Origin of the sequence: Bradyrhizobium dasycarpum (assembly GCF_042019905.1) — a bacterium.
GTDB classification, from domain to species: Bacteria; Pseudomonadota; Alphaproteobacteria; order Rhizobiales; family Xanthobacteraceae; genus Bradyrhizobium; species Bradyrhizobium japonicum_B.
The window spans coordinates 4635586-4691100 of sequence record NZ_CP169574.1 but is presented as its reverse complement, the minus strand read 5'-3'; the positions used below and the strand labels follow the sequence as shown (position 1 = coordinate 4691100).

56 protein-coding genes and 5 pseudogenes (2 of these 61 cut by a window edge) are annotated in these 55515 nt (G+C 62.4%); 26 read left to right on the top strand and 35 right to left on the bottom strand.

Annotated features, from left to right (window positions below):
* From ACETMP_RS22475 to ACETMP_RS22455, 5 genes and pseudogenes are all read left to right on the top strand, one after another.
* Positions 1–611, top strand: a pseudogene (locus ACETMP_RS22475) (recombinase family protein) (its annotated part extends 250 nt beyond the left edge of the window); the annotation flags it as partial.
* A pseudogene (locus ACETMP_RS22470) lies at positions 542–802 on the top strand (zinc ribbon domain-containing protein); the annotation flags it as partial. The pseudogenes ACETMP_RS22475 and ACETMP_RS22470, both read left to right, overlap by 70 nt.
* Positions 803–964: 162 nt before the next feature.
* The gene (locus ACETMP_RS22465) at positions 965–1951 is read left to right on the top strand and encodes a hypothetical protein (RefSeq protein ID WP_375162061.1); all 987 of its coding nucleotides are present in this window, start codon (positions 965–967) and stop codon (positions 1949–1951) included.
* A gap of 337 nt (positions 1952–2288) precedes the next feature.
* Positions 2289–3095: a hypothetical protein gene (locus tag ACETMP_RS22460; protein WP_375157912.1), complete on the top strand. Its 807-nt coding sequence runs from the start codon at positions 2289–2291 to the stop codon at positions 3093–3095.
* On the top strand, positions 3092–3673 hold the full coding sequence (locus tag ACETMP_RS22455; RefSeq protein ID WP_375157911.1) for a hypothetical protein: 582 nt from the start codon (positions 3092–3094) through the stop codon (positions 3671–3673). Before ACETMP_RS22460 ends, ACETMP_RS22455 begins: the two co-directional genes overlap by 4 nt.
* A gap of 101 nt (positions 3674–3774) precedes the next feature.
* Here the strand turns inward: ACETMP_RS22455 and ACETMP_RS22450 are convergent, their stop codons facing one another.
* The gene (locus ACETMP_RS22450; protein ID WP_375157910.1) at positions 3775–4050 is read right to left on the bottom strand and encodes a helix-turn-helix domain-containing protein; all 276 of its coding nucleotides are present in this window, start codon (positions 4048–4050) and stop codon (positions 3775–3777) included.
* Between the two features lie 992 nt (positions 4051–5042).
* Here ACETMP_RS22450 and ACETMP_RS22445 point away from each other — a divergent pair.
* Positions 5043–5733 (top strand): annotated as a pseudogene (locus tag ACETMP_RS22445) (lyase family protein); the annotation flags it as partial.
* Here the strand turns inward: ACETMP_RS22445 and ACETMP_RS22440 are convergent.
* From ACETMP_RS22440 to ACETMP_RS22425, 4 genes and pseudogenes are all read right to left on the bottom strand, one after another.
* Complete coding sequence (locus tag ACETMP_RS22440) at positions 5723–6316, bottom strand: tetratricopeptide repeat protein (protein ID WP_375157909.1); 594 nt, start codon at positions 6314–6316, stop codon at positions 5723–5725. The pseudogene ACETMP_RS22445 and the gene ACETMP_RS22440 overlap by 11 nt on opposite strands.
* Before the next feature lie 164 nt (positions 6317–6480).
* A pseudogene (gene istB / locus ACETMP_RS22435) lies at positions 6481–7202 on the bottom strand (IS21-like element helper ATPase IstB); the annotation flags it as partial.
* Positions 7202–8701, bottom strand: coding sequence for an IS21 family transposase (gene istA, locus ACETMP_RS22430; protein WP_375157908.1), 1500 nt, complete (start codon positions 8699–8701; stop codon positions 7202–7204). The pseudogene istB and the gene istA, both read right to left, overlap by 1 nt.
* A gap of 378 nt (positions 8702–9079) precedes the next feature.
* Positions 9080–10306 (bottom strand): ABC transporter substrate-binding protein, encoded by a 1227-nt coding sequence (locus ACETMP_RS22425; RefSeq protein WP_106948291.1) that lies wholly within the window; start codon positions 10304–10306, stop codon positions 9080–9082.
* A 788-nt stretch (positions 10307–11094) separates the two neighbouring features.
* Between ACETMP_RS22425 and ACETMP_RS22420 the strand changes: the two genes are divergently transcribed.
* Positions 11095–13560 (top strand): EAL domain-containing protein, encoded by a 2466-nt coding sequence (locus ACETMP_RS22420; protein ID WP_375157907.1) that lies wholly within the window; start codon positions 11095–11097, stop codon positions 13558–13560.
* Positions 13561–13769: 209 nt separating this feature from the next.
* Here the strand turns inward: ACETMP_RS22420 and ACETMP_RS22415 are convergent, their stop codons facing one another.
* Genes ACETMP_RS22415 through ACETMP_RS22390 form a run of 6 tightly spaced genes read right to left on the bottom strand, consistent with a single transcriptional unit; the run spans position 13770 to position 18810 of the window.
* Positions 13770–14585, bottom strand: a complete 816-nt coding sequence (locus tag ACETMP_RS22415; protein ID WP_375157906.1) for a c-type cytochrome — start codon at positions 14583–14585, stop codon at positions 13770–13772.
* A complete protein-coding gene (locus tag ACETMP_RS22410) occupies positions 14585–16207 on the bottom strand; it encodes a b(o/a)3-type cytochrome-c oxidase subunit 1 (RefSeq protein WP_375157905.1) in 1623 nt (540 codons plus the stop codon). Before ACETMP_RS22410 ends, ACETMP_RS22415 begins: the two co-directional genes overlap by 1 nt.
* Positions 16194–16757, bottom strand: a complete 564-nt coding sequence (locus ACETMP_RS22405) for a cytochrome C oxidase subunit II (protein WP_375157904.1) — start codon at positions 16755–16757, stop codon at positions 16194–16196. Before ACETMP_RS22405 ends, ACETMP_RS22410 begins: the two co-directional genes overlap by 14 nt.
* The gene (locus tag ACETMP_RS22400) at positions 16754–16933 is read right to left on the bottom strand and encodes a hypothetical protein (RefSeq protein ID WP_028133722.1); all 180 of its coding nucleotides are present in this window, start codon (positions 16931–16933) and stop codon (positions 16754–16756) included. Before ACETMP_RS22400 ends, ACETMP_RS22405 begins: the two co-directional genes overlap by 4 nt.
* A gap of 7 nt (positions 16934–16940) precedes the next feature.
* Entirely contained in the window at positions 16941–18188 is a 1248-nt protein-coding gene (locus tag ACETMP_RS22395) for a cytochrome c (protein WP_375157903.1), read from the bottom strand.
* 10 nt (positions 18189–18198) lie between these two features.
* Positions 18199–18810: a c-type cytochrome gene (locus ACETMP_RS22390; RefSeq protein ID WP_375157902.1), complete on the bottom strand. Its 612-nt coding sequence runs from the start codon at positions 18808–18810 to the stop codon at positions 18199–18201.
* Between the two features lie 439 nt (positions 18811–19249).
* Here ACETMP_RS22390 and ACETMP_RS22385 point away from each other — a divergent pair, with 439 nt between their 5' ends.
* On the top strand, positions 19250–19822 hold the full coding sequence (locus tag ACETMP_RS22385; RefSeq protein ID WP_375157901.1) for a DUF6544 family protein: 573 nt from the start codon (positions 19250–19252) through the stop codon (positions 19820–19822).
* A gap of 378 nt (positions 19823–20200) precedes the next feature.
* Here the strand turns inward: ACETMP_RS22385 and ACETMP_RS22380 are convergent, their stop codons facing one another.
* From ACETMP_RS22380 to ACETMP_RS22365, 4 genes are all read right to left on the bottom strand, one after another.
* Entirely contained in the window at positions 20201–20512 is a 312-nt protein-coding gene (locus ACETMP_RS22380) for a c-type cytochrome (RefSeq protein ID WP_375157900.1), read from the bottom strand.
* A gap of 41 nt (positions 20513–20553) precedes the next feature.
* Positions 20554–20805: a hypothetical protein gene (locus ACETMP_RS22375; protein ID WP_375157899.1), complete on the bottom strand. Its 252-nt coding sequence runs from the start codon at positions 20803–20805 to the stop codon at positions 20554–20556.
* 58 nt (positions 20806–20863) lie between these two features.
* Positions 20864–21469: a hypothetical protein gene (locus ACETMP_RS22370; RefSeq protein WP_375157898.1), complete on the bottom strand. Its 606-nt coding sequence runs from the start codon at positions 21467–21469 to the stop codon at positions 20864–20866.
* Positions 21470–21573: 104 nt separating this feature from the next.
* Positions 21574–21963: a PAS domain-containing protein gene (locus tag ACETMP_RS22365; protein WP_375157897.1), complete on the bottom strand. Its 390-nt coding sequence runs from the start codon at positions 21961–21963 to the stop codon at positions 21574–21576.
* Between the two features lie 438 nt (positions 21964–22401).
* Here ACETMP_RS22365 and ACETMP_RS22360 point away from each other — a divergent pair, with 438 nt between their 5' ends.
* From ACETMP_RS22360 to ccoG, 5 genes are all read left to right on the top strand, one after another.
* A complete protein-coding gene (locus tag ACETMP_RS22360) occupies positions 22402–22599 on the top strand; it encodes a hypothetical protein (protein WP_375157896.1) in 198 nt (65 codons plus the stop codon).
* Between the two features lie 523 nt (positions 22600–23122).
* Entirely contained in the window at positions 23123–24460 is a 1338-nt protein-coding gene (locus ACETMP_RS22355) for a hypothetical protein (protein ID WP_375157895.1), read from the top strand.
* A 10-nt stretch (positions 24461–24470) separates the two neighbouring features.
* Complete coding sequence (locus ACETMP_RS22350) at positions 24471–24980, top strand: DUF2249 domain-containing protein (protein WP_375157894.1); 510 nt, start codon at positions 24471–24473, stop codon at positions 24978–24980.
* Positions 24977–25291, top strand: coding sequence for a metal-sulfur cluster assembly factor (locus ACETMP_RS22345; RefSeq protein WP_143845306.1), 315 nt, complete (start codon positions 24977–24979; stop codon positions 25289–25291). The genes ACETMP_RS22350 and ACETMP_RS22345 overlap by 4 nt, the downstream gene beginning before the upstream one ends.
* A 9-nt stretch (positions 25292–25300) precedes the next feature.
* Positions 25301–26725, top strand: coding sequence for a cytochrome c oxidase accessory protein CcoG (ccoG, locus tag ACETMP_RS22340; RefSeq protein ID WP_375157893.1), 1425 nt, complete (start codon positions 25301–25303; stop codon positions 26723–26725).
* Positions 26726–27069: 344 nt separating this feature from the next.
* Here the strand turns inward: ccoG and ACETMP_RS22335 are convergent, their stop codons facing one another.
* Complete coding sequence (locus ACETMP_RS22335; RefSeq protein WP_375157892.1) at positions 27070–28944, bottom strand: ATP-binding protein; 1875 nt, start codon at positions 28942–28944, stop codon at positions 27070–27072.
* A gap of 91 nt (positions 28945–29035) precedes the next feature.
* Positions 29036–29425, bottom strand: a complete 390-nt coding sequence (locus ACETMP_RS22330; RefSeq protein WP_375157891.1) for a response regulator transcription factor — start codon at positions 29423–29425, stop codon at positions 29036–29038.
* A gap of 450 nt (positions 29426–29875) precedes the next feature.
* On the opposite strand from ACETMP_RS22330, the gene ACETMP_RS22325 reads away from it, so the two are divergent.
* The gene (locus tag ACETMP_RS22325; RefSeq protein WP_244623677.1) at positions 29876–30022 is read left to right on the top strand and encodes a hypothetical protein; all 147 of its coding nucleotides are present in this window, start codon (positions 29876–29878) and stop codon (positions 30020–30022) included.
* Between the two features lie 1398 nt (positions 30023–31420).
* Here the strand turns inward: ACETMP_RS22325 and ACETMP_RS22320 are convergent.
* The 10 genes from ACETMP_RS22320 to ACETMP_RS22275 form a co-directional block, all read right to left on the bottom strand.
* Complete coding sequence (locus tag ACETMP_RS22320) at positions 31421–31648, bottom strand: hypothetical protein (RefSeq protein ID WP_375157890.1); 228 nt, start codon at positions 31646–31648, stop codon at positions 31421–31423.
* 139 nt (positions 31649–31787) lie between these two features.
* Complete coding sequence (locus tag ACETMP_RS22315) at positions 31788–32015, bottom strand: hexameric tyrosine-coordinated heme protein (RefSeq protein WP_063994426.1); 228 nt, start codon at positions 32013–32015, stop codon at positions 31788–31790.
* A 32-nt stretch (positions 32016–32047) separates the two neighbouring features.
* A complete protein-coding gene (locus ACETMP_RS22310; protein WP_199580689.1) occupies positions 32048–32437 on the bottom strand; it encodes a cytochrome c family protein in 390 nt (129 codons plus the stop codon).
* Between the two features lie 36 nt (positions 32438–32473).
* Entirely contained in the window at positions 32474–33469 is a 996-nt protein-coding gene (locus ACETMP_RS22305) for an FAD:protein FMN transferase (protein ID WP_375157889.1), read from the bottom strand.
* Positions 33466–34038 carry a nitrous oxide reductase accessory protein NosL gene (locus ACETMP_RS22300; RefSeq protein ID WP_375157888.1) on the bottom strand — a complete coding sequence of 191 codons (573 nt, stop codon included), beginning with the start codon at positions 34036–34038 and terminating at the stop codon, positions 33466–33468. The genes ACETMP_RS22305 and ACETMP_RS22300 overlap by 4 nt, the downstream gene beginning before the upstream one ends.
* A complete protein-coding gene (locus ACETMP_RS22295) occupies positions 34035–34862 on the bottom strand; it encodes an ABC transporter permease (RefSeq protein WP_375157887.1) in 828 nt (275 codons plus the stop codon). Before ACETMP_RS22295 ends, ACETMP_RS22300 begins: the two co-directional genes overlap by 4 nt.
* Entirely contained in the window at positions 34859–35779 is a 921-nt protein-coding gene (locus ACETMP_RS22290; RefSeq protein ID WP_375157886.1) for an ABC transporter ATP-binding protein, read from the bottom strand. Before ACETMP_RS22290 ends, ACETMP_RS22295 begins: the two co-directional genes overlap by 4 nt.
* Entirely contained in the window at positions 35776–37119 is a 1344-nt protein-coding gene (locus tag ACETMP_RS22285; RefSeq protein WP_375161964.1) for a nitrous oxide reductase family maturation protein NosD, read from the bottom strand. The genes ACETMP_RS22290 and ACETMP_RS22285 overlap by 4 nt, the downstream gene beginning before the upstream one ends.
* A 32-nt stretch (positions 37120–37151) precedes the next feature.
* On the bottom strand, positions 37152–39098 hold the full coding sequence (gene nosZ, locus ACETMP_RS22280; protein WP_375157885.1) for a TAT-dependent nitrous-oxide reductase: 1947 nt from the start codon (positions 39096–39098) through the stop codon (positions 37152–37154).
* Between the two features lie 23 nt (positions 39099–39121).
* Positions 39122–41434 (bottom strand): 4Fe-4S binding protein, encoded by a 2313-nt coding sequence (locus tag ACETMP_RS22275; protein ID WP_375157884.1) that lies wholly within the window; start codon positions 41432–41434, stop codon positions 39122–39124.
* Positions 41435–41636: 202 nt separating this feature from the next.
* Between ACETMP_RS22275 and ACETMP_RS22270 the strand changes: the two genes are divergently transcribed.
* The gene (locus ACETMP_RS22270) at positions 41637–42512 is read left to right on the top strand and encodes a ferritin family protein (protein WP_375157883.1); all 876 of its coding nucleotides are present in this window, start codon (positions 41637–41639) and stop codon (positions 42510–42512) included.
* A gap of 21 nt (positions 42513–42533) precedes the next feature.
* On the opposite strand, the gene ACETMP_RS22265 is transcribed toward ACETMP_RS22270, so the two are convergent.
* Complete coding sequence (locus ACETMP_RS22265) at positions 42534–42935, bottom strand: hypothetical protein (RefSeq protein ID WP_375157882.1); 402 nt, start codon at positions 42933–42935, stop codon at positions 42534–42536.
* Positions 42936–43009: 74 nt separating this feature from the next.
* A complete protein-coding gene (locus ACETMP_RS22260; protein WP_375157881.1) occupies positions 43010–43276 on the bottom strand; it encodes a hypothetical protein in 267 nt (88 codons plus the stop codon).
* A 365-nt stretch (positions 43277–43641) separates the two neighbouring features.
* Here ACETMP_RS22260 and ACETMP_RS22255 point away from each other — a divergent pair, with 365 nt between their 5' ends.
* From ACETMP_RS22255 to ACETMP_RS22225, 7 genes are all read left to right on the top strand, one after another.
* Entirely contained in the window at positions 43642–43857 is a 216-nt protein-coding gene (locus ACETMP_RS22255; protein ID WP_375157880.1) for a hypothetical protein, read from the top strand.
* Between the two features lie 564 nt (positions 43858–44421).
* Positions 44422–44742 carry a hypothetical protein gene (locus ACETMP_RS22250; RefSeq protein ID WP_375157879.1) on the top strand — a complete coding sequence of 107 codons (321 nt, stop codon included), beginning with the start codon at positions 44422–44424 and terminating at the stop codon, positions 44740–44742.
* A gap of 27 nt (positions 44743–44769) precedes the next feature.
* Complete coding sequence (locus ACETMP_RS22245) at positions 44770–45375, top strand: sensor histidine kinase (protein WP_375157878.1); 606 nt, start codon at positions 44770–44772, stop codon at positions 45373–45375.
* A 304-nt stretch (positions 45376–45679) separates the two neighbouring features.
* A complete protein-coding gene (locus tag ACETMP_RS22240) occupies positions 45680–45868 on the top strand; it encodes a hypothetical protein (protein ID WP_375157877.1) in 189 nt (62 codons plus the stop codon).
* Between the two features lie 36 nt (positions 45869–45904).
* Complete coding sequence (locus ACETMP_RS22235; protein WP_375157876.1) at positions 45905–46291, top strand: response regulator; 387 nt, start codon at positions 45905–45907, stop codon at positions 46289–46291.
* Between the two features lie 376 nt (positions 46292–46667).
* Entirely contained in the window at positions 46668–46832 is a 165-nt protein-coding gene (locus tag ACETMP_RS22230) for a hypothetical protein (RefSeq protein WP_375157875.1), read from the top strand.
* A gap of 73 nt (positions 46833–46905) precedes the next feature.
* Positions 46906–47370 carry a hypothetical protein gene (locus ACETMP_RS22225; RefSeq protein WP_375157874.1) on the top strand — a complete coding sequence of 155 codons (465 nt, stop codon included), beginning with the start codon at positions 46906–46908 and terminating at the stop codon, positions 47368–47370.
* A 44-nt stretch (positions 47371–47414) separates the two neighbouring features.
* Here ACETMP_RS22225 and ACETMP_RS22220 read toward each other — a convergent pair whose 3' ends face one another.
* Positions 47415–47663 carry a hypothetical protein gene (locus ACETMP_RS22220; RefSeq protein ID WP_375157873.1) on the bottom strand — a complete coding sequence of 83 codons (249 nt, stop codon included), beginning with the start codon at positions 47661–47663 and terminating at the stop codon, positions 47415–47417.
* Position 47664: 1 nt separating this feature from the next.
* Positions 47665–47892: a hypothetical protein gene (locus tag ACETMP_RS22215; RefSeq protein ID WP_375157872.1), complete on the bottom strand. Its 228-nt coding sequence runs from the start codon at positions 47890–47892 to the stop codon at positions 47665–47667.
* A gap of 159 nt (positions 47893–48051) precedes the next feature.
* On the opposite strand from ACETMP_RS22215, the gene ACETMP_RS22210 reads away from it, so the two are divergent.
* Positions 48052–48987: a Ku protein gene (locus tag ACETMP_RS22210; RefSeq protein WP_375161963.1), complete on the top strand. Its 936-nt coding sequence runs from the start codon at positions 48052–48054 to the stop codon at positions 48985–48987.
* Positions 48988–49319: 332 nt separating this feature from the next.
* Here the strand turns inward: ACETMP_RS22210 and ACETMP_RS22205 are convergent, their stop codons facing one another.
* From ACETMP_RS22205 to ACETMP_RS22190, 4 genes and pseudogenes are all read right to left on the bottom strand, one after another.
* On the bottom strand, positions 49320–50447 hold the full coding sequence (locus ACETMP_RS22205) for a PAS domain-containing sensor histidine kinase (RefSeq protein WP_375157871.1): 1128 nt from the start codon (positions 50445–50447) through the stop codon (positions 49320–49322).
* On the bottom strand, positions 50447–51238 hold the full coding sequence (locus tag ACETMP_RS22200; RefSeq protein WP_375157870.1) for an alpha/beta fold hydrolase: 792 nt from the start codon (positions 51236–51238) through the stop codon (positions 50447–50449). The genes ACETMP_RS22205 and ACETMP_RS22200 overlap by 1 nt, the downstream gene beginning before the upstream one ends.
* 380 nt (positions 51239–51618) lie before the next feature.
* On the bottom strand, positions 51619–51885 hold the full coding sequence (locus tag ACETMP_RS22195; RefSeq protein WP_375157869.1) for a hypothetical protein: 267 nt from the start codon (positions 51883–51885) through the stop codon (positions 51619–51621).
* 126 nt (positions 51886–52011) lie between these two features.
* A pseudogene (locus ACETMP_RS22190) lies at positions 52012–52560 on the bottom strand (SOS response-associated peptidase family protein); the annotation flags it as partial.
* Here ACETMP_RS22190 and ACETMP_RS22185 point away from each other — a divergent pair.
* The 3 genes from ACETMP_RS22185 to ACETMP_RS22175 all read left to right on the top strand — a co-directional run.
* Positions 52526–53128: a hypothetical protein gene (locus tag ACETMP_RS22185; protein ID WP_375162060.1), complete on the top strand. Its 603-nt coding sequence runs from the start codon at positions 52526–52528 to the stop codon at positions 53126–53128. The pseudogene ACETMP_RS22190 and the gene ACETMP_RS22185 overlap by 35 nt on opposite strands.
* 264 nt (positions 53129–53392) lie before the next feature.
* Positions 53393–54247: a hypothetical protein gene (locus ACETMP_RS22180; protein ID WP_375157868.1), complete on the top strand. Its 855-nt coding sequence runs from the start codon at positions 53393–53395 to the stop codon at positions 54245–54247.
* Between the two features lie 350 nt (positions 54248–54597).
* Positions 54598–55515, top strand: partial view of a hypothetical protein gene (locus ACETMP_RS22175; RefSeq protein ID WP_375157867.1) — the 5' portion only. 723 nt of this gene lie beyond the right edge of the window; 918 of the gene's 1641 nt are visible here — the first part of the coding sequence; it begins with the start codon at positions 54598–54600; its stop codon lies off the right edge, out of view.

The window sequence follows — 55515 nt, the reverse complement described above, 5'->3', positions numbered from 1 at the left end:
TGCTGACCCGCGACATCAGCCGGCTTTCGAGGGACTTCAGCAACCTCGATCAGATGTGGCGGTTCTGCCAGCAGAACGGCGTCGTCATCTACGACACCCAGGTGGGCGAGGTGAGCGGCCTGTTCTGCTGGGCCCTCGGACTGGTCGCCAAGCTGATGCCGAGCATCGGGGCCGAGCAGGTCCGGACGTCTCTCTCCGTGAAGGCCCGCAAAGGCCTGCATCTGGGTCGCCCCCCGCTTGGGTACGAATGCGTGGAAGTCGACGGGGAACGCGGCCACCTCAAGGTGGTCGAGGACGACGCCAAGATCGTGCGGCAGATCTACGCTCGCGCCCTGTCCGGATGGTCGCTACGTGGCCAGGCCAGAGCCCTCAACTTCGAGGACCGCGTCAAGTCCCCGAGGGGCGGTCGGTGGACGTCGGAAGCCGTCCGCTACATCCTCTCCAATCCGGTCTACCGCTGCACCATGCTGTGGGGCCGGACCAAGACCTATTTCCACGCGATCAGCGAGGCGTTCCAGCGCGAGGACCGCCCCGAGAGCGAATGGATCCGCTCGCTCGGGTCGCACGAGCCGCTCGTCAGCGAGGCCGACTTCGACGCCGTCCAGGCCATCCTGGCGGGCAACAAGGTTGTCAATCCGACCAGGAAGCGCGGCCCGGCAGTCTTCCTCCTCGAGGCCTCATCAAGTGCCCGAAGTGCGGCCGGCCCGACGAGCACGGCAACGTCAACGGCAGCTCTATGTCGGTGGTGGGCGGCGACGGTCGGCGGCTCAGGATGCGCTGCGTCAATGCCAACGCTGGCAAGTGCGACAACACCCGGACGTTCTACCGGGACCACATCCTGCAGGCGGTCCTCCAGGGGCTGCTCGACCACCTCCGGTCGCCCGAAGCCTTGGCGATGTTCGTGGAGGAGCAGAACGTCGCCTCCAAACGGCGGCTCGACGGTGTCGGGACTTCGCTCAAGAAGATGGAGAAGCGCGTCAAGACCATCGACACCGAGATCAAGCGGCTGACGGACCAGATCGCTCGGGGCATCAGCGCGACCGCCTTGGGTGACGGCATTAAGGCCCGCGAAGCCGAGAAGAGCGACCTGCGGGCGCGCCTCGACGACATCGAGAACGCGTCGGTGACCTTCGAGTTGAAACGGCTTTCACTGGCCGACTACGCGGTCATGGCCGAGCGGATGTTGGCCAACGTCTCCGCCAACTCGAAGAGCCCGGGGAACATCGAGCTGAGCGAGCACCTCGAGGCGCTGGTCAAGCACGTCTACGTGCACCCCCTGAAGCCCAAAGGCTTCGAGGTCGAGGTGTTCGGCAAGCTGGCCACGCTGGTGACGGGCTCGCTTTCCTACCGTGCTCAGCACCGTAAGGGTAACGCCGATAAGGATATGCTTACTAGCGAAAGCCTTACGATCTCGCGCGCGGCCCAAAAGCTGGTGATCGCGCTGCCCCGCTCGCGTGGTCCAAGTCACAAGCCTCCGCGAAAGGCGGTGCCGCGGCAGTCCGAGCCGGACCTCGTGCGCGTGCTGGCCCGGTCCGACGTTCCTCTCACGGCCAGGGTCATTGCCCGCCAGTTGGGGGCGATGAACGTGGTGCGAACCGTCACCGCGGTCCACAACGCCTTGGCGCGCCGGCCCGGCCAGTTCATCCGCATCCGGAAGAACGGCTTCATGCTGCGTTCGAAGTGGGAGAAGCTAAAGTGCCGGTACTTAGTGACCACGGCGGAGATCGTCGAGGCCACCCGCGAGGTCCTGGAGGCCTCCGGGAAGCCCATGAGGCCGCAGGAAATCCTCGAGCAGCTCCGGGCACGACGCCGCAAAATCTTCGGTGACGAACTCGGCGTCCTCAAGACGGTCCTGAGCAAGCACCCCGACGTCTTCGAAGCCAAGGGGCGCCAGTATGCTCGGTGGATCCTGCGCTCGGCATCGGCGCCGGTCGAGGCCATCGCCGCCTAGGAGGGCAGCAGGGCAGCGGCAACCTGGATCGACGACAGGACGGACGGGTATCTGGATGGAAGGAATCCCGAGACTTCCGAACCGAGCGCGAAGTGCGACCCTACCCGACCTTCTGGCGCCCCGGCGGAGATGCTCCGCCTGCTGGCGGACAACGCCGTGGCGGACGAGGCGAGGACCAGGCGTCGGCCAGACTGCGTGGTGGGAATAGCAGGGGCACCTGCCCCTCGGAGTGTGTGCTCCCTCGGCCTGATGCTGAGAAGCCAACACGTGGCCGGCTCGTCTGCGGAGCGAGCGTTCGACCTACGGGGTCAAACAAAGACTGCCTGCAATTGGCGGCGTGATCATCACCGCGACCGACGACCGCATCAACCCGCTGGATCTCCGTGCCCTGGGCGTGGGCGAGGCCTACGTCACCTGGCACGACCAATACTTCAAGGTGAAGACCTTCCACGCCTTTCCGGAAGGCCAGTACAAGAACCTCCCGCAGCTCGAACTGCGCGCCAACCACTTCATCCCGGTGTCGCGGCCCTCGCCGATGGACGACAAGAAGGAGGAGACGCTGCCGCTGGTGGCCGAGAAGCTCGCCGACGCCAAGTTCGCCATGATCGTCGAATCCCGGGCCAAGGAGGAACGGGCCGCGATCGAGCAGGTGGCCGCCCCAGAAGCGCGACCCGGCCAGGATGAAGAGCGAGGACGCCTGCGCCGCCACCGCGATGCTGCGCGCCGACAAGAAGACCGGCCCCGGCGGCGACTACCTCACCGCCTCCTGCGCCGCGACCGCCGCGGTCACCCTGGCTCAGATCAACGACGCCAACGTGTTCACCCGCGAGGTCCGCGGGGTCGAAGGCCTGCCGGAATCGCCGCTGGCCGGGATGCCGGCGACCGCCCGCTCCGGCAAGGGCCGGACCCCGTCCGACGTGCCGGGCGCGGTGCCGCCGGCCGATCGGGCCGCGGCCGCCCGCGCCGACGCGCGGGGCAATGCCGGCGCGCCCGCGGGCCATGCCAGCTCCGGCGGCTTCGGCCGCGGCAACGAAGCCGTGGCTCCGGTGCGCACCGGGGCGTTCGGCCGCGACGTCGCGGGTGCGCCCCCGCCCGGACGGCCGCCGGGCCGGCCGGTGGACGCCTGCGCGCTGCCGCCGCTTGAGGACGATCTGCCGCCGCCCGGCGCCGGCGACGACATGGAGTTTCGAGGCCGACGCCGATTTCGACGATCCGACCGCGTTCACGGACAGCTTCGGCCGGCCCGACGTGCCGACCGATCCGGAGCGGATCGCCGCGCAACGCTCCGACGCGCCCTCGACCATGCGCAAGGTGGAGCACGGCGTCACCATCGACGGCCACAGCACGTTCAAGATGGCCGAACAGCTGCAGCACAACGACGCCACGCTGCGCTTCCTGGAGGCGCTCAACTTCGACGCCCCGAAGGGCGCCGAGCCCGGCGTCGAGGTGGTCGACACCGCGATCGAGAAGGCCGTGATCTTCGACGATGAGCCGGAGGCGGCGCCGCCGCCGCGGGCGCCGGCCCCCGATCCGGTCGAGATCGAACACGCCGACGTCGCCTCGGCCAAGGCGACGCAATGGACCGAGCGGGCGGCCAGGCCCGCGTCCGCAGCGCCCAAGTCGCGCGAGGCGGTCCCGGATCTCGATGCCTCCGTCAAGAGCGGCAACATCGAGGACGCCACCGCCTCGTTCCTGGCGGATCTGCTCGATGACGACGATTGAGATGCCGGCATATGGCATCGGGCCAGGATCGTCGGACGAATAGACACCACCACCTCAGCCGAGGGGGATGGACCGGCGGCTCTGCCGAAGGCGCTGTTCGCTTATCGTTTGGTCTTCCGAGCCCGGCTTGGCGTATCGAGCAGTTCCGTAACGGGTACTCCGAATGCGGCCGCTATGGCTTCAATCATTATCAGTGTGGGGTTGGAGCGGCCATTCTCGAGCAGGCTGACGGCATTTTGTTCAATATTGAGTTCGCTCGCCAGACGATCCTGGCTCCAGCCCCTCAGCTTTCGGAGCCGACGAGCGTTAGTTGCGAGGGCCTTCACCGCCTCTGAATTCCGGGCAGGAAACCTTTTTTCGAATCCTTGCTTCGCCATAAGATCGGGTCGGCCTCGTGCTTGAGCGCTCGCGGGGAGCTGCCCTTCTTATACGGGCCTCGACGGAGACTTCCGCTGAGTAACGAGATCGATACCGGAGTTGTCGGAGTTATCCACCGTCCGAAAGGCCGTCTCCGTGACGGTGGCGAAGCTTCGTCCCATGAAGCCGCCCGTCCGGTGCCTCCCTCCCTGCGATCCCGAGCGGCGTGGGCCGGCACCGGCCGGGAAACTTGCGGCGCAATGAGGCCCGCCAGGGACGTGGCGCGCACTCCTGAGGTGTCCAGTCCGCCTCCGACGATTACTGCATCGCGTCAAACTTGGCGTCTTACCGTCCACGACCTTGAACATATCGTAGTGCGGCCGCATCTGCCCGTTCGGCAGGAACTGGACGTACACGTCGCCTTCACTGGCTTGTTGCGGATCTCCTTCAGGGTGTCCAACATCGCTCGACGAACGCCTCCAGATGAACAACAGTGACAAGCAGCCAGGCATCGCGCGCTGAATGCAGGCTCATGTGGCTTTGTTTGCCAGGCGCCACGATGCGACAAAACCGGGCTAGATGAGGGGGCACCTCATGTTCCACACGGAAACAACGGCGCTTGTCGATGAAGTCTGCGAAAGCCTTTCGCACCGCGAGATCGGAGCGCGGACTCACGTCGATCTGGCGTTGATTGATTGCACATGACGTATGATCGTGAAGGTAACGCCCGCTGAACAGGGCGAAAATAGACAGGCCGCCTCGTCCTTGGGACCGATGAACCGAAGCGCCGAACAGACAAACTTGCCGACATTCGGCCGCGCCCTTCTACACAGTCATCTAGATAGGAGAGGCATAATAGCACATCCAACTCTTGGAAGACGCGCGTCATATCAACGTATAGGAGATTTCAAGTGTGGCGGGCGGCTACGATGATGCGGATCGACCGCCCGGGGAAGAGAATATCGCACGTCGTATCGAGCGGACCGATGCGATTCTTGAACGGAGCAGACAAATGGAACGTCGCGACCTTCTTAAGGGCGGTCTTGCAACGACACTGGGATTCGTTGGCAACCCAATTCCGCTTCTGGCGGCGCCACCGGTTATAGGCGAGACTTCAGTGGCCCCGACCCAGGACATAGCCGTGTCTGCGACCGAAGCACGCCTCGAGACCGACAGCCTGGGCGAAGTGCGAGTTCCGGCCGAAAAGCTTTGGGGTGGTCAAGCTCAGCGCTCGCTTGAGCATTTCCGGATTGAACCCGATCTGATGCCGCGGGAAATGATTACCGCTTATGCCATTGTGAAAAAGGCCGCCGCTAACGCGAACTATGCCGAGAAGCGGCTTCTGCCGCTGCAGCATCAGCTCATCGTTCAGGTCTGCGACGAGATTCTGGACGGTCAGCACCACGACATGTCTCCGCTGCATGTGTGGATGACCGGAAGCGGAACGCAGTTCAACATGAATGTGAACGAGGTGATCGCCAACCGCTGCAGCCAGATTGCGGGTACCGCCATTGGAAGCAAGAAGCCCGTACACCCAAACGACGACGTCAACATGTCACAGTCGTCGAACGATTCGTTCCCGTCGGCCATGTACGTGGCGACTGCGATCAACGTGAAGCAACGTCTGATACCGGCCGAAGGCGTTGCAGGATCCAATCGCCAAAAAGTCTGTTGAGTGGATAGATATCAACCTCATTGCTCGCGAACCCCGGCTTGTCGGAGTCCTTCGACGATGTCGTCGTACTCACGACGAAACTGCGGATTGCTAGAACGTGCGTAGCCGATTTGCTGGAACCACTGGATCGTGAAGTCCGGTCGGATGGCATTCAATTCGACCAGTACTTGTTGGGCCATTTCCAATTGGCCGGTGGCTCCATAGGCTGAAATCAGATCTACATACGGAAACCACTCCAGTTTATTCAAGCTGATGGAGCGCTTACATTCATCGATGCCTTCCGCGTATTGGCGCAGATGGACATGAGCATGACAGAGGAAGTAGTGCCAAGTGCCAGCGGCTGGATCTTTGGGGCTTAGGCGCAAGGCGATCTGAATCGGGGAAAACGCTTCGCGCGCGCGTCCCGCCGTAACAAGTACGATCCCCTTGGATGCATACGCAACGGGCGAATTAGGATCGATTTCTAACGCTGCGTCGTATTCAGGTAAGGCTTGCTCAGGATTTCCGTAGTTCAAAATGGTTCCCTTGGCTACGTGCGCGTTTGCAGTCGCCGGGCGCTTTGCGAGAACTTGATCAATTAGCTTCAGCGCCGTCCTTTTGTCCTCGATCACGGATGTTGACCATCCGTAGATTGTCAATCGGCGTCCGACTGGGACCCCCTATCGGCATCCAAAAGGGACCCCTTTGATCGGCGTGCTCTGCTGGTAGCGCTCGGGTCGTCGGAGCTGGTCGGGGTTGCGGAGACGGCGCGAGCGCGGGTTGTTTGAACATCGTCGCGGCTTTTGAATCGCCAGCTGTCGTTGCCGGTCTCGACGATGTCGCAGTGATGGGTCAATCGGTCGAGTAGCGCGGTGGTCATTTTGGCATCACCGAACACGCTGGGCCATTCGCCGAACGCAAGATTGGTGGTGACAATGATGGAGGTGCGCTCGTAGAGCCGGCTGATGAGATGGAACAGGAGCTGACCGCCGGATTGCGCGAACGGCAGATAGCCCAGCTCGTCGAGAACGATGAAGTCCATGCGGGTCAGATGCTCGGCGAGCCGTCCCTGCCTACCGTTGCGGGTCTCGGTCTCGAGCCGGTTGACGAGGTCGACGACGTTGTAGAAGCGTCCTCTGGCGCCATCGCGGATGCAACTTCTGGCGATGGCAATGGCCAAATGTGTTTTGCCTGTACCAGTGCCGCCAACTAGCACGACGTTGCGTTGTTGGGCGATGAAGCCGCCGCCAGCGAGATCATTGACGAGGTCTGATTGATGGGCGTGCCGTCGAACTGGAAGTCGGCGATGTCCTTGGCGAGCGGCAGCTTGGCAATGGTGAGCTGGTATTTGATCGACCTGGCTTGCTTCTCGTTGATCTCGGCGTTGAGCAGGTCGCCGACAATGCGTTGAGGCTCGTGCTGGCGCTTGACGGCAGTTGCCATGATCTCGTCGAAGGCAGCCTTCATGCCGTAGAGCTTAAGTTCGCCCATGAGGTCGAAGATTTGGGTTCGTTCCATCAGATGGTCCTCCGGAGGTTGTCGTAGCGGGCACAATCGGCGATCGGTGCATGACGGAGCGTCAGTGCGGCCGGCGTCATGATGTTGGCCGGTGGGGCGGGTTCACGTTGACGGGCCAGGATATTGAGAACGACATCGGCGGAATGGACGCTGTGACTGAGCGCTTCGGCACAAGCCGCTTCCACCGCGGACAGACCGTCAGTCAGCACCGCGTTGAGGATGTCGACCATCTGCCGATTGCCATCGTCGGTGCTGGCAAGCTTGCGCCGGATCCGCTCGATCGCGGCCGGCAGCACCCAGTCTTTGAAGGGAGCACCGTTGCGCAAGGCGCCGGGTTTGCGGGCGAGCACCGGCACATAATGCCAGGGGTCGTAGACAGTATCGCCGCGGCCAAAGGATCGCGGGTGCTCGGCAACGATGCGTCCATTCTGACGGATCACGATGCGATCGGCATAGGCTTGAACCTCGACCGGTCGTCCGACTGCACTGGCTGCGACCGAGTACTTGTTGTTGTCGAAGCGCACCAGGCAGGTCTTCGAGACCGATGCCGTCACCGCATGGAAGCCGTCGAAGCGGCCGGCATAGGGAACGAGTTTGGGGCGTTCGGCTTCGAACACGTCCCAGATCGTCTGATCGGCCAGCTCCGGATGGCGATGAGCCTTGGCGTAGGCGATGCACTTGTCGAGCAGCCAGGCGTTTAACTCGTCGAGGTTTTTGAACCGCAGCCGCGGCGTGAAGAAGCGCTCCCGGACCAGCCCGACCTGGTTCTCGACCTGCCCCTTCTCCCAGCCCGACGCTGGCGTACAGGCGACCGGATCGACCAGATAGTGGCTGCACATCTGCAGGAAGCGACGATTGTAGAGACGGCCTATACCGACGAAGATCGTCTCTACGGCGGTCTTCATGTTGTCGTAGATGCCGCGGGTGCAGGTGCCTTTGAACAGGGCGAACGCCCGGTCGTGGGCGTCGAACACCATCTCCTGCGTCTCCCGCGGATAGGCCCGCACGAACAGCATACGGCTGTGACAGAGCCGGACATGGGCAGCCTTCACCATCACCGTGGTGCCGCTCAGCAGGACGACCTCGTGGCTCCAGTCGAACTGGTAGGCTTCGCCTGGTGCAAAGCTCAGCGGCACATACGCCGACGCTGTCGAGGTGCCGCGTTCCTTGCTCCACCGTCGTGCGTATCGACGAACCGCATCATAGCCGCCGGCATAACCGAGGCCGCGAAGCTCTTCGAATAGCCGGATCAGCGTCAGCCGTTCCCGTGCTGCCTTGCTCTCATTCCCTGCCAGCAACCGGTCAAGCTCGGCACTCCAGGCACCGATCTTCGGGAGCGGCTGCGTCTCGCGCTCATACCGGAACTCCGTCGCTTGAGAACGAATGACCTTGCGAACCACCTTCCGCGATACGCCAAGTTCTCGGCAGATCGCCTTGATCGGACGACCATCAACAAAGTAGGCGCGACGGATCTTACCAATCGTCTCCACCACCAGCATCCCAACCTCGGCTTCCATGACTCGATGGAAGCCACTGTGGACCCTTATCCCGGGGTCCCGATTGGATGCCGATCACCCCGAAAACGGGGTCCTTATTCCATGCCGAAACACACTACAGAGCCGGCGAGGCGCGAAAAGAGGAGGTCGAGATCCGAACATAGGCGCAGACCACAAATTTGACCGCCGCCTCGATTTCATCGGCACTGCTGATGTCGCAGACGACGCCAAGGGCGGTGCCGCTCCCGCTGCCAGGGCAATTTTCGGGAGCGCGCGGCCCGTTCGTAAGACCATTTTTACAGCATGAAGCTGCCAAGCAGTTCCTTCCTTTAGCAGACGCTCCGGCCCGCGCAGACGATTGCGGGCCGGAGAGAAATAGCTTCACGCCCCCTTCTCGCCGCTCATGACAGGCCCGAAGCGCTCCCAGCTCTCACCCTTGAACCGCATCATCTGCAGCTGCTCGATCGGTGCAAAGTCGGTCGGGCTGGTTTTGATGCGCGTGCCCGGTAGATAGATGCCAATTTCGAAATCGAGACTGGCAGCCTGCTTCATCACGTTCTCGCGCGTCAGGTCGTCCTTGCATTGACGCAAGACCTGCTCAAGTCCCTTGGCGACGCCGTATCCAAAGACTGTGGCGGCATCGTCGAGATCGCCCTCTGGATACCACTTGGTCATGAAAGCACGCCACTCGTTCATTGCTGGATCGTTCTTCCACTCGGCGTCCTTGGGATCCTTAAGATACGCCGTTGAGAGAATGCCTTGCGCGTTGTCGTAACCTGCGGGCTTGATCACGCCGCCGATCGATCCGGAGACATTAGTCAAAAACTGGACCGGATGCCATTTCAGCTCGGACACCTTCTTGATAGCCTGCGCGGCGAATTTGGGCGTCGCGATATTGAAGAAGATATCGGGATTGCCCCCCTTGATTTGCACGACCTGCGAGTCGACGGTTGGTGAGGAGGTTTCGTACGGCGCCTCCACGACGATCAGCTTGCCCGCCTGATCACCAAGCCCGTCCTTCAGCCCGATCAGATAGTCCTTGCCGAAGTCGTCGTTCTGATAGAGGACGCCGATAGTCTTGCCGGGATAATTTTGCAAAATGTACTTCGCATAGATCCGCGCCTCAACCTGATAGCTCGGCTGCCATCCCATGGTCCATGGATGGTCCTTCGGATCGTTCCACTTGGCGGCACCTGTCGAAACAAACAATTGCGGCACCTTCTTGGTATTCATGTATTTCTGGATCGCCGTGTTGCCCGGCGTTCCGAGTGGATTGAAAATCAGCAGCACCTCGTCGCTCTCCACCAGCTTGCGGGCCTGCTCCACCGTCTTCGGTGGGCTATAGGTGTCGTCATAGGAGATGAATTCGATCTGCCGGCCGTTGATGCCACCTTCGGAGTTGATCTTCTTGAAATAGGCGGCTTCGGTCTTGCCGATAGTGGCGTAGGCTGACGCTGGGCCCGAGTACGGCATGATGTTGCCGATCTTGATCGTGGCATCAGTTGCGCCGGTATCGTATTTTTTCTGGGCGTTTGCGCCGGTGATACTCGACGCGATCGCGAATGCGATCGTGGCGGTGTAGATCAGTCTGCGGCAAGTCAAATGCATTGCAGTCCTCCCATGACGCTGATCATTCCCAAGCTTCTGTCGAGCTCTGGGTGTGTCCAAGTATGCACGAAGACTCGGTCGTCGCCAGTGAGCGAACGTCACGCCAAATTCCGTGAAATGATATTTGCGGCGACGCGGCATGATGTCTGACTGAGCGAGCATCATATGCGAGGAATCACGTGACGCGGCTCAATACGCGGGCAAATCCTGGCTGTTTGCCGAAGCCTGCACCGTCGGAACGACACCCGCGGCTCTTCGCCTCGTCGCCAATACGGCCTCGCACCGGCTGGACGCGCCATCCCGTTGGTTTGCGGGGACATCACAATCTATGCGGTAACCCGACCTCTCTTCCACTTCCCCAACACTTGGTGTAGGTCGGCGTGGGTCCCCCGAGGCCGATCGGCGAGCTAAGTTATTGACCCAGCAGGTGGCGAAGGGGCCAACTTGGACGCCTATTCACGCATTGCGAAACGGCGACTTGTCGGGAGGCCGGGCTCCCCTGTCAGGAAGGGCGGCCTAATGCCCACACCGGACAGGCCGAGGCGCATGTACGTCCGGCCGAGCTCAAGATCTTGCATCGGCGGCTATTGTTGAACGCAGTTCTGGATGTCGCTCGTGAGAATGTCGGACTGATCCAGCTGAGCGTCATGCGAGAGGGAGACTTGCGCTTCGCGTGGGCGTCCAGGGAATCAGGTGATCCGATGAGCGGTCACCTGTTAACTTGTTCTAAAGCATCGATTCTAACTTGTTGTTTCCCCAAGCTCATTAGGATGTTTGTGGGGGAAACCATGAACCACGAACTCATGTTCGCGGCACTCAACGCCACGAACGAAGCCATTCTACGTTCGGCGAACAGCTCCGAACTTTACCAAAAAGTCTGTGATGCCGCGGTCCACGGCGGCCACATTCGGATCACGGCCGCCCTTATCCCAAATGATGCGGGATCGCTCAACGTTGTTGCTGCAACGAGCGAGACGGGGTTCATTCCGCAAATCAGCATTTCAGTTGATGAGACTTCGGTCCACGGCCACGGACTTGCGGGACGGGCATATCGCTCTGGGCTCGCCGCTCTCAGCAATGACGTGGTTCATGACGACACGTTGAAGCCGTGGCGAGAGCATTCGATAGCCTGCGGCGTCGGTTCAACGCTGGCCGTCCCGATTGTTCAGCGCGAGCAAAGCATGGGCGTCTTTCTGTTCTGCTTCGCAGCAGCCGGGTCTATCACTGGCGAAATAAGTGCGCTTCTCGAACGGGTCGTCGAGAATGTCGCATTCGCTCTCGAACGTTTTGAGGGGGCCGAACGGCAAAAGGAAGCCGAGCGCGCGCAGCGCGAGGCAGAGAACAAAGAAGCTGCGTTGCACCGCATGTACATCGCGCTTTGCAAGACAAACGAAGCCATGATGCGCGCCGGGTCGCGCGAAGAGCTCTACGAACTTGTTTGCGAGGCAGCGGTTCTGGGCGGGCATTTTACTTCGACGACAATTGCCTTGGCTCAGCCCGACGATCATTTCTTGAGGATTGTCTCCACTAAAGGACAGAATGCCGATCGGGTTCGCAGCACAGCGTTTTCGGTCTTGGCAGACCACCCTCAGGGTAAGGGACTAACCGGCACCTCGTTCCGTTCAAAAATGCCCTGCATCAAGAATGAATTCTTGCGTGATGCCGGGACAAGCCATTGGCACCAGCTTGCGGAAAGAGGAGGGACACGCGCTGGTGCAAGTTTTCCTCTGTTCAGCGACGGCGTAGCCATCGGAGTCCTGCTCTTCCTGGCCAGCAACGAAGGCATCTTCACCTCTGAGATCGTCGAGCTACTGGCCAGGCTGGCCGAAAACGTGTCCTTCGCGATCCAGAATTTTGACCGGACGGATGCAAAGAGAATGGCCGAGGAGCGCATCCGCTTCCTGGCAACCCACGATGCTTTGACGAGCATCCCGAATCGCTCGATGTTCACGACAATGCTCTCTGATGCGCATCAGCGCGCGAGCAGGGCACCGGGTCGCCGGCTTGCCGTTCTCTTCATAGACCTTGACCGCTTCAAAATGATCAACGACTCGCTCGGTCATACTGCCGGCGATCAATTGCTTATCGAAGCATCCAAGCGGATGCGCGCGAATATTCGGGCTGAGGACGCGCTCGCCCGGCTAGGCGGTGACGAGTTCGTGGTTTTGCTTGACCAGCTGACCGGCAAAGATCAGGCGACTGCGATCGCCCACCGGCTTCTGGAAGCGCTCGGGTCACCCTTCCTCCTGTGCGGACACGAGTGCCGCATCAGCTGTAGCATCGGGATCGCGATTTTCCCAGATGATGCCTCCGATCCCGAGGAACTCGTCAAGCAGGCGGACACCGCAATGTATGCGGCCAAGGCAGGTGGAAAGAATGCATACCGCTTCTTTTCGGCGGAATTGCAGTCACAATCGCTCAAGCACCTGGTTCTCGAAGCAGACTTGCGCCGAGCGATGGAAAACGACGAGTTGTTTCTTCACTACCAGCCTAAGGTGAATACGGCGGGCCGGATTGTCGGCGTGGAGGCCCTTTTACGCTGGAAGCATCCGCAACAAGGGATAATCGCCCCCGCAGCCTTCATCCCAATGGCCGAAGAGAGCGGTCTGATCATTCCGATAGGGAGGTGGGTGCTGGAAACAGCTTGTCGCCAGAGCACCATGTGGCAGACGCTGGGGTTGCCGGCGATCTCTATGGCGGTCAATCTCTCTCCGAAGCAGTTCACCGATCATGAATTGCTGGGATTTCTTGACGGGGTCCTCCGCGAAACGGGCTTAGCTCCCGAGCTCCTGCAGCTTGAGGTCACCGAGAGCATGGTGATGCAGAACGTCACGCATGCGACTGCGGTCATGCAGGCCATCAATCGTCGCGGTGTTCGTCTGGCAATTGACGACTTCGGCACGGGTTATTCGTCTCTCTCGTTGGTGAAAGACTTCCCTATTGACACCATAAAGATCGATCGTTGCTTCGTTGGAGGGATCAGTGAAAGCCCTAAAGACCGCGCTATTTCCGCAGCTATCATCACGCTCGGACAGGCACTTGGTCTGACTGTGGTTGCCGAGGGCGTGGAGACCGCCGAACAAGATGCCGTTCTAAAAGATTTCAACTGTCATGAATTTCAAGGATTCCTGTTCAGTCGGCCGGTTTCGGCCGACGAAATTTCGCGCTTGCTAGGTGCCAGCGACAGCCTCACGGAGCAGATAGCATCTCCATCCCTCGCCTCAGCGGACGAAGGAAGAATGCATTGTGTCTGACCTTCGGCGTTCGAAGATAAGTTTTAGTGGCGTGTCCACTAGAGGCCGATTCATTAGAGCGACTCGATTTTGACTCTCGATCTGCGTCTCGCAAGCTGTATGAAACCTCACGAGATGCGGGCGAATCTTTCGCGAGCCGGCCGGTGCTCGTAGGCCGCGTTGCGATTAAAATCACGTCTAGTATCTGCGGCGTCGTGTGCGGGGTCAAGTCAGTCCGTCGTCTTCACGATCTCGGCTGGCTGCGAGGCGTAGTAGGCCGCCGCCTCGTCGATCTCTTGGGGCGTCATCGCGCGGGCGATGTTGCGCATCTGCTGACTGATGTCATTAGTGCGTTGGCCGGACGCGAAGGCCTGAAGCTGCGCCTTCAGATAAGCCTCGGACTGCCCTTCCAGCCAGGGGCTGCCAGTCTTGTTGTCGAGGCTGCCGTGGCAGGAGCCGCAGGGCGCGATGCCGCGGACCGGGGCCCCGTAGATCACGATGCGCGGCCTGGGGAGTTGCGGCGTCGGGTGGTAGGCCGGCAGCCGCGGCAGATAGGCGTAGTAGGCGGCGAGATCGGCCATGTCCTGGTCCTTGAGGTCGACGGCGAACGGCGACATCACGGCGTTGCTGCGGGCGCCAGAGCGGAAGTCGAGCAGTTCCTTGTAGATCACGCTCGCGTACTGGCCCGCCAGGTTCGGCGAGTCCGCGCGGCTGATCCCGGTAGGGCCGTGGCAGATGGCGCAGCGCTGCGCGAGGGTCGCGCCGCGGCCGATCGATTCCTGGCCGGGCCTCGCCAGCATCGTCGGCGTCAGGACCGCCTCGGACAGGCGCGGTCCCACCTTGGCGGTCGGAACGGAGGCGGAGCGCTGCGGCAGGCCCGCCGCGCTGCAGATCGCGTCCCACAGCCCGGCGAATTTGAGCTCCTTTTGCGCGTAAGGCAGCACGATGAAGCCGCCGAGCGCGGTAAGGACGAAGAGGCCTGCGGCGAGCCCCACACCGGCGGAAAAGTACGGATTGCGGAACGTGAACAGTTCGCGGGCGCTCATTATTGCGCTCCCACGTAGACCGCCGGCACCGAGGTGTCGGATCGGGCGGCCAGCGTCAAGATGGGGTAGGCGTAGTTCGTGACCGTCAATCCGATCATCAGCGCTACCCAAATCGCGTAGCTGTTCAGCGCGAGCGGCACAGTGCGGACCGGGTGAACGGTCTGGCTGAAGCGGTAGGCGCCGGCAGCCACTACCGGCTGGCGATGCGCGGTCGCGAGGATGTACAGGAAGAGCAGGCCCGAGATCAGCAAGACAAAGGCGCCGATGGCCGACAGCGTGACCGAGAACGCCTGAGGCGCGATGGCCGGGTCGGAATAGTCGTAGTAGGCCATGCGGCGGGGCATGCCTAGGATACCGACCCAGTGCCACGGGAACGTGGTCACGATCATGCCGACGAACCAAAGCCAGAGCTGGGCGCGCACAAGACTGAGGGTCGGCAGGGCCCGACCGGTCAGATGGGGCCACAGATCGTAGGCGACGGCGAAGTACATGATCACGATGGCGCCGCCGAAGATCAGGTGGAAATGGCCGGTGATCCACTGCGTGTTGTGGATCGTGGTGTCGAGCTGATAGCTCATGTTGATCAGCCCGCCGGCGCCGCCGAAGCCGAGCAGGACGAACGAGAAGGCGACCGCCAGCATGATGGGATTGTCCCAGGGCAGCGCCCCGATCCAGCCGAACGGGCCACGGCCGCCGCGCAGGCGCGCTGCGATCTCGACCGACGCGCAGATCGTGAACACGGTGAGCAGGGTCGGGAGCGCGACGAGCGCGGTGAAGGCGGAGTGGATGAACTTGAAGCCGGCGCCGACCTGCGGGTCGGCGAAGGTGTGGTGGATGCCGATCGGCATCGCGACGACCAGGAACAGGATGAACGCGATCCGTCCCATCGTGTCGCTGTAGAGCCGGCCGCCGATCGCGCGCGGCACGATGGTGTAGTAGGCGATGTAGGTCGGCATCAGCCAGAAATAGACGATGGCATGCAGCGTCCATGAGAAGAACACGCGCGCGAGTCCCGCGTCGATGGTGGTCCTCCAGCCGAGCGCGACCGGAATGATCTGCAGCAGGAGTTCTAACGCGGCTCCGACGGCGGTCCAGGCCCAAAGGTATGAGCCGGCGACGTTGGCGAACATCGCAAGCGGAATGGGCTCTCCGGGATGTTCGCGCCGCCATACCCGCAGGTTGAGGGACATCAGTGCGACCCAGACCCAGGAGCCGACCACGACCAGCACGACGCCGATGTAATAGAACGCGCTGCCGATCAGCGGCGGGTAGAAAGTGTAGAGCACGGACGCGCGGCCTAGCGCGACCGGCACCATCGCCATGACGCTACCCACCACGATCAGCCAGAAACCCGTCCAGGCCCAGCGCACGCCGACGAGGGGCTGCTTGAGTGCGGATTCCGAGATGGCGTAGCCGAAGCCCATCGCGACCAGCGTCGGAAAAACGTAGCCCATGACTGTTCCGTGGGCGGTCAGCGAGCGATAGTACCATTCCGGATTGCTGATCCAGGTGTAGAGCGGGCTGCGCACGAACATTTGCCAGGCGCCGAGGAAGAGCGCGAACCCGAACACCGCAAACGCCAGCCAGAAATGCGCGAGGATGAGCTTTCTATTCACCAACACAGCTCAGCCTCCCGCCGCTCTTCGCCTTCGCGGCGAACTCGTCTTTGTCGATCACCTTGACCTTGCCCCACATGCCTTCGTGGCCGAAGCTGCAGAATTCCTGGCACGGCATCAGATGGTCGCCGGGTTTCTCGAAGCGCATGAATTGCTCGGAGACGTAGCCTGGCACCAGCATGGTGTTGACGTTGGTGCCCTGGACGAGGATCCCGTGGACCACGTCGGCGCTGGTGGCGCGCAGCGTGATCGGCGTCTGCGCCGGCACCAGGATGCAGGCGGGCGTGAAGGAATACTGCTGGCCGATGGCACGGACAGTCACGGCGCCGTTCGGCTCCAGCATGCTGCCGAGATTGGATTCGACGAACTCGCCCGAGAGGTGCAGCCGCGTCGGATCGATGGTCTCGACGCGCGGCTGCGGCATGGTGACCTGGTGGATGCCGGCGAAGGCCGCCAGTACGGCAAGCACCACGATGATGATCACCGAGATGGTCGCCCAGCGGCGCTCCGTGCGCGCGGCGACCTCGGCGCCGTGATGGCCGTCATGGACGGTCATTGCAGGGCCCCGCGAGGGAGAAAGACGAAGAGGTAGAACGCAAACCACATTCCCACCACCAGCGCCGTAGCTATCCCGGCCACCGTCAGGGCCCCGCCCGGTCCGGCCGCAACGATGCGATCGACGCGGTCATCCGCGGTCGACTCGGTCTGCTCGGGGAGATCCGTGTTGATCATCTGGGCCTCAGTTCAGGGGCGCGGAGCGCAGTTCGTTGGCGTCGCGGGCGCTGACCGGGGCGCCGCGATTGCCCCATGCGGTGCGGATGTAGGAGACCACGGCGGCGACCTCGTTGTCGGAGAGCAGGCCGGCGAACGGGGGCATCCCGTAGGGGCGCGGATTGCCCTCGGTCCCGGGCGGGTAGCCGCCGTTCAGCACCATCCGGATCGCGTTGACGGCGGACTCCATCTCGATCGACTGGTTGTTGGCGAGAGGGGGCCAGTGTGGCGGCTTGCCCTCGCCCTGGGCGCCGTGACAGCTCGCGCAGCGCGCGTCGTAGACCGTCTTGCCGAGGCTGATCAGAAGACTGCTCTCGCTCGTCGGCAGGACCGGCGAGATCGCCGGCGTGCGGGACGTCGGCTCGGCGATGCTCTTCAGATAGATCGCCATGGCCTTGGTGTCTTCGTCGGTCAGATATTGCAGGCTGTTGTGCACGACTTCGGCCATCGGGCCGTACACGACACCGCGGGCCGACACCCCGGTCTTCAGGAGGTCGGTGATGTCCTTGATGCTCCAATCGCCGAGGCCGGCCTCCCGGTTCGACGTGAGCGAAGGCGCGTACCAGTTTTGCATGGGAATGAGGCCGCCCTTGAACGCATCAGATTGGGATGTGCCGCCGAGCGCGTTGATCGGGGAGTGGCACATGCCGCAATGGCCGAGACCTTCGACGAGATAGGCACCGCGATTCCATTCGGCGGACTTTGAAGGGTCCGGCTTGTACTCGCCCTCGCTGAAGAACAGCGTGCGCCAGCCGAGGATCAGTTGGCGGTTGGAGTAGGGGAAGCGGAGGTCGTGCTCCCGGTTCTTCTGGCTGACCGGCGAGATCGACTTCAGATAGGCGAAGATCGCGGCGCTGTCGGCTTGGGTCACCTTCGTGTAGGAGGCGAACGGCATCGCCGGGTACATCAGTCCGCCGTCCGGAAAGCGGCCGGTGTGCATGGCCTTGTAGAAATCCTCGGTCGTCCACTTGCCGATGCCGGTGTCGCGATCGGGCGTGATGTTGGAGGAGTAAAGCGTGCCGAACGGCGTCGGCATCGCGCGCCCTCCGGCGAAGACGCGGCCCTCCGGAGCCGTGTGGCAGGCGATGCAGTCGCCGGCGCGGGCGAGATACTCGCCGCGCTTGACGATGTCGCCGGGGGAGTTCTGCTGCTGCGCGTAAGCCGGGCTCGCTAGGAACCAGAACAGAAGACCAACGATTCCTGCGCGTGAAAGCATCGCCGTCACCTCAATCCGGTTCGCTTCCGCACGCGAAGGGCAGAACGTAGGCGCCCTTGGGAGCGGGAGCGATGACAATCGGAGCGGGCCGGCTCGCGAGGTAGGCCGCCACCGCGGTGACGTCCGCCTCCGTCAGCCGTGCCGCGACCTGCTGCATGCAATCCGGAGCCTTCGCCGTCCGCGTGCCGTAGCGCCAAGCGCCCAATTGCGCGCTGACGTAGTTCGGGCGCAGTCCGAGGAGACCGGGGATGCCGGGCTCCATGCCGGTGAGGCTTGGCCCGTGACAACTGCCGCACGCCGGAATTTGCCGCACCGGGTCGCCACGCGAGACCAAGGACTGGCCGTGCTGCAGGACCTCCTTGCTGGCGTCGCTCGGCGCGGGCGCGGGAAGCGGCGGACGCTGCTCGGCGAAGTACTCGGCCATCTCCTGCAGGTACGGGTCGCCGAGATATTCGAGCAGATAGTTCATCGGCGGGTATTTCCGCCGGCCGTTCTTGAACGCGAGAAGCTGGTTGTAAAGATAGCCGGCGGGCTTGCCCGCTAGGCGGGGAAAGTAAACATCGCTGGTGCCTTCGCCCTGTTTGCCATGGCAAGGGGAGCACGCTTCGACGCGCGCCTCCATGGTATCTGGCGGCTGACCAGGTGTCTGAGCCGAAACGGGAAAAGTCTGGACCGAGATCGCCAGCCCCACCCCTGCCATCGCAATTCGCATCCGCACGCGGTACCCCAATGCTGCGCAAATGAGGGGCTCAACGTCGGACGGCGGAATTTGTTCCGGATGCTCTGAGGCGGCGAGGCGGGAAGGCGACGCGGGGATCCCAGGCCATAACCGGGCCCGTCGGCAATGGCCGCCAAGCCGGGTTTGTCAGTCCAAGATGTGTCCTTCGACCCGCAACGCCGATCATGTTCGGCGGAGCCGCTCTCCGAGCCGGCCCCATATAGCAGTTGCAAAATGGAGGCGCGAAGCCCGGAGTGCCTAGGAGTCCGAGCTCCGCAACCGTAACAGCACCGCCGCGAGACGATGCCGCTCGGTACGGAATCAACTCTACGCCGCCGCGGCGATGTTCGCCTTGATGCATCTCAAGTTCGAATGGGCCGCCCCTCGGTATGCATCGACATCGCGCAAGGCAGCTACTCTCCTTCTTGAGTCCTTGCAGCGGAGGAGAGGACACCGCCCTCAACGCTGCTCGGCTTGCGCCGCCACAAGAGTGCACATGTCTGAGGAAAGTCCTGACACTCACCTGAACCATGATACCTCGCCCGCCAAGGCAGTGGCCCGTGGCGGGATGCCGCCGCCCGTGATGGGGCCGCTTCCAACAGAGGTGGCGGAGCTCGCGCGCAAGCTGGGCGCCGACGGAGACTGCCGCGTGGTGGAGCTGTCGCAACTCGGGCGGATGAGCAGCGGTCCATCGAGCCGCTGGATGCGCTTCCGTGCCCTCGATGAAATCGAGACCTCCGCGACAGCTTTCGATTGGGAAGCCAGATTTGGCCCGCTGTCTTGCTTGACGGTCGTGGACCGGCTTTCCTCGGAGGCTGCTGCATTCCGAGCTTCGCTTCTTGGGCTTCCGTCTAAGCGGCGCGCCGGCGGTCGAGACTGCGCTCCGAAAAGGGCAGATTATGCGATACTTGGCTGAGCTTGCGGGCGCCGGACGCGATCCTGTGCAACCGGTCGCTCGAGTGGCAGGTCCGCGAAAACGGCTTTTGCGTCTCTCAATCGTCAGCTCACGGGCGCATCTCGGTCGAGATCCAATTGGACGAAGCGGGGCGCATCGGATCCGTCTTCGCCAAGGACCGGCCTCGTATGGAGAGCGGTCGTTTCGTCGACCAGGGCGCGGCAGCTTGGCGGACTACCGCCTCCGCAATGGCCGATGGGTACCTTTCCGCGGAGAGGTCGGCTGGCATCTCGACGGAAACTTGCATCCGGTCTGGACGGCCGAACTCATGATTGGCGTTTCGAATGAGGAGAGCGCTTCGGTGCGGCTCCATTACGTCCTGGATGGCGAGCTGGCTCTTCATTTCAGCGACCGGATGTATTCGGCCAAATCCGCGATTTCCGCCCGGTTCAGCGGAAGGCTCGGCATGTTCGGGTGCGGCGTGAGGAGCAGGAAAGCGAGCTTGTTCTGGTCGAACTCGGGCGTCTTCCCGATGGACGCGAACGGCGGAGCCTGGTCGGTGGCGCTCATCTGACCGCGCTCCACCACATGGCAGCTCGCGCACCAGCGCGTGGCGATGTCCTTGCCGTTGAGGGCGTCCGCCGCCGAAGAGGAGGTGACGATGCCGAGCAGCCAGCATACGACCGCCACGGATTTGAATGCGTTCGACATGCCGAGGCTCCTGCGCTGCTTCGTGTTGACGGCATTCCGGGCTACGACGGGAAATCGGCGGGATCCACCTTCAGGCGATCGGCATGTAGGGACCAATCGTGCGTGGCGTGCATCTGGCAGAACCGTTCCTTCGCTTGCTGCTCGGCTTCCCTGTCGTTGCGGGCATCCAGCTCGATCGTAGTTTGGCAGACCTCGCCCATCTGACCGTTGTCGCCGAGGACCTCCTTCATGAAGCTGACGATGAAGCGCGGCATTGCGACCTCATTGGCGACGGCATTGCCGGCTCTATACACTGGCTCCTTTCGGAGCAGGAAGGATAAATTGGCGGCAGGCGCTCGGCTGGGCCAGCGGTTAGCCGGAAATCGCGTCACCAGGAGCGCCTCTCGCGCGCCAATAACGCTGGCGAAGCCTGGGTGCTATCAACCATGCGATCGCAGCCGACGCGACGACGCTCACGGCGATCATCGTCGGAATGGCCGCCATTGCGTTCGACTGGATCGGCGTAAGGAGAATCACAAGCATTCCCGCGCCGAACATCACTGCCTGGACGCTCATGAAGACCAACGTCGCGATCTGAAGTCGTACCGACATGCCAACACTCCCGGTTCCACTCGGTACAACGGGTTCGGCTAAGGTGAGTTCCGAAGGCGGGTCTCTCTTCAGGAAACGACCGCTCGCCGCAGCGTCGGCGTGCCTCCGAAACTTGTTCTTGAGCGCTATCCATCCGCCTTTGGAGCGGCGGGTGTAGGTCGAACCCTGAACCTGCCTGCCGATGCTGTGACCTGTCTCGGCTTCCGGAAAGAACCGTACGTAGTCGTCCGCAATTTCGCAGACGGGCGAGAAGGCGCACGGTCGAGACATGCAGCGCCAGATATTGTTCAAGTGTCCGCGCACGGGAATGAATGTCCAGCTTCGCCTGGACGAGGAGGCGGTCGAGTCCGGGAAGCCGGAAAACACCTATGTCTCGGTTTCTTGCCCGGCCTGCGCTTCGTTCCACCTCGTCAACAGCACGACGGGAAGGACACTTGGCGACCTCAAGACGGTGCACCGTTGACCGGTGCTCAGGACGTGACTTGATCGGTCACGTCCTCGACCTGGTGCAGCAGGAAAGCCAATCGTCCGTCCTCGTCGCAAATGGGCGAGTTGATGGGGCGCCAGTGGCGTTCCAGGAATGCTCCGTCCAGATCACGGATGTCGTAGCGCTGCACCGCCATTGCATGGGCACGGCCCGTCTGAACCACCGTCCGGAGCGAGGCGAAGAGGTTGCTGACCCCATCGGCAAGGGGTTCGTCCGGATTCTCGGGAAATACCTTGAAGAGGGCTCGCCCGACGACGGTTTCAGGGTCGGTCAACGTGGCCTGGGCGTAGGCGGAGTTGATGTCGATGATCTGCAGGCCTGGTCCTGGATCGAGCAGCATGTAGGCGTGCGGCGAGCGGGCTAAGTCCGACAAGAACTGCTCGCGGCGTTCGGCCGCGTCGGCGGGAGGTCGGCTTCGTTGCCCGAACGGGGGCGGCTGGGCGCCATCCGTTTCGGCCTCCAGCAGCGCGAGCTCGCGCCTGTTGGAAGCCAGCAGCCCCTGGAGGGTGCGCTGCAGGGATGGATCGCGCCTCGGCCAGCAGCCTCTCGAAGTTCGCGATGTTCTGCTCGCAGATGAAAGTTTTCTATTTGTCCGGGATAAGCGGAGTGATGTGGTGCGCAGTATGCACCGCATCATCCTACCTTGCCACGTCGCCACGCGAATGGCGGCATGCCGCGCTGCATCGAAGTTTGGACGCCGAACCTTTGCGGCGCCGGCGGGCTGGAGGCCGATCCTGGCCTGCCTCATTGGAGGAACCGCTGCGCCAAGTCGTCGTTGCTCGCCCTAGAGGCCAGGTGAGGAGCCGCTGCGATGCTAGAAACGAATGATCTGCTGGTGAAATGTCCAAAATGCGGTGCCTGGCCGATGGCGGTCGGCTCTCAGAGGAACATCATCGCGCATCGCGAGGTCAGCTTCCGATGCCCGAGGTGCGGCAGCGAGGAAGAGGGCCGGCTTCGCCATGCCGCCGCCTCGCAGATCAACGCGCGCGGCGGTCTCGACGCTGCTTGAGAGAAGCGGAAAGTGCCTCTGGGTCTGCCTGCAAGCGCGTGCTGAGTTCGAGCGGAGAGCGCCGGCCGACGCATCTCAGGTCTCGCAGATGGCACCAGAAGTTGGCCGAGGGAGAGAAGAGAAAAAGCTCCCCTGCTGTCCGAAGCAAGGGCAACTGTGCAGCATCAGGCTACGTCGTGAATCGACCTCCATGGGTCTTCTGCTTCGTTGCGCTCGTGCGAAGCCGAATAGAACGAGGATTCGACTCGTTTTGCCTCTCTCCTGCGCTCGAGGCTCGTCAAGATCAATCTCGTGCACGGAAACTCGGACGCGCCTCCGAAGTCTTTCGAAAATCCTCATCCATCGTACTCCGATTTCGACACACGCATATTGCGCTGCGGAACCATGCGGTGTTTGCGACATCGCAAAGATCTGTGCGGGGCTTCAATTAACTTACCGCCAGCAGGTCCGGAAAATCGCTCGCGCCGGACGCGCGGGGTCTTGAGGCGCGCCGTTGCCTCACCGAACGGATGAAGAGACGATCATGATCGGCGGCAACATGTCCCGGTGGACGATGACCTACTTCGCAGCGGCGCTGACCTGGTTGCTTGCCGCGCTCGCGCTGATGGCGGCCGGCATCGGTCATCCTGCGACGGATCTCGCGGCGCCGGACACACTCGTCCTGGTGCATGTGATCTGCATAGGCTGGTTAAGCACCGCGATGTGCGGAGCGCTATTCCAGTTCGTTCCCGTCCTCGTCGCCAGGCCGCTCTTCTCCGAAAGACTGACCTTGCCGGCCTTGGGCTTGTTGACCGCGGGGCTTATCGCGCTGCTCGCCGGGTTCATGGCTCTGGGTGGCCGGCTGCCTTCCGGGCCCTGGCTTCTGCCGCTTGGAGCGGTACTGCTGGTCGCGGGCTTCGGCCTCGTGATCCTCGATCTCGGCCTGACCGCCTGGCTGCGGCCGACCGGTCCGGCACGTTTTGTCCTAGTCGGCCTAGCGTCTCTTTGCGCGACCGTCACGTTCGGCGCGGTGTTCGCGTTCGCGCTGGCCGGATGGGCGGGGCCGGTCGGGGATGCCGTCCTGGCGCGCGGCATCCCGCTGCACGCAATCGCCGGGCTCGGCGGCTGGCTTACGTTGACGGCGATGGGCGTCAGCTACCGATTGCTCTCGATGTTCATGTTGGCTCCGGACGTGGAGGACCGGCAGAGCCGCCTCACGCTCGCGGCCGGGGGGCTTGCCGTCGCGGCAACCGTCGGCGGCGGAGCCTTCGCGGTCGGGGTCGCCATGCGGCTGAATGCCCTGCTTTCTGTCGCCGCACTTCTAGGTCTAACGTGCGCCGCGCTCTACGGGCGCGACCTTGCCGGTATCTTCAGGAATCGGAAGCGGCGGGAGCTTGAGCTCAATATGCGGATGGCGATCTTGTCGTTCGCCAGCCTGGCGGGGACGGCCGTGCTCGGGATTGCGATCGTTTCGATAGGGACGCTGCCCCTGCATTTGGGCGCGTTCGCCTTCCTCACGGTGTTCGGCTGGCTGTCCGGCTTGGTGCTCGCCAAACTCTACAAGATCGTCGCCTTTCTCACCTGGCTCGAGACCTACGGTCCGGTGATGGGGCGAGCGGCGACGCCGCGCGTTCAGGACCTGGCCGCAGAGCAGAGGGCGACGAAATGGTTTGCGATCTACTATCTCGCCGTCTGGGCAGGAACGCTCGCACTTCTGGCGGGGGAGCCGAGCGCGTTCCGGATAGCCGCGGCCGCGATGACCGTGGGCGTTTTCGGCATCATCCACGAAATCATTCGAATCCGGCGGTTGGAAGACGTGGCGTCGCCACTGCGCCTGCCGGCGGGCGCCGTCGCGCCGCATCTGTTGTTCGCCAAAACATGAGGAGATCGCAATGACCGCTTACCTGGACGTCGATGTCCGTCCGATCCTGCGCGCCGGGGGCGAGCCGTTCTCGGTCATTATGGCTGCGATCGAGCGTTTGGAAAAAGGGCAGGGCCTGCGCCTTTACGCCACCTTCAAGCCGGTCCCGCTGTTTGCCGTGATGGCCGACAAGGGCTTCGCTCATTCGGCGAGCGCGATGGAAGGCGGCGAATGGGAAGTGCTGTTTACGCCTGCGGCAGCGAAGCCGGCCCAAGTTGCTGCCCCCTCGAATGGCTTCGACTTCGGCGCCTGGCCTGATCCCCGCGTCAAACTGGACAATCGCGACCTCGAGCCCCCGGAGCCAATGGTCCGGATTCTCGCTGCCGCCTACAAGCTCGGGCCAGGGGAGACGCTCTCGGCGCTGCTGCGGCGGGAGCCGGTGTTCCTGTTTCCACAGCTCGAAAAGCGCGGCTTCCGCTGGCTCGGCGGATTCACAACGGACGGCGCTACCTACGAGCTCACGGTGAGGGCGCCCTCGTGACGGACCAGCTTGTCGAACGCGTCCGCGAGGCGCTACGCGTCGTGATCGATCCGGAGCTTGGTGAGAACATCGTCGACCTCGGTTTCATCTACGATATCGCCGCCGCCGGCGGTGCCGTCCGCATCAAGATGACGGCCACGACGCCGGGATGTCCAGCGACCTCCTTCCTGAGGGAAGGGGCGCAGGCGGCGGCATCCGCCGTCCCAGGGGTCGTTTCCGCCGACGTGGCGATGACCTTCGAGCCGGCCTGGACCCACGACCTCATCGCGCCGTCGATCCGGGCTTCGCTCGGCTTTGCGGCTGTGAACTGACGGCGCGCCATGGCGATCACCATCGAGATCGATCACGCGAAGACCAGGGCCAGGGCCGCCGCGGTAGCCGGACTGCCGGTTGTGCCGCAGGCCGTCAAGGGGCCGATCCGGAGGCTCAAATGGGTCATCCTGCTGCTGACGCTCTCGATTTACTACGTCACGCCGTTCCTCCGCTGGAATCGTGGACCGAACGCGCCCGACCAGGCGGTGTTGCTCGATTTTGCGAACGGGCGTCTCTACGCGTTCTTCATCGAGATCTGGCCGCAGGATCTTTATCTCGTCACCGGCCTTCTGGTGCTCGCGTCGACCATCCTGATCCTAGCGAATGCGCTTGCGGGGCGCCTCTGGTGCGGCTTCGCATGTCCCCAGACTGTCTGGACCGATCTGTTCCTGCTCGTCGAGCGCTTGATCGAGGGCGACAGGCGCCAGCGCCTCAAGAATATCGGAGCGCCTCTCACGGCGAAGCGGGCTTTTCAGTCGGCCGCCAAGCACGTGACCTGGCTTCTGATCTCGCTGGCGACGGGCGGCAGGCTGATTTTCTATTTTACTGACGCGCCGGCTCTACTCGGCGGCTTGCTGGCCGGCGACGTATCGGCCAACGCCCTCACCTGGATCGCGGTGTTTGCGGGCACGACGTACGGACTTGCGGGGTTCGCGCGCGAGCAGGTCTGCACGTTCATGTGCCCATGGCCACGCCTGCAGGGTGCGATCTGGGATCCCGAAGCCTATACCGTTAATTACCGCGATTACCGAGGCGAGCAGCGGAGTTCGGCGAAGAAGGCTGCCGAGCTGCGCCTCCGCGGGGAGCCGGCAGGCGATTGCGTAGATTGCGGCCAGTGCGTGGCTGTCTGCCCGATCGGGATCGACATACGGGAAGGCCCGAACTTCGCCTGCATCAACTGCGGTCTGTGCGTCGATGCCTGCGACAGCGTGATGGCGAAGCTCGGGCGCCCGCGCGGCCTGATCGACTACGAAAGCTGGACCAACATCGAGCGGGGGCGCAGCAAGGAGGCTCCTCGCAACCGTCTGCTGCGGCCGAAGACGATCGGATTGACCGCGGCATGCGTCGCGCTGGCGGGCACGATCGGCGTCGCGTTCGCAATGAAGACCACCGCGACGCTTTCAGTCCAGCATGACCGCGATCCGGTCGCCGTCCGTCTGTCGGACGGCTCGGTGCGCAATGCCTACACGGTGAAGCTGCTCAACAAGTCGGCGAGTGCCCATCGGTACACGCTGTCCGTCGCCGGGATAGACGCGAAGCTGTCCATCGTCGGCAACGAGAGCCTCTCTCCAGTCGAGGTCGCGCCGGATTCCTCGGAGCAGCTGCGAGTGACCTTGACGGCTGCGCAAGCGGCGCAGCGCGATGTCGTGTTCATCGCGCGTGACGAGACCGGCGGCTCGCTGTCCGCAGCGGATCGATTCGTCGAACGGTAGGCCCGACGGTCCTGCCGCAGCGCGGCATCCCACCCTTAGGACAGATGCCTCCCAAGGGGAATTTTACTATTGCAGTGCGGACATCTCCGCGCCTCGTAGTATCGGGCGTCTTTTCCGACCGGTGCTGCCGACCCGGTTGGTGATGACCATCAATAGAATGATCGCTGCGGGCGATTTTCTGTCCGTTGCCAGTGGCCAATTTAGGGCGTGGACTCAATAAACCGGGGACGCCGTTTGATGTCCGCTATGCCCCTGATAGCGGCGCGAAATCGGAATGTCGCAGGACTTCCGCGTTGGGCCGTCAGCAGAAGTACGGTCATACGGGTCGCGAGATGGTTCACGAACTATTGGACAATAGGAAGCCTGATCCGGAACGACGCACCGCCATGATCCCGATTTTCTGCCCTTATCTGCCCATTGTGGGCCTCGATAATGGTGCGCGCGATGGACAGCCCCATGCCCATGCCATCGGCTTTGCTGCTGTAGAACGGGTCGAAGACTTCTTTCAGTTTGTCTTCGGGAATGCCCGGCCCGCGATCCGACACGGACAACTCGGCAAATTTTTCGACGCGCGCAGTCCGGATGCTTATGATGCGGTTTTCGGTAGGTATCTCCTTCATCGCGTCGATCCCGTTCGTGACAAGGTTAAGAATGACTTGTTGGAGTTGAATGCGGTCGCCGAGGATCGGAAGCGCTTCCGGCGTGATCACACTAACCAGTTCGACCTTTCGTCCAACGCCAAGAACGAGTTCGACAGTCTCACCAACGAGATCATTGAAGTCGACGCTCTTCAGTTCAAAGGGTGCTTTTTTCAGCAGGCTCTTCATCCTCCGGATGACTTCGCTGGCGCGGCGGTCATCGCGCAGGATATCGCCGACGATCTCGTTCAGTTCCGCCATGTCGGGGCTCGTAGATTTCAGGATCACCTGAGCGGTTTCGGCATTGGTCAGAATAGCGCCGAGCGGCTGATTGATTTCATGAGCAATTGAGGCGGTCAGTTCGCCAGCCGTGGCGATGCGGTTGACATGGACAAGTTCCGCCGTGCGCTGCCTATACTGCACCTCGACAAGTTGACGCCGACGATGTTCGCGTAGCAGGATAATAATAAATCCGGCCTGTATCACAAGAATCGCGACGACAGATGCGATCTGCCATGCATACCGTTCCCACACCGTCGGTTCTCGGAAGTAAACCGTACTTCCAGCAGGCAAATTGTTCTCGCTGATTCCCCAGCGCTGCATTTGCCGCCAATCGAACTTTGCAGCCGCGAACTCAATCGGCCGCGTCTTGATGTCCCCCGCCCTCTCCCCCGAAAGGATTCGGTTCGCGACACTGGCCGTGATTGCACTGCTCTCCAACACGGAAAACATCGGCCCCCCAACGAGGGCGCCTTCAAAAAAGGAGCCGTCGTAAGAGAAGATGGGGGCAGAGGCTACGGAAGCCAATGCATTCAACGACTCGTTTTCTTCATGAGAGACACCTGCTGCATCCACATTCATCAAATGCCAGAGAATCGCGCTATGTGGCGGCAGTTTTGCTGCGTCCTTGAGAATGTCGGCAAAAGGCAACTCATCGTACCATTTCAAGACGACCCTGTTCGCAAAGGGAGCTAGTTGCCGCTGTATTTCCGCGTGCCAGAATACTTCGTTGGGAGATACTCCGTTCACAATTGCTAACGCTTTGGTATCCGGCAGCACTTGCAGGATAGTCTTGAGAATGGCAGCAAAATCGTGATCGACGGCTACGACCGTGTCGTTTTCCGAAAGTTGACTAAAATCGACGCGGCGCCTGTCAACAGCCGTGAAGATCATTGGGGTCGTTTGAAACAACTCGCTGCGATGCCTCTGGATAAAGCTTGCGGCGGGCGCTCCCACCGCGATTATCAGGTCGAGTGGCTCCCTGAGATAGAGCGCCCGGAGATACTGAACCAACGGGATTTCGGGCTCTGCGTTGTCCGATCTTGCGCTGGCGAGCGAGAAGTCTGTGAAATCAATCGACGATTTTACCTGACGAATGGTTTCGGCTCGAATCGTGCGAGCATAATCGCTCCAAGGCTTGAATTGTGGTCCGAACGAATGCAACATCAGAACGCGTTTGGCTGCTGGATCGGCCGCCTGACTTTGGCGCACCGTCGCCTGCAACAAGGCGATGGCCAGTATAGCGGTGAAGCTCCGCGCGCGACAATTTCGCCATGATGAGGCAGTCGGCCAGAAACGCATTGCCATCCTAGTCCGGGCACTTAACCCGAGTGTTGGAACGATAAGGGCTCAATAAGATGATTGACAAGAAAAAGGGCTATTAGCGGTTGGGCTAGGGCGGATATCCGGTTTGGGTACTCGACCTTCGCTCAATCGGCTCTATCAGCGACTTGGCCGAGAACGGCTTTACCAGGTAGGCAAGGCACCCAGATTGAAGTGCAGTCTCGCGAATGAGGGGGCTGTCGTTTCCAGTCATGTAGATGACCGGTACATTATTCCCGGCCACTTTGAGACGCCGTCTCACTTCGATCCCTGATCCATTACCCAAGTTTATGTCGAGCAGAACGCAAATTACCTCGTCGAAATCGGCGTGATTTTCGAAAGCACTCGCAGTCGGAAAGAGCAGGCTGCCGTAGCCGAACTGTCGCAGTATTCGACCTATACTTCGTAGCATACCGGGGTCGTCATCGACGACGAAAACAAAGCCCTTATTTGAAGACATCAAGCTCCACCCAACCCGGCCGAAGCGAACCCGCAACCCACTCACGCGGTGGTAAAATGTACGTTTGGCGGGCTCTTTCCTTTGACCTTAATCAAGGTCGGCGCTCTTCGCGGGGCATTCTGTCGCAGATGCTCGTTTCCACTTCCGCTCCGGGTCAAAAGCGTCGGTGGAAGTGAGGTAAGCTGGCTTCCGGTTTGCCAGCGAAAGCGGACATCGCGGCGGCTCATGCGGCGAATCCATTCAGACAGACGAAGCCTAGACAATCGTGAAAAGTAACTGCTAATCATTCGCATGGGTTGGATTCCGAATTGGCTGCGGGCAGATGTCAGGCTGCGGCCTCGGGCCGGCGCTCAGGTCGACTTACAACCACTGTCGGAGCGCGGCGGCCGATGGCTGAAGGCGAACTTGTTTCGCTTCCCGGGAGCGGTGTGGTCGCGGAAACGGGGCTGTGTGGAGCTGGCAGAGGGCGACGTGATCGCGCTGCATCTCGTTGTCGAGCGGATCACGGAGGCCGGGCTAAAGGTGCGGCTGGCGGGGCGCCTTCGCGGCTGGGACGGTTCGTCGCCTGTTTGGACTTTGCTGGTGCGCAAGCGTTAACGGATCGGGCCACTCCTGATGCGCACGGCGACGAATGACGGCTGGGTTAGAACGGTCGGTTTGGCAGCGCGCGCGGTGTCCGGTCTGCATTGGGAAACGGAATTGCAGCGACCATAGTCTGCACGTCAGCTACGGGGCATTGGCGTCAAGTTGGCCGCGCCTTTGCAAGGCCCGGTCTCACCCCCGACGGCCGACGTGCCGGCAAGCATCGTGTTCGGTCCGACGCTCCCGAGCGATGCCAGGGATGCTTTCCCGGACAATCAGTACAGCGCCGGGATCGCGAAAACCTAACGCCGGCAGATACCGCCCTGTCGTAAGCTGCGAGGGCGGCGTCGGTTGATATCTCGACCATCTCTCGGAACCGTGCATCGCTCACCTGCGTGAAGCTTTGGCTTATGACTTCGTGCAAGGTCAGCATCGCTGACAGAAGGCTCCTTGGGCGTCGTTCGCCCCATAAGCTGACTGAATAAGTCCACTCGGTAGGTGTTCGCCGCGAGTTGCCAACCCAGTCTCCACTGCCTTGCGCATCTTTCCGGCTGCCCAAAACGCTTAACATTCGGTCAGAATAGCCGCGAGCTTTTCAAGAGCAAGTACGTGAGGCTCTCATCTCATTAGAGGCGCTATGTCTGTGGGTCCATAAGCAGTCGACGCTGACCGAGCGGGACGACTTCCGCTTAACCCTCGGAAGCTGACGATACGAGTACATGCCCTAATTCTCACCGTTTGACGTGGGGGGCGACAGTCCGGCTCCCGACCGCTTCAGGCGGCCCTGTTCAAGCCGAGGCACCTGGAGCGATCCGGTCCCGCCCGGCAGCGTTGTATCTACCCTAATTACCGGTATGTTTCGCCGGATTCGAGAAGAGCGCCGTCTGCTGATGCGGGCGCGGTCCCCACGGCCCGCCCAGGCCTCGATCCGGGCCTGCCTTTGGTATCCTACCGCTTCGCCAGGCCGAGCAACGGATGTCTGCTGAACGGATCCGCCTTCTCCGCCAGATCGCGCGCGCTGCGCGAAGCCGCTGTAGAAATTCCATGACGCCACCCCGCAACACCACTGGATTTCGGTACGCCGTCAACGTGCCGTCAAGCGGCTGTGCGGCAGCCGTTACGTCCATTTCGCAGGACGGCCTTGCGCGAAGGCTTGTGCTGGACGCTGGGGTGCAACTAAGCTGGAAGGGCAGGGGAAAGACAAATGTCTGTGCTTCAGGGGACCCGGAAGGCGTGCCCTTCGTGCGGGAGGCCTATGCAGCTTGCGGCCGACGCGGGCGGTCGCGATCACTACGTCTGTTCGCGCTGCGAAGACGATCCGCTGCACGACCCGGCCGCTCTCAAGTGGGCAAATAGTCCGCTGAAGGCGCCGGTGGGCCCCGAGACATGAGCGGTCCCCGGCGGCAACGGCTACTACGGGTCGCGGCGCTCCCGGTGCCGGAACGGATCGGCGGCGTCGTCATGACCTGAGCGGCTACTGAAGAACATCAGGGCCATGAGCCCGCACCCGACGAGAAGCGAGAAGAAGGTGCCTAGCCCCAACGCGATCCACCCGTGCTTGCCCATCTCGACGCCGCTGCTCGCACTCCACACCGACACGGCCCAGACGCCTGTGAGGATCAATACGGCGCCCAGGGCCACCAGCAGGACGATTTAACCGGGACTGAGACCTCTCATCGCTGCACCTGTTCGTGCCGGGACTGGGTGAACCGCGAACGCGAGCAGGCGTTCCGGTGTGCGGTGCGCGCGGGTCCCGAGCAGGCGGGATGGCCGCGTCTCATCAGCGCCACCAGTTGTTGGCGGCGGCAACCGTCTGGAAGTGGACGGCCACCACGTGGGATGTTGCGATCAGTTGCTCCGAGTCCTGCTCATAAGCCGCCCGCAGACGCGTACGGACTTCGTCCGATGGCTGCGTGATCTTCACCGCCATTCGTGAGAGCTTTACGGCCAGTTCGAAGCCGGCCTGGGGTGTGTCGGTCTTCAACGACGGTAGCCAATTTTCGCTCATGTGCCGTATCCTTTGTTGGGGGCTCAAAGTGCTCACTGCGTCAGCTTGACGGGCGCCTTGTCGAACGTGTGCAGGTAGGCGATCAGGTCCTTGATCTTCTGCTCGTCCTTGATGCCGGCGAACGCCATTTTGGTGCCCGGGATCTTGGCCTTGGGATCCTTGATGTATTCTGAGAACGTCGCCTCGTCCCAGGTGATGCCCGACTTCTTGTTGGCTTCGGAATAGTTGTAGCCCTCGACGGATCCCGCTTTCCTTCCGATCAGCCCGTTGAGCACCGGGCCGACGACGTTCTTGGCGGTGTCGCCGACCTGGTGACAGGCCTTGCAGACGGCGAAGGCCTTCTCGCCCGCGGCGGCGTCCTGGGCGCCGGCTTGGCCGAGACCCGCTGCGAGAAACAGGGCCACAAGTGCTGTCCGGTTCATCAAGTTCTCCTTTTCCTTGGGTTTGAATTCGATCGATCAAGCGGTGATTTCGGATGACTTGCCCGCCGCATCGATGAGATGGACGCGTTCGACGTCGACGTATGGTAGTAGCCAACGGATTCGCTCCTCCGGCATCAGGCTGAACGCGGTCGAGAGCGCATCGGCTGCAGTGGCGCTTCGAGCGACGGTCGTCACGCTTTGATAACGATGGGCGCTGCCTCCCGTCGCCGGATCGAACAGGTGGTTGAAGCGCCCTTCAGCATCGAACCGGAACCCGTAGCTCCCCGAGGTCGACACCGCCCGGTCGATCATCGGAACGATCGTGGCGGTGCGGCCCGCGACCTTCGGATCGGCGACGCCCACTTCCCATGCGCTGCCGTCCGGCCGCGCCCCTATCGCTCGGATCTCGCCCATGTCCACCAGGCTGTGCGAGATGCCCTGGGCCTGCAGCAGCTCGACGATCTTGTCGGTCACGTAACCCTGCGCGATCCCGTTCAGGGTCACGGCCGTTCCGTGAGACATCGCAATCCGGTCGCGGCTGACCGACAGTCGGCGGTGGCCGACGCGCCGGAGCGCGGCCTGGATCGCCGTCGATGACGGACCGGCGGGATCCGCTCCTTCTCGTGCAAAGTGGTCCGCATAGAGCTCCCACAAGGGCTGCACTGTCGGATCGAACGCGCCTTCGGTCAGCGCCGCGTAGCGCTGCGACGCGGTCAGCAGTTCGACCATTTCGGGGGCGGGGCTAACGAGGATGCCGGTCCGGTTCAGTTCGGCGAGAGCGGATTCCTTCATGTAGAGACTGAACTGCCGCTCGAGCCGCCGCGCCTCGGTGCAGGCGAGCGCGATCAGCCGCTCCGCCCGGCTGCGATCCTCGTCGTGAATCTCCAACGTCGCAACCGCGCCCAGCATCGTGCCGCGCCAGATCACCGGCGCGACCTCTGCACGAGTGGGATGACCTGAAGACAGCAGGCCGAAGCCCGCTGCCGCCGCGCTGATCCGGATGAAGCGTCGGCGCGTCAGGATTGGCGTCATGGCGTCCTCCTCGGTCGTTCGCCCGGCGGGCCTTCCGCCGTCTCGTCGGCCGCAACTGCGCCTGTAGTGTTCGCCGAGGCTAGGACATAGTCCCGCGGCACCTCGTTGAAGCCGACGATCCTGCCGCCGTTTTCACCGGCGAACTTCTCCGCCGCCGCCCGGTCGGAGAACGGAACGGCCTCGTCGCCGCCCATGCCGCTCTTGGCCTGGCTCTCGATCACGAACAGCGCCTTGCGCGCCTCGATCCAATTGTCGGCGCCCGGCTTGTCCCAGTCGGGGGTCTTGCCCATGTCGGACACGTAGATCGCCAAAATGTCCTTGGGCTCGTCGGGCAGCATGGTGAAGGCGATGGTGTCCCGCGCCGACGAGAACCACACGGGCTCCATGAGGCTCGCGGCAAAGATATGGCCCTTCGGTCCCGGGTGCTCGAGCACGTTCATGCCGCAGTAATGGCCCATGTCCTCCGCCGTCATCCGATGCGGCGGCGGGATCTTGGCAGTCTGCTTGTCGTTGCAGCCCGCAAGCGCGAACGGCACGAGCAAAGCGAGAAGTATCGTTCGGCGCCTCATAGCTCCCTCCGCGAGAAGGCGAGCGCGGCCAGCCCCAGCGGGAGCAGCGTCCAGCACAGCAGGGCGGCCAGAAGCACCGGTATCGTCAGGGATGTGCTTTGAGCGAGGCCCGCCATGCCGGCGAAGGTGCTGACATTGGCGAATCCGGTCAGATTGATCAGCCGGTAGGCGTCGGTCGGATTCGACAGCAGCATGGCGTTGAGCGCGGCCGCGGAGATGCTGCGTCCCTGATCGAGTGCAAGCACGCCCAGCAGCGCCATGTCGTAGATCAGCACCAGCAGCAGCCACAATCCGATGCAGATGCCGGCTGCCGTTCCGCGGTCACGCACGAGCGCGCTGACCAGATAGCCGATCGCGACGAAAACGGCGCCCAGCAGCACCGAGGAGCCCACCATTGCCGCGAAGGCGAGAAGACTGTCGCCGTCAATCTGGCTGCCCGTCGCCGCCAGCGCTCCGACCGCCGCGCCGTAGCCGAGACAGGTCGCAAAGGCGAGGACGGCGAGGTGTCCCAGGAACTTGCCGAGCAGCACCTGCCATCGCGCGACCGGATAGCTCAGCAGCAACAGCATCGTCCCCCGTTCCATCTCGCCGACGATGGCGTCGTGCGAAATCAGCAGCGCGATGAGGGGAACGAGAAAGATGGTCAGGCTCGACAGGCTGACGACGACCACATCCAGCGTGCGGACGCCGACGTTCCCGATTGGTGCGCTGCCGAGAAAGGACAGTGACAGGGCGAGCCCGGCGAGCAGGAGCGTTGCGGCAAGCACCCAGCGATTGCGGATGGCTTGGTGGATTTCCTTGGCGGCGATGATCAGGACGTTCATGGCGCCTGCTCCGATTGCCGGAGGAAATGAGCATAGAGCTCGTCGAGGGTCGGCGGGACCACGTCGACGTCCTCGACGGAATTGCCGGCGGCCGTCGCACGATGCAGAAGCTCGATCTTCCGCTGCGGCGCGGCGTCGATCTCGACGATGTGACCGTTCAGACGGCGGCAGGTCGCGTCTTGCGGAGCCCAGGGCGGCATCTCGCTCGGCGCGAGGCCCGCCACCTTGAGGCGGATCCTGGTGGGCAGCCGGGCGAGACGACGCAGCTCGTCGATCGATCCGTCCGCGACCTTGATGCCGCGATTCATGATGATGACCCGGCCGGCGCGCTCCTCGAGTTCGGTCAGCGCATGCGACGACAGCAGCACGGTCGCGCCCACGTTGGCGAGCCGCGCGATGATGTCGTAGAAGGTCTGGCGCAGCTCCGGATCGAGGCCTGTGGTCGGCTCGTCCAGCAGCAGCACGCGCGGCTGGCCAAGCAGCGCCTGCGCGAGCCCTAGGCGCTGACGCATGCCCTTCGAATAGGTGCTCACCCGGCGGCGGCTGGCGGCTCCCAGCCCGACGGCGTCGAGCAGTTCTAGGCCTCTGGCAACCGGCTCTCGCTTCAGCCTGGCGTAGAAAGCCTGCGTCTCACGGCCGGTGAGGCCAGGATCGAAGGACACGTTTTCCGGCAGATAGCCGAGCTGTCGCCGGCCTGCGAATTCGCCGGCGGCGGGATTGTCTCCGAGAACCTCGATGGCGCCGCTGGTCGGCCGGATCAACCCGAGCATGAGCTTCATGAGCGTGGTTTTGCCGGCGCCGTTGTGGCCGATCAAGGCGACCAGCTCGCCTCGATCGAGCGTGAACGAGGCGTCGCGTACGGCCTTGATCTGGCCATACGACTTGGTGACGCCGCTGATACGTACCGTGCTGGTCATCGCGCTTCCTTCGGCGCAGCGTTCTGCGGCGGCGACACCAGTGGATGGCTGTCGACCACGCCGCCCGGCAGCAGCGCCGGAAATTGCGCCTGCGCCCAGCGACGGATCACCTGGACGGCGGGGCTGTTGATCAGGACCTTGGCAGCGGGCGCAGTCCACAGCACCCGATCGATGAGGTCGTTCGGCCGGTACGCCGTGTCGGCGATTCCATCTCCGTTCAGGTCGAATGCCGGGTTATCGCTCCAGTAGTTGCCGCGCCCCCCGATCGACCAGTCGAGGTGCCGGGTGCCGACATATTTCACCTGGTTGGCGTTGCCGACGAAGGCGTTGCCCGTGATCTCGTTGCCTTCGGAGCCGGCCGTGAAGTGCACGCCGATGGCGCAGCGCTCGAACCAGTTGTTGCGGAATTTGTTGTGATTGGTGTTGTAGATGAACACGCATTTCTCGGGGCCACTCCGAAGCGTGCTCTCCCGTTTGGCTTGCGGAAGCATGCCACGCTCGTCGTCGGGGCCGTCGTCCGCCTTCTGTTTAGTCGAGCCGAGCGGGCCACCGATCACCCGGTTGTCCTCGATCTGGGCATAGTTCGCGTAGTTGAAGAGCATGCCATAGTCGCGATCATGATCGGAGGAGTTGCCGCGGATCACCAGGCGGTTCGAATACATGACGGCGTAACCGACATGGTTGCCGATCGAAACGTTGCCGCTGACTTCGCTGTCGTTTGTGTACATGTAGTGGACCGCGAAGCGAACCTGCTCGAAGCGATTGTCGAGGAAGCGGTCCTTGCTGCTGGAGATCGAGAAGATGCCGTCGCGGCCGTAGCGGAAAATGTTGTTTGCGATGGTAACGTCGGGCGCATTCCAAAGCGAAACGCCGTTGCCTGCCTCGCTGAGACGTCCCCCGCGCAGTCCCTCGATCTCGTTGCGGACGACGCGGGAGCCGCGGGCGCCATGCACATAGACGCCGAACAGGTTTCCCGTCAGGCGGTTGTCCTCGATCTTCGCGCGTTCGGCCGTCTTCTGCAGGAAGATCCCGGAGTTCATCGCCTGCAGATCGCGGCCGGACCCGCGAATGGTCACGCCGCGGACGGTGACGTCGGGCGCGCTGACGGTGACGACGTTGCCAGAGCCGTCGCCGTCGAGCACCGCGCCCTCGGTGCCGACCAGTTCCAAAGGACGGTCGATCTGGATCGAGCCGTGATACTCACCCGCGGCAAGTTTGACGACGGCGCCGGCCCGCGCGCTGTCCAGCACCGCCTGCAGCGGCTGGCCGGGCGCAGCCGTCAATGTCTCCGCATTGGCGAAGCTGGACAATCCGGCGGCAACCAGCGCCGCCGGAAACATGCGCGACAACAGACCCACGAGGCCGCTCCCGATCAGACCGATTTCGGTTCGACGAACATGCGGCCCTTCATCTCCATGTGCATCGCATGGCAGAACCAGGAGCAGTAGTACCAGTACACGCCCGGCTTGTCGGCACTGAACGTCACCGATGCCGTCGCCATCGGCGCGACTTCCATCTGGATACCGTAATTCACGATGCTGAAGCCATGTGTCAGGTCCTCGACCGCGTCGATATTGGTGATGAAGACGGTGACCTGATCGCCCTGCTTGACCTGGAACTGCTCGAGCCCGAACGCCGGAGCCGTCGAGGTCATGTAGACCCGCACTTTGTTGCCGTCGCGGATGACCTTGGAATCACCTTCCAGGTCGATGCCGTCAGCCTTGGCCTGCTTGACTGCATCCGCAAACATCGGATCGGCGCGATCCCAGATCGAGATCGGATTGATCTTCGAGCGGTGCACGATGGTGGCGTCGTGGGGCTCCGCAAAGCTCGGACCATCGTGGACCAGCTTCATCTGGTCGCCCGAGATGTCGATCAACTGGTCGTTCTCCGGCTTCAGCGGGCCGACGTTGAGGAAGCGATCCTTCGAGAACTTGTTGAGCGAGATCAGCCATTTTCCGTCGGCCTCCTTGGTCTGCCCCATCGAGGAGTGGTTGTGACCGGGTTGATAGTGCACGTCGAGCTTCTGGATGATGGGGTCGACCTTCTCGCCCTTAAACGCCCGCTTGGCGAGGTCGATGTTCCACTTGCAGACCTGGCTGTCGAGGAACAGGGTGGTGTAGGCGTTGCCCTTTCCGTCGTAAGCCGTATGCAGCGGTCCGAGGCCGAGTTCGGGCTCGGCCACGACGACGTCGCGCGGCTTGATCTTGTCGTCGAACAATTGATCGAACAGCCGCACGTCCATCACGGTGACGGTCGGTGAGAGCTTTCCGGCCGCAACGATGTGGATCCCATCAGGAGCGGTGTTCATGCCATGCGGATTGTTCGAGACCGGAACGTAGCGCGTGTAAGGGGAGCCCTTGCGGCCGTCGATGACCGGCACGCCTTTCATTTCCTTGAAGTCGCCCTTCTTCACGGCCTCTTCGATCCGCTTCAGGTTGAAAATGACGACCCAGTCCTGCTCGTTGGCGGTCATTTCGGCGAGGGTGACGCCTTCCTCCGCGTTGTAGCAGGTCGAGAAGGCATATTTGCCCTGGTAGTCGGCATCGACGTTGTCGAGATTGCCGTCGACGATCACCTGCCAGGCGACCTTCATTGTATCGCCGTCGACCGCCGAGAAGATCGAACGGTACTGCTTCCTGTCGTCGAGGATCTTGCCGTCGTTCGGCAGCGGAACGGCGTCCTCGCCATTGCAGAACACATAGCCCGTCCGCGGATATTTCTGCACGCGCAGGCCGTGCACCGTGTGCTGGTTTGGCAACTCGATGATCTTGTCGCATTTCATGACGTCGAGGCGCACCCGTGCGACGCGGCTATTAGCCTTGTCGTTCATGAAGGCGTAGCGACCGTCATAGGTACCATCGGTGAACGAGATATGAGGATGATGCAGGTCGCCATTCATATAGGTGCCGCCGCGGCTCTTGAGAAACTCGCGCGTTTCCGGCTGCAATCCTTCGGTCAGAACCTTGAGGCTTTCATTCGTCTGTCCCCAGCCGGTGGCGCTGCAGCGGTTGAAGACGGGGACGCGCATGAGTTCCCGCATCGAAGGCAGGCCGACGATGCGCATCTCGCCGGACTGGCCGCTCGAGAAGAAGACGTAGTATTCGTCGAGTTCGCCCGGCGCGACTTCCGTCTTCTGCACAGCCGGACGCGCCGGCGGCGCCTTTGGCGCGCCAGCTTTGGTCTGCGCATCGGCAACCGAGACGAAGCTGCCGTCCTTCATCACAGCTCCGCCGGCGAGTCCGACGCCCGCAGCCGCGGCGGTGGTCCCCAATAGGGTTCGTCGGCTGACGCCCTTTGCGTTTTGGTTGTCGCTCATGATGGTCTCCTCGGCTTTCGGTTTCAGGTTGCAGGTGGAGTGATAGCGTCGGCGGGCGACGCGCGGACGGAGTTCCCGCCGGCGGTGATGACCGTGTCCGGACCCTTGCCGCCGGAGCGCATCGAAGGCGACGACATCGCCTGGCGCTTTTCCCGCTTCAGGCGCACCTGGATCATGTGCGGGCAGCGGTGGTCGTCGAAATAGAGTTCCTGGCAGTGCATGCAGTAGATGCACTCATTGACGTTGATGTGACCTTCCGGATGGATCGCCTGCACCGGACACTCGTTGGCGCAGCGCTGACAGGGCGAGCCGCATTCCGGCCAGCGCCGCAGCCATTCGAACATGCGGATACGCCCCGGGATCGCCAGAGCCGCGCCAAGCGGGCACATGTAGCGGCAGAAGAAGCGCTCGACGAACAATCCGGCGGCGAGCAGGGTGAGCGCATAGAGGACGAACGGCCACTCCCGCGCGAACTTCAGGATGATGGAGGTCTTGAACGGTTCGACTTCGGCAAGCTGTTCCGCGAAGGCCGTCGAATACAGCGACATCCCGAACAGGCCGAGGAAGATGATGTACTTGATCGGCCAGAGCCGTTCATGAAGTCCCCAGGGAACGCGGAATTGAGGCACCTTGAGCGCCTGCGCAACGTTGTTGAGCAATTCCTGCAGAGCGCCGAACGGGCAAAGCCAGCCGCAGAACGGTCCACGGCCCCAGAACAGCAGCCCGGCCGCAATCGATGCCCAGAGGATGAAGATCAGGGGAGCCGAGAGGAAGTAGTCCCAGCTGAATCCGGTCAATAGGGAATTCGCGAAGGTCAGGACGTTGACGACGGAGAGCTGCGCGTTGGCGTACCAGCCAAGCCAGACAAGGATGAAGAGCAGGTAGCCTCGGCGCACCCAGACGTACACGGCTGGACGTCGAACCAGCATGTTCTGAAAGAAGAAGATGAGGGTGAGCGCGCCGAGCGCCGCCACGGTCAAGCCGACCTTGACGGTGTTGGCGCGCCAGATCCGCATCCACAGCGGCTCTTCGTCGGACGCTGGCGGCGGCGTCCCGACTTCGCGGGTCTCGGCAACGGAGGTCGCCGACGCCTTCGAAGCTGCCGCTTGTGGAGGCTGCGCCGGGAGCGCCTGGCGCTTCAGGTAGGCCTCAGGAAGGGTATAACCGAGATCGAAGGTGACCAACGCCTTGTCCCGGGCGCCGACTACGCGCTGCACGAGGAGCCGCAGCACCCAAGGTTCAATCGGATCGAACGCGAGCTCGGGCGGCACCGTGAACAGCGCGATTTCCGGAAAGTCGGGCGCACCCTCGGCGGCAAGGTTGCCGAGCCGGGTGTGATCGCGGTCGCGGAAGCGGACGCTGTTGGTCTCCTGAACCAGTTCGATGCGGTCGAAAATTCCGCCGCGAACGTATGCGGCTCCCTTGAAGGAGTAGCGGCCGGTTCCGGCGACGACGAGCGCCTGCTGACCTGGCTTAAGACGGCCAACAAGCCGTTGATAGCCGTCGTCTCCGAGCAGACTGCGTCCGATCGTGGGAACGGCGACGTCGGCGACGTAGAGATCTATGAATGTGTCGTCGGGATCGCCTGCCTCCGGATGCGCAGTGGCGGCCGCGCTGCCGGTGTTTTCGAACGCCTTGTTGATATCCGCGACAGAGAGGAACAGCCGCCGGACCGAGCCGTCACCGAGGAGCGTCTGCCAATCGCGAACTTCGCTCTTTGCGGGATCAATCGCTTTCGATGCTTGCGGCGCTGCGCTGGTGGCTGCATCGCCTTGGGCGCCGAGCCGGCCGCTCTTGATCAGCTTCGTCGCGGAACGGACGATGCTGTCGCCGAACACGAGGACCGTCACCGTAGCCCCGCTGACGATGTCGACCTGGGGCGCCTGCGCGGCGCCGCGCGCCACCTCGCTCATGTCGGCACCAATCAACTTGTTGACGGCGTCCAGGATCCTCCTCTCCGGAATCCCGACGAGAACAATCGGCTCCTTGTGCTCGACAAGCTTAAACCCCTTGAGCACGCCCTTGGTATCGATGCCGATCAGAACCTGGATCGGCTTGCCGGAGTAACCTGTTGCGTTGGCGAACTGGGAGTTGAGGTAGACGAATCCCTGCAACTGCTCGCCGCGATAGACCGGAACGATCGGCGGATCTCCCTTCGGCGGACCGAATCGGTCGGCGCCTTGGAAGAAGTCGGCGGGCGCGACCTTCGGCAGATAAGTGGCGAGATCGCCGGCTGCGAGTGCCGCATGTGCCCATAACGTCGCGCAGATCGCGACGATGACTGCAAATGCCGCTGCAGATGTAGGCCCTCGGGCGGCGAAAAGACTCCGGATCATGGAGTACCTCAAAGCGGGAACGGGTCTGCCCGAGCACGCTCATTCCATTCGAATTTTGATGTTTGATGTCCCGGGATCGCCGTTGACGCCGGACGGGAGGACCGATTGAGCCAACGCAAATCGAGTTGCGTCAAGAGGGTCTATGTAATGATAGGAATGGCCTCGAAAGTTGCGCTGCATCAAACAGCCGAGGAATAAGATCATGCCGTTGTTGCGAACCACGCTCTTGAAGATGGAACCGGCAGGGACCCTGCAGTCGCTCGACGAACTGTTCGCGCTCGCTAATGCCATGGAGCAGGAAGCCGCGACCAAGTACGGGGAACTCGCCGAAGAGATGCGACGTCAGGATCGTTTCGACCTTCTGACGGTTTTCAGCGATCTCGCGGCGGCCGAGCGCGAACACGTCGACAGCGTGCAGCGGTGGTCGCAGTCGCGGCGAGGGAAGCGGCCGGATCCCGCCCTTGTCCGCTGGGATGCGCCCGAGACGTTCGACAGTGACGCCACAGCCGAAATCAAGGCTTCGAATCTGATGACGCCTTACCGCGCGCTCGCGATGGCGGTGCGCAACGAGGAACGCGCCTTCGCCTTCTGGTCCTATCTGGCCGCGTATTCAAAAGATCCCGAAATCAAGAAGGCTTCGGAGGCGATGGCCAAGGAGGAACTCGGCCACGTCGCAACGCTGCGCAAGGAGCGGCGACGTGCCTATCATCGAGAGCACGAACGGGCGGGGGCAGAGGAAGCGCGCCTACGCGCGGAGCGGATCGACGCGCGAAGGCTTGAGCTTTGTCTCGCGACGCATCTTGCGGCCCTCGAGCGGCGTCTGGAAGGGGCGGCTGCGGTGCGCACGCGCGAGCTCCGCGAAACGACCATGCGGATGGCCGACGAGGTCGGCGACTTCGGAAGCTTTCCGGAGACGCTCGAGCAGCGGGACGCGCACACGGTCGCAGAGGCGCTGGTCGACGCCTATCTCGAAGGTGCCGAGCGCTCCGGCGATGCCGAGCGCGTCGAAGCCTTGCAGCACCTGGCGGAGCGGGCAATCTCGAGGCTGGCTTGGCTGCGCTCGCTTGGCGCCGAGTGACGCCCGAGCGCCGCGACCGATTCAAAGCCGGCGGTCGAGATGGATCACATCGGCGATGGTCCGGTCCTGCGGGTTGACCAGCAGCAGGTTCTGGTCCTCCAACATCACGTACTCGTAGCTGCGGACAGGCTCCGCCACCTCGTGGAGCTTCGCTGGAATCTGGGCGGATTTGAGCTGGTCCGGCAGCTTGCCCCCCGCTTTCGGCTCGAAACCTTGCGGAGAAGGTTGCTTTTCGGCGATCCCCGCGATGCTCCAGGCGATCATCTGTCTTTGGGTTGCCGTGAGGCCGATGGGATCTCTGTCGTCGGCTTTGCTCATGCCCGTGGTGGACTGCGCGCCCGCACCTGAGCTGGAGGTTTGTTGAGCCGCCGCGGGGAAAGACAGCATGGCGGCGACGATCAGCACGGCGGAAAAGCGGTTCATGGGTATGCCTCCTAGGATGCTCTGCCTCAAAACTCACGCGAAGCACGGAGGTTGCTGTTCCGGTCGCTTCAGTTTTAGGGAGCCGCGCAGCGGGGGCATTGGCCGTCCGCCGCCAAGGCGAGCTGGCGTGCGAGCTCATGACTCAGTGCTTCGCTGTCCCAAGTCGAGCCGTCGCTTTTGACGACCCTCTTGGCGCGTTCGAAGGCGTGGCTCTCGGCGGCATCGTCGCCCACGCGAACGATCACCTCGTTGTGGAAGGGACAGACGGCGGTGGCTCGGGTCGTTTCGAGCGCGTACTGCACGACGGCAGTCAGATCGTCCGAATGAGCACTGAGCGACATGATGGCGTTCCCGCATGCGAGCCGCCCGTTGCCTAGCGGGCCATGAAGCGGTGCCCGGGTGCCTAGGAGTCCGGAGCCCCCTTCATCGGAATCGAGAGCGCCGAGGCGCCCGACCCGCAACAGAGCCTAGAACGAAACCCCTTTGTTCACTTTGACACAGCTCAAGTCCAATGCGCGGCCTGCGAGGCGGTTCGGATGGCGTTGTCGACAGCTTGCGCTCGCCTCACGGCATTCGCCGAGGCTACGAGCCCTCCGAATTTTCTCAGACTTTCGACGATGTGACAATCGGGCTCGCTCGCCGCCGCGACGTTCGGAACGCGCGGCCTGACCGATGATTAGTCAGGTAGTGGCTCGGAGCTCCGTGAATGAAACGACTGATCCTTGGTATTGTCGCATTGACCTGTGTCGGAATCGCCGGGCCCGCCATGGCGGAGCGCGTGGTGATCAAGGAGGGTCCCGGCTATCACCATCACCATCGGCACTTTCGAGCGTACAATCGCTATGAATGCCGCATCGTTGTGATCAGGGACCGCGGCCCCAACGGCAACGTGGTGGTTCGGCATATTCGCCGGTGCCACTGACTTAGCGCCTCCTGCCTCATGGGTTCGTACCCTGCTCGTGGCGTCACGTCCGAGGGCTTGGCTGCGGGGTCGGAGATGGTTGCGCCGGTGGCTGCGGCGATGGCGTGCTCGTGGGCGGCTGCTGAGAAGCGGCGACGTTGGGCTGATCGCCGCCGTGGGGGACGCATGTGCCCATGTTTCTCAGCAGCCGTTTGGCTTGAAGTTCGCGTGCCTTGGAGTATTCGCGTCGCCGCTCGAAGTTGGGGGCGGCCCATCGGTCCCAAGCCCCGAACGCATCCGCGTAGTGCTTGCGCATCTGCTCTTCGGCAGCGAGGCACTCGAGAACTTCTCGAACACCAGATCGGTATTGACCGGGGTTACACCGCCAACCAGAACTACGAGCATCCATTTCATTTGGCTGGCCTTGCGCGCCTGTCCGAGCTCATTGTCGCAGCCTTTCGCTCCGAGACTGCGAAGGACTGAAATCTTGTGATCTGCGTTGGTTCCCGCGCTCCGCATCCATCGCACTCGGAATTGCTGCAGCTGCGGCCGGAACGTCAATTCACGCTCGGCTGTTTGGCTTTCATGAACAGGCTCTACCGGCTGGTTCTGGAGCACCAGATCCCGAGACTTGCGCGCTACAGCATCTCGGCCTGCATCATGGTCGTCTGCGCCGTTCTGCAGATGGGCCTTCGGATGCAGACCGGCGCGCCAGGGTTCTTCCTGCTGCTGCCGGGCGTGTTCATCTCGGGCCTGATCTTCGACCACGGGTCCGGCATTTTGGCGGCGGCCATGGCCGTCATAGTGGGCGCCTACCTCAGCTACCCCGGCGAATTCGCGCTCGACTACCTGTCGACCAATGCGCTGTTCGCGATCACCGCGGCCGGGACTGCCGTGATCGCCTAATTTCAGCGCATCGAGCTCCGCCGCGTCATGATGGCGGACAAGACCAAAGCCTTGCTGCTGCAGGAACTGGCGCACCGGACCAAGAACAATCTGGCGATCCTCGGCAGCATGATCCGCCTGGAGGCAAGGCACAGCGGCCCCGAACTCGCGCGTCCGCTCGAAGCCACCGCACGGAGACTGCAGGTGATGGCGGAGGTGTACGACCATCTTTCACCGAAGGAGGACTCGCGCTCCGTCAACATGCGCTATTTTCTGAACGACGTGGTCGAAAAGGTGTTCGAGTCGCTATTGCCTTCCGCGCCAGTGGCTTTTCAGGTGTCATGCGAGGATTTCTCGCTGCCGCACAACAAGGCGCTTGCGATCGGTATCATCACCAACGAGCTCGTCACCAACTCTCTCAAATACGCATTCCCGAACGAGACTGCCGGCCACATCACAGTCTCTCTGTCGAACAGAGAAGGAATCGAGTTGTCGGTCTCCGACAATGGCGTCGGCGTCTCGGCCGCAGCCGATCCGGCCGGATTGGGCTCTCGGATCATCCAGCTGCTAACCCAGCAGCTCGAGGGCGAGATCACATACGAACGGCTCAGCCCGGGGCTGCGCGTCCGCGTGCGTGCTGCTTCGGTGGCCTAGTTTGCGGGCCGCTCTTCCGACTCGCGCAGGCGATCGAGCAGTGATTTCAGGAAAGGCGGAAGTTCCGTCTCCACCCCCATGATCTTCTGCAGGCGTTCTCCTACCTCCGCGGCAACAGCGCGGCCGGGTAGCTCGTCTGGGCTGACGGGATTCCTCATTGATGCCAGCTATCCTCCTCGCCCTTGCCAACATTCGGCACAAGGAATCGTTCGGCGGGTCGGGCCCGAAATGTTCACTTTTGTACATTTCGGGGAACGATTCTCGGAAGACGTACTTTCCTTTGGGCGTGGGCGGGTGGTCGTGCGTGGTGAGGACGTGGCGGGACAAGAGTATTTCAAATCGGCAGGCTGCGACGCTGCTCAAATACGCGAAGGCGGTAGCCGATCCGGAGCTCGCGGCTGGCCTGGTCGAAAAGGCCGCCGACTTGAAGGAGCAGGCCGACCGACCTCGCCATGATGCCGGTGACGAGGCGCCCGACGCCGCCGGCGGGTAGTCCATTTCGGGCTAGTTCTGCGCAATGGACCCGTGGGTGACCGATCCCGTTCGCATTCTGGTGGCCGAGGATGAAGTCTCCATCCAGCAAATCGTCGAGGATGCTCTCGCGGACGGCGGATTCCAGGCCGACATCGCGCCATCCGGTGAAGAGGCGCTTTCCCGGTTCCAAGACGACGCCTCGGGATATCGCGCCTTGCTCACCGATATCGGCATCGGCGCCGGACTGAATGGCTGGGTCCTTGCTCGGCGGATCCGCGAGATCGATCCGGACTTTCCGATCGTCTACATGACCGGCGGGCACTCCGACGAATGGAAGTCGCAAGGCGTGCCGAACAGCATCTTGATCGAAATACCGTTCGCGCCGGCGCAACTGGTGACGGCGATCTCGCAGCTTCTAAATGCAGGCTCGACGCCGGTCTGACGGGGCGCGGGGCCGCGTTGCCGACTTCAGAGCAGCGTGACGACCGCGACCACAATCGCCAGGCCTGCTGCCGTCACGCACCAGCACGACACCTCAAGGACTCGCATAACGCGCCCCCATTGAACCGTCCTGCCCAGCAAGGAGATTACACCGGGAACCCTGCTGCCGGAACCGAAACCTTTTCATGCCCTCAGGAATTCAACACAGGGGCTTGAGCGGAAGGCGGTAGCGATGGCCCCTATGCCGATCAGCGATGTGGTTCTCACAGTATCCCTTATGACGGTCGCCTTCGTAGGTGAGGTCGCGGTCTTTGCTCTTCTTGGAATTTTCTAGGCGGCAGCGGCTCGGGCCCGTCGGCGATTGAGTGGAAGGCGCGATGTCGACTGTGCACAATCTGCTGGCACAGAAACAGCAGCTTCTAGAGCGCCTCGAATCCGATCCTGGTCCAAACGAGCGGGAGGAAATCGAGCGGCTTCTTGCGAAGATCGAGACCGCACTGACCTTGCTGGGTCCCGACGGACCGGCCAGCGGAGTCGACTAGCCGTCGAAATGTCCGACTCTGGAACGTACTCGGCCTCGCCGGTTTTTCCCGTCCTGACCCGGAGGGAAATGCGATGAAATCGACGATGGCCCTTGCGTTAGCACTCGTCGCCTCGACATCCATGGTCTCGGCGCAACCGGTGAGATGGACCAGGTACACCATTCCGCAGACCGGCACCGCCGTGGATTTCCCTTCCTCGATCTTCACGGAAGAAGCCGGTCGGCCGGACGGGTACGGGCAGCGATTCCGAACCGCCGACGGACGCGCCGACCTCACGATCCAGGCCGCGCCCAACGTGGCGAACGATTCACCCGCCGCGTTTCTCGCGAAGAAGCACCCGCCTTCACGCATTCAGTACAAGCGGGTGACACCGCGCTTCTTCGCGGTGTCCAGCTACAAGGATGACAAGGTTTTCTACGACCGCTGCAACTTCTCAGGGCGGCTGGTCCATTGCGTACTGATCAACTATCCCGCCGAAGAAGAGCACGCCTGGGACGACGTCGTCACCCGCATCAGCCTGTCACTCAGCGGCAAGTAGGTCGTCACCGGGTCCACAGGACTACGGGCTTCGCAGATGCGCGCTCACAGCGCGCTCAGGTCGTCCGGCACCTCGCCGAACTTCCGGATCACGGTGGCATCTCCGAAGTCGCCCGTCGCAGGATCCCCGCTGCGGCTGAACGCGACGGCGCCAACGACGCCGGGCTTCCGCGAAAGCGCCTCGGCTTTCATCACGGCCGCGTTCGGGTTGAAGCACTCGACCGCCTCGCCGGCGGCGACGCCGTCGTCGGCGGCCACGAAGGGTAGGGCGACGTAGTAGGTGACCTCGGACATCTCAGTCGTACCAATCCTTTCGGTCCCGGGGGACCTCGAACCGGCCGCGCGAGTAGCCGGCGGAAACCGAAGCGCGAAGCTCCTCGACCTGCGTCTCCATGAAGCCGTTCGCAACGATCAGCGCCTTGACGGCTTCCCGGGCGTCGCCGCCGCAAGCCGCGATGGCCTGGTCGGCGGCGGCATCGAGGTCGTCGGGAGGCGGTCCGGATGGCTCGGGCGTAGCGGTCATCGGATTATGTTCTCATTTTGTTCACGAGAGTCAAGCGCCGGGAGCGTGTATGGCTGGCGGCTGCTGCAGGGAGAGGCTTGATTGCGTGGACGGCGGCCGGAGGTGTCGGAACTGTGCCGCCTCGTTCGTCTTGAGTCCGTGTCCCTGTACCCTGGAGCGTTGCGTACCCATGGCCCCCGCGCGAACTGGAAAGGCTTTTTGCGTCTCTCGTTGGTCACCTGTCCCGTGGCGCTCTACCCAGCTACGTCGGAGAGCGAGAAGATCTCGTTCAACCAGCTCAACCGTCAGACCGGTCATCGGATCAAGTACCTGAAAGTCGACGCCGACCCCGGCGACGAGGTGCCCAACGAGGACATCGTTAAGGGCTACCAGCTCGAGAAGGACCAGTTCATCGAGGTGACCAAGGAGGAGCTTGAGGAGATCGCGCTGGAATCCACGCGGACCATCGAGATCGACGAGTTCGTCGACAAGGCCGAGATCGATCCGCGCTACCTAATTCGCCCCTACTACATCCGTCCGGACGGAAAAGTCGGCCACGACGCCTTCGCGGTCATCCGCGAGACCATCCGCGAGATGAACAAGGTTGCGATCGGGCGGGTGGTGCTGACCAACCGCGAGCACATCATCGCGCTCGAGCCGATGGACAACGGCCTGGTCGGCACGCTGCTGCGCTACCCATACGAAGTGCGCAGCGAGCAGGAGTATTTCGACGAGATCCAGGACGTCAAAGTCACGAAGGACATGCTCGATCTCGCCAGGCACATCGTGAACCAGAAGGCTGGATCGTTCGAGCCCGAAAAATTCGAGGATCACTATGAGACCGCGCTGATCGAGCTCATCAACCAGAAGCGGGCCGGCAAGCCGATCACGCCGAAGGACAAGCCGGCGGCGGCCAACGTTGTCAACCTGATGGAGGCGCTGCGGCGGAGCGTTGGTCAGGAGGCTGCGCCGGCCAAGGCGGCAACGTCCGCCAAGAAGCCGAAGAAGGCATCGGCAGGCCAAAAGGAGATGCTGATGCCGATCGCGGGCAAGAAGCCGGCGAAGGAAGCAGCGGCAAAGAAGCCCGCGGGCAAGCCGCAGCGAAGGTCCGCCTGACCCAAGATTAGGAGAGCGGCATGGATATCAAGGAAGCCTCGGCGATGACGGAAGCCTCCGGCCTAGTGAACGAGCAGGAGCAGGCTGCAGAAGCGCGCCGGCCGATCGATTCAAGACGCCGCCGCCGTTTGGGCAGACCGCCTCCGCAAGGCCACCGTCGAGGCGCCGCTCCAATCGCTGGCCGTCGGCTTCGTGCTCGGAATGTGGTTTAGCCGCCGTCGGTGACTGAGAGTGGTGCCCGCCGGCTGGTAGTGCCTTTTAACGATCTTTCGAGCGACTGCGCCCCTAAGCAGGGGTAATCCCCGCCGATCCGCCGCGGTTTCGAGCAGATCTCAGGCGGGCTCTAGCGGCATCGAAAACAGGAATCGGGTCTCCTCGGGCGATGAGGTCACGGTCAGAGTTCCTGCATGCGCCTTGGCGATTTGGGATGCGATGTAGAGACCCAAACCCAGTCCTTGGCGGCTCGCCCGCGCCTTCCCGCGAAAAAACGGCTCGAACAGCTTATCCATCGTGTCAGGCGGGATAGGCTCTCCGGCATTGGAGACCCAAAGCTCGAAGGTGGCCCCGGCCGTAGCGGCACGAACGACGACGGGCTTGTTTGCCGCTCCGTGTGTCAGAGCATTGCCCAGAAGGTTGGACAGGAGCTGGCCGATTCGGGTGCGATCGCATGGTATCGGCCGATCTATCTTGAAGTCGGTTTGGATTTCCCGCCCCGCCGAAGCCAGTCGGAGCTCATCGACGACCTGCGTCAGGACAGGTTCGAGCGGCTTGTCGGCATCCGTTTCCAGAGCAATGCCGCCGCCCAGCCGGCCGCGCGCGAAGTCGAGCACGTTGTCGATCATCGCAGCCATCCGCATGATCGTGGTCTGCATCATTGCGATGATCTGGTGCTCTTTTTCGCTCTGCGCGGTCCGGTCGAGGATGCGCGCGCCGGCGCTGATGGATGCGAGCGGATTGCGAAGGTCGTGGCCGAGCACGGCGATGAACTGCTCGCGCAACTCGGAACTCTGATGCTCGAGGCGCAGCACTTCCTTGGTCGCCCTCTCGGCGGTGACCGCCAGCTCGCGGGCGGCCAGAAGCTCCTGTTCGTAGCGCCGCCGATCCGTCGCCTTGATCAGCGCAAGACGTATCAGCAGCAGCTTCCCGTCCGGATCGCGGCGCTCGTTCGCGTTCGCGATCATCTGCAGCGGGGTATCGTCCGCAGCGAGCATGTCGATGGCGAATTCGTGGAAGGAGCCCTGCATCCGCAGGAGGGGCATGATGTGCGTCTCATAGTAGATGCGGCCCGGGATCGTGAGGAAATCGCTGAAGCGCTTCCCGATCATCTGCTCCGCGGAATGCCCGCTCCACTCCAGGAAGGTCCGGTTCACCTGATCGACGCGGCCGTTCGCCTGCACGGTGATGTAGCCGCAGGGTGCATTCTCGATCAGATCCTGGAAGTCGGGAGCGGAGTCGTCCATTAGACAAAGGTCCGCATCGCATCGACGACTTCGTCCGGCGCGCTGAGGTTGGGACAATGGCCGGTCGCCTTCAGAACGATCATCCGGCTTTTTGGAATGCTGCGGTTCACGTAATCGCCTACCTCCTGCGATGCGATGATGTCCTCGCTACACTGCAGGACCAGGGTCGGAACGCTGACGAACGGAAGATCCTTGCGGTTGTCGGAAGTGAAGGTCACGCGGGCGAATGCCTTTGCGATCTCGGGATCCGTTCGGCAGAAGCTGTTGGTGAGCTCGGCTCCAAGCTCTGGGCGATCCGGATTGCCCATGATCGCCGGCGCCATCTGCGCGGACCAGCCCATATGGTTGGATTCCAGAAACTGGAGGAGCTCCTCGATCTGCTTTGCGCTGAACCCGCCCACATAGCCTTCGTCGTCGATGTAACGAGCGGAGGGGCCGATGAGCACCAGCTTGCCGAACATGCCGGGCGCCTTCTGTGCGGCGAGCACCCCGATCATGCCGCTGACCGAATGACCGACGAAGACGGCGTCCTGGAGATCTAGCTCGCGGCCGATTTCCACCACGTCGTCCGCGTACCCGCCCAGGCTGGAATACTTGCTCCGGTCGTACGCCGATAGATCGGAGCCGCCGGCGCCCACGTGGTCGAACACGACCGTCTTGAAGTCCTTCTCGAAAGCGGGCGCCACGAACCGCCACATGTTCTGGTCGCAGCCGAAGCCGTGAGCGAACATCATCCCCCTGCTGCCGGCTCCCCGGAGGTGGACATTGTTTCGTTCCATCACGCCCGGCATCCCTAGCCTCTTCTTGTTTTCGGGAGGTCTTTGTTATCGTAGTCGCGCCCGCTTGGCTCGCCAACCGATCTCTTCCCGGACCGGCCGGAGTACCTGGGTCGAGGGGGATGTTTCGGATTTCAATCGAGGCTCGGCCTTTCCTTGCCCATCGTCCTGATGGCCTCGACGATGCGGTCCGGATGGTACGGTTTGTGGAGTGTCAGACTATCCGGGACCGGCCTGGCCTCGACCGGGGAAAAGCCGGTCACATAGATCACGGGGAGCCCCGGATCGCGCTCTCGGCACCGCTCCGCGATCTGCCAACCGTCGATACGTCCGCAATCAGTTTCGAACGTCTGAGGTACGGGGAGGTTCCGCTGCTGCCGTTCTTGGTCGAACGGCTACTCCTCGGGCTGGCACTCCGGGCAGGTGTCGCCGATCGAATCGAGCACTTCGCGCACCTCGGCGACCGCTTGATCCGGAGACAAGCCCTCCGGCGGGTCCTGCCTAGCTGTTTCCAACGCGTGCTCTCGCGCATGCGGATCGGACCGGTCCTTCGCCCAGCCGTGCTCCTCGCATTCGTGGATGGCGCCCGCCTCCTGCAGCACGTGAATCGCCCAGCCGCGCAGCGTCCGGATCGCCCTTGGTCTTTCCTTCGTCATCAGCATCGAGACGGCTCCTGCCGGGACGAATCCTTGGGACCGCCGGCTCGTTCCTGGCGGTTAGCACGGGTCAGGGATTCCGAAATGCCGGGGCTTCGGCTTGTCCACGTGTTCCGCAGGGCTGTGCAGAACCTACGCGGCCGGCGCCGGATCTTCCTTCACGCCGCGGGCGACGATCCGGAGCGCCCCGTCCGGGAGGGGCCGCTGGAGCTTAAGCGCCTGGTCGGGAGGCGCGGTCATCCAGGTCTCGACCTCTTCCGGCGTCGTGAGGATCACCGGCATGGCCTTCGGGTGGATCGCGCCGACCTCCGCGTTAGGCTCCGTCGTCAGGAAAGCGTAGAGGTCGTTCGTAGTCTCTCCCTCCTTAACCTTCCGGACCGACGTCCAGTTGGTCCAGATGCCGGCGAAGCACAGGAGTGGGCGGGACTCGTCGAGCGCAAACCAGATGTCGCCGCCGTCGGCCTTGTTGAACTCGCTGAACGAATTGAACGGCACCACGCAGCGGTGCTCCGGACCCGGCCATCGCGTCCAGTGCTTGGACTTCACGTTGCGGATGTTGGTGGTGCCGCCGTCCGGCTCCATCCGGAGCAATTCCTTGAAGTCGATGGTCTTGCCCTTGGCCTGCAGCTTCTTGGCGCGCTTCTTGGTGGCGTCCATCAGCGCTTTCGACGACGACGGCATCACCTCGCTTTTGCCGTCCGACGTCCAACAGATTCTCGGTCATTGGTGCTTCGTGCTGAGACCCGAGATCACAAAAGGCAAACGGCTGCGCCGCGTGTCGGTCCACAAGCATCTGCTCGAGCAGAAGTTCATGGTCTATGTCGAAGTACGCCGCAAGCTCGGCAAGCCGCTGTTCTACGATCCCGTCCGCGCCTGCGGAGGAAAGGGAGCCAATCCCCAATGGCACAAGGTCGCCGAGCGGCTGGGAGAATGGGTGCGCGATACGCTCAAGATCACCGACGTGCAGCCCAACCACTGCTGGCGCCACCTCTGGCGCGAGATCGTGCGCGGCACGAAGATGAAGCCGGAGTTGTGCGACTACATGTGCGGCCATGAAAGCAAGAGCGGGACCGGGGCGCGGTACGGCAAACGAAAGGTGCCGGTGCTCGCAAAGGAGATGGCCCTCTTCCCGAGATTCAAGGTCCCCGCCTTGAACCGGCCGGCGGCGCCTCTCAAGCGCACGCGGCGCTCCCCGCAGCAGATCGCCGCGGACAAAGCCGAAAGAGCGGCTCGGCGCACTGCCACCTGACGGCCCAGCGACGAAGCATGCTCGGCGAGACACGAGACGATCGCGGCGCGTCCGGCCGACTAGTGTGCAGATCGGCGGAATACCGAAAAGGCCGGGAGGCGCCGTCCGAAAAAGAATCGATCAGATGACGGTTGGAGCTTGCTGGGCTGGGAGATAGACGTTCGAACCGACAGCATGAGTTTGAGACGGAATAGGTCCGGGGCGGGATAGCGCAGCGATCAAAAGGTTGATGCGGCGGGATGTTACCAAAAAATGGAGTGTCAAATGAGAGTTCTGGTTGTCGATCCATACCGGCGCGATGTCTTCGAAAGGGACATTCCGAAGACGTTGAAGGGGATTCAGGACGTCGTCCATGGCTGCATCCAGGATGTCACCCGCCTTCCCAATGGAGATATCTTGTACGTCAACGAGGACGCACTGGGTCGGTTCGACGCGTACTTCACGCTCGGCAAGGGCGAAGCTCTTCCTGGGTTTGGTGTGGTTGTCGGAAGTTCAGGCCCGGAAGGCGACGAGGCCCCGGCCCGCTCTTCTGTGGAGGAGCTGAGGGCCCGCATCCGGTACTCCGCTCCGATCTTTGGCGTGGCAGACTGCCAGTTCAAAGTCGGCAAACCGACCGGTCTTGTCATGCCTTCAGGCGGAGCCTCCACGATCCTAATCGGAGGGCACATTGCGCCGCAGAGCTTGATGATGGTGTGCGAATTGAGGAAGCCCACCTTTGAGGAAATCGAAGTCTTCAAGACAGGCCGGGTGCAGGTGGCGATCGCGCGGGAAGAAAACGCAATGATCCTGACGTGGCGCATCCTCCGGCAGGCCGACGGCAAATGCCTGTTGTTCGAGACCCCATTCCATATTGGGCTCCAGGAGGCTGGAACGAAATATCTGCTGCCTCGTGAAACCGCGGAACACGGTAGGACGGTGCGCATGATGCTGCAGGACGAGCACAGAAATTGCGGCGCAAGTCGTACCTGCGTCATCCCACCCGAAGCCAGTCATGCCATCGAGGAGGCGGTGGTCGATCAGGTCATCGACGCGGCTACCGATCCTGCTTTTCAGGTCTCATACCAGGCCGCCCTCGGACGATATTTTGCCGATACACCGACGCTCGGCTTCGGGTTCTGAGCAGCCTCCGGCTGTTCACGTGGTCCGCGATGGCGTTCGTTTTGGCGACGCTCCGGAGGTCTACGACCACCATGACGTCTGCTCGCGATCTGGCGGGTGGCTAGGGATCGTGACGGTCCGCTCCATCGGCCCTCTTCTATCTGAGCTATTGTAACCCCGAGCCTTACAGCATTCGATGACCTTCTGACCTTCGCCATCGATCATCAGCCACTTCGATTTGAGCATTGCTCGGAGCTTTCGGGACCGCGTGGCCGCCGGCGGGTGCAACACGTTAGTGTACGGTTGTCGAATGCTGCCTTGCTATCTCCCGCTGTGTTGGTAAGCTCGAACTATTTCGATGGGGAGCCAAAATGAATTTCGGTGGTCGTAGCGCTATTATTTTCCTTTTTCTCCTTTGCAACCTTCAGTCAGTCTCGGCAGCGTCAAAACGCGATCCCGTTCTTGGTTTTTTTGAGGATGGGTGGAATGCCTTCTGGGGCATTCATCAGACGCCAGAGGTTTCGGCATTGAAACCTCGGATTGAGCCGCCCAAGGGCAGTTCGGGACTAGATCCAACAAAGTTCTACGTCGTTTCGCTGAAATGTAAGTCGAATCCCGACACCGCAAAACTCGTATCTGAAGGCTTGCTTATCAAAGAAAGCACCTTCGTCGCGCAAACACTCTGGATTTCAAAAACAGCGGGATCTGGAGCTATACCTAGCGACCCGACAAAATTGATCACCGTATTCAGCTTCGCGAAAGATGCTGCTGGGACAATCCAGGATTTTCAGAACGATACCTGCTCGGAAACATTCTTGATCAGCGGAAAGAGCCCGGTGCTGACCGTGAGCTTTTCGCTAACCGATACAAAAAACCTATCGCTTGGCGGCACCATCATTTTTCAGGCCGCGAAGATGCTAGTCGGTATAGCTCCGGCAGTGTTTGCCGGCCCTCTCGCCGGTGTCATTTCAGAAAAGGCGAAAGCGGCAGGCACAGCGGAGGATCCACTTAAGACTGTAGTGACGGCTTTGAACAGCGACCCGCGGCGCGCGACAGTGGCTACAAACATCCGCGTCGGTAGTAAGCCTACCATCATAGCGACAAGCTATAGCCGAATCGAAATGAAGGTGACGGAGGTGTCCGATGTCGCTTCGCTCATCATATCTGACAAATACTTGCAGCAAAGCTTCTACGATACGTTCGACAACATTTCGAACTCTGTAATGAAGGACATCACGGCGGCCAATCTTCGCGATAAGTGCGGCAAGTTCGCCAATCTATTAGCCAAG

Excerpts from the sequence above, each read along its gene's own strand:
- ACETMP_RS22465 (WP_375162061.1), top strand. The coding sequence starts at position 965 with ATGGAGAAGCGCGTCAAGACCATCGACACCGAGATCAAGCGGCTGACG.
- ACETMP_RS22450 (WP_375157910.1), bottom strand. The coding sequence starts at position 4,050 with ATGGCGAAGCAAGGATTCGAAAAAAGGTTTCCTGCCCGGAATTCAGAG.
- istA (WP_375157908.1), bottom strand. The coding sequence starts at position 8,701 with ATGCTGGTGGTGGAGACGATTGGTAAGATCCGTCGCGCCTACTTTGTT.
- ACETMP_RS22425 (WP_106948291.1), bottom strand. The coding sequence starts at position 10,306 with ATGCATTTGACTTGCCGCAGACTGATCTACACCGCCACGATCGCATTC.
- ACETMP_RS22420 (WP_375157907.1), top strand. The coding sequence starts at position 11,095 with ATGAACCACGAACTCATGTTCGCGGCACTCAACGCCACGAACGAAGCC.
- ACETMP_RS22415 (WP_375157906.1), bottom strand. The coding sequence starts at position 14,585 with ATGAGCGCCCGCGAACTGTTCACGTTCCGCAATCCGTACTTTTCCGCC.
- ACETMP_RS22405 (WP_375157904.1), bottom strand. The coding sequence starts at position 16,757 with ATGACCGTCCATGACGGCCATCACGGCGCCGAGGTCGCCGCGCGCACG.
- ACETMP_RS22400 (WP_028133722.1), bottom strand. The coding sequence starts at position 16,933 with ATGATCAACACGGATCTCCCCGAGCAGACCGAGTCGACCGCGGATGAC.
- ACETMP_RS22395 (WP_375157903.1), bottom strand. The coding sequence starts at position 18,188 with ATGCTTTCACGCGCAGGAATCGTTGGTCTTCTGTTCTGGTTCCTAGCG.
- ACETMP_RS22390 (WP_375157902.1), bottom strand. The coding sequence starts at position 18,810 with ATGGAGGCGCGCGTCGAAGCGTGCTCCCCTTGCCATGGCAAACAGGGC.
- ACETMP_RS22385 (WP_375157901.1), top strand. The coding sequence starts at position 19,250 with ATGTTCGCCTTGATGCATCTCAAGTTCGAATGGGCCGCCCCTCGGTAT.
- ACETMP_RS22380 (WP_375157900.1), bottom strand. The coding sequence starts at position 20,512 with ATGTCGAACGCATTCAAATCCGTGGCGGTCGTATGCTGGCTGCTCGGC.
- ACETMP_RS22360 (WP_375157896.1), top strand. The coding sequence starts at position 22,402 with ATGCTAGAAACGAATGATCTGCTGGTGAAATGTCCAAAATGCGGTGCC.
- ACETMP_RS22355 (WP_375157895.1), top strand. The coding sequence starts at position 23,123 with ATGATCGGCGGCAACATGTCCCGGTGGACGATGACCTACTTCGCAGCG.
- ACETMP_RS22350 (WP_375157894.1), top strand. The coding sequence starts at position 24,471 with ATGACCGCTTACCTGGACGTCGATGTCCGTCCGATCCTGCGCGCCGGG.
- ccoG (WP_375157893.1), top strand. The coding sequence starts at position 25,301 with ATGGCGATCACCATCGAGATCGATCACGCGAAGACCAGGGCCAGGGCC.
- ACETMP_RS22335 (WP_375157892.1), bottom strand. The coding sequence starts at position 28,944 with ATGCGTTTCTGGCCGACTGCCTCATCATGGCGAAATTGTCGCGCGCGG.
- ACETMP_RS22330 (WP_375157891.1), bottom strand. The coding sequence starts at position 29,425 with ATGTCTTCAAATAAGGGCTTTGTTTTCGTCGTCGATGACGACCCCGGT.
- ACETMP_RS22315 (WP_063994426.1), bottom strand. The coding sequence starts at position 32,015 with ATGAGCGAAAATTGGCTACCGTCGTTGAAGACCGACACACCCCAGGCC.
- ACETMP_RS22310 (WP_199580689.1), bottom strand. The coding sequence starts at position 32,437 with ATGAACCGGACAGCACTTGTGGCCCTGTTTCTCGCAGCGGGTCTCGGC.
- ACETMP_RS22305 (WP_375157889.1), bottom strand. The coding sequence starts at position 33,469 with ATGACGCCAATCCTGACGCGCCGACGCTTCATCCGGATCAGCGCGGCG.
- ACETMP_RS22300 (WP_375157888.1), bottom strand. The coding sequence starts at position 34,038 with ATGAGGCGCCGAACGATACTTCTCGCTTTGCTCGTGCCGTTCGCGCTT.
- ACETMP_RS22295 (WP_375157887.1), bottom strand. The coding sequence starts at position 34,862 with ATGAACGTCCTGATCATCGCCGCCAAGGAAATCCACCAAGCCATCCGC.
- ACETMP_RS22290 (WP_375157886.1), bottom strand. The coding sequence starts at position 35,779 with ATGACCAGCACGGTACGTATCAGCGGCGTCACCAAGTCGTATGGCCAG.
- ACETMP_RS22285 (WP_375161964.1), bottom strand. The coding sequence starts at position 37,119 with ATGTTTCCGGCGGCGCTGGTTGCCGCCGGATTGTCCAGCTTCGCCAAT.
- nosZ (WP_375157885.1), bottom strand. The coding sequence starts at position 39,098 with ATGAGCGACAACCAAAACGCAAAGGGCGTCAGCCGACGAACCCTATTG.
- ACETMP_RS22275 (WP_375157884.1), bottom strand. The coding sequence starts at position 41,434 with ATGATCCGGAGTCTTTTCGCCGCCCGAGGGCCTACATCTGCAGCGGCA.
- ACETMP_RS22270 (WP_375157883.1), top strand. The coding sequence starts at position 41,637 with ATGCCGTTGTTGCGAACCACGCTCTTGAAGATGGAACCGGCAGGGACC.
- ACETMP_RS22265 (WP_375157882.1), bottom strand. The coding sequence starts at position 42,935 with ATGAACCGCTTTTCCGCCGTGCTGATCGTCGCCGCCATGCTGTCTTTC.
- ACETMP_RS22260 (WP_375157881.1), bottom strand. The coding sequence starts at position 43,276 with ATGTCGCTCAGTGCTCATTCGGACGATCTGACTGCCGTCGTGCAGTAC.
- ACETMP_RS22255 (WP_375157880.1), top strand. The coding sequence starts at position 43,642 with ATGAAACGACTGATCCTTGGTATTGTCGCATTGACCTGTGTCGGAATC.
- ACETMP_RS22250 (WP_375157879.1), top strand. The coding sequence starts at position 44,422 with ATGAACAGGCTCTACCGGCTGGTTCTGGAGCACCAGATCCCGAGACTT.
- ACETMP_RS22245 (WP_375157878.1), top strand. The coding sequence starts at position 44,770 with ATGATGGCGGACAAGACCAAAGCCTTGCTGCTGCAGGAACTGGCGCAC.
- ACETMP_RS22230 (WP_375157875.1), top strand. The coding sequence starts at position 46,668 with ATGTCGACTGTGCACAATCTGCTGGCACAGAAACAGCAGCTTCTAGAG.
- ACETMP_RS22225 (WP_375157874.1), top strand. The coding sequence starts at position 46,906 with ATGAAATCGACGATGGCCCTTGCGTTAGCACTCGTCGCCTCGACATCC.
- ACETMP_RS22220 (WP_375157873.1), bottom strand. The coding sequence starts at position 47,663 with ATGTCCGAGGTCACCTACTACGTCGCCCTACCCTTCGTGGCCGCCGAC.
- ACETMP_RS22215 (WP_375157872.1), bottom strand. The coding sequence starts at position 47,892 with ATGACCGCTACGCCCGAGCCATCCGGACCGCCTCCCGACGACCTCGAT.
- ACETMP_RS22205 (WP_375157871.1), bottom strand. The coding sequence starts at position 50,447 with ATGGACGACTCCGCTCCCGACTTCCAGGATCTGATCGAGAATGCACCC.
- ACETMP_RS22200 (WP_375157870.1), bottom strand. The coding sequence starts at position 51,238 with ATGCCGGGCGTGATGGAACGAAACAATGTCCACCTCCGGGGAGCCGGC.
- ACETMP_RS22195 (WP_375157869.1), bottom strand. The coding sequence starts at position 51,885 with ATGCTGATGACGAAGGAAAGACCAAGGGCGATCCGGACGCTGCGCGGC.
- ACETMP_RS22180 (WP_375157868.1), top strand. The coding sequence starts at position 53,393 with ATGAGAGTTCTGGTTGTCGATCCATACCGGCGCGATGTCTTCGAAAGG.